Below are 57,259 nucleotides of genomic sequence, written 5' to 3' on the forward strand. Positions count from 1 at the left end.
GCCTGAACAGCCGATCACCGTTCAGGATCTTCTTGCTGATGTCAGCCTATTGGCGATTTCGACGACGGCATTGTCAGCGGAACGGGTAGATATCGCATCAGAAAATGCGGCCGAAGAGGCTGCCATTGATCCCGACTATCGACTGATGACGAATGCCCGCGACGACGAGAGCGGCTTCCGCATAATCCTCGAGACGCGAATCTCGGCGCAGCCTGGGAACATCGGTTGTACGGTGCAAGCGGAATACGGCCTTGAAGCCTTGCGCGCGAACGAGGTTCCCGCTGATGCGATGGAGGAATTCATCAACAATGTCGCGCTGATGAGTCTGCTCCCGTTTGTAAGGCAGGCTATAGCCGATATCACGCTCCGCGTCTTTGAGGCGCCGCTGATGATGCCGATCATTAAGCGCGGCGACCTGAGCTTTGGGCTGCCCGACGGAGTCCAAGATTGAATTGCAGCAGCATCGGGTTCCCAACTGCCTCTGGTGTCGCCCCTGCTGACCTAACGCATCGGCGTTCATTCCACCGCTCGACGCTATCGTGGCCCGGAGATTGGTGAGTGCTCGTGGGGCCTTCCCGGCCCTCATAGGCACAGACGCCTGTTCGTCACATTCGAAAACGCAACGCGAAGTGATATCCGGTAGGTAGGTTGGGTTCATGGAGAGTGCTCTTCAATCGGGTTGGCTGGTTGCGATCGCGGTCGCCGTGATCCCGGCACTCTTTGGGGTCGTTGGGAACATGATTTCCCGAGAAGCGCGCACGCCGCGTGACATCCGAAACCTCGGCCACCTTGCAGATAGCCTGAGCAAAGCGCCAGTCGGATCTGAGGCGCATGACGCGCTGAGCGCTCTCGTGGCAGAGTACGCTCGTCGGGTCCATCCTGGACTGATTCAGCCCAGAAAGCTGAACAAGACCAATGTAGCGCTTACCGTGTTCATAATCTTGGTATCCGGTGCAGCCATTCTCGGGCTCTTCAACTGGATCGTCGCCACTAACGGAACAGGTTGGTCAGTGCTGGCGATCGTCGTCACTGTACTTATCGGGCTCTTCTTGTTCCTTCTCAACATCGCGGCCGTAACGACCTGGTACAACGAACCGAGCGCGCGGAAGTCAGCAGACAAGTAGTAGGAGGAGCGAGCCGGTAAGGTCTGCCGCGCCTTTGACAGCAAGATCGCGAAGCTTACCTGACTCTCCCCGTCAGTTGCCCAATCGCGTGTGGCCGAGCGCGCGCGAGCCTTCCCGAGGGGCGATTGCACCTTGACAGGGAGCGTGGCTCATACACCCAGGGCATGGCGGAATTGCAGCGACTCCAGTTCGAAGAACGAGATGGACAATGGTTCATCACAGAGTTCTACAGTGACGGACGTTCCCAGCCGGGTGAGCCCTTTATGGCTTCGGGTCACGAGCGGTACTCGAAGCTTCAGCAGGTGCTGAGCCGCATCAAGGACAAGTATCCCGGCTACCGACCGACTCCCATCCCGTACGACAAGGTGATGCCACGCGCTTCATGCTGGACGTCGTGCCGGAGCAGGCCGAGTAGGCCCTCTGCCCTCCATGTGGCCGCACCGGTGTGGGGGAGCTGATGCGGATGGCTGGACCCGCGGACTACCGTGAAGGTGTGTCCGCTCCTGCGACCGACGCGACTGACGCACGGGCTGCTCACGCCGACGGCGTGGAGCGCCTGCTGGCGAGCTACCGAGCACTGCCCGCGACGGCGACGGTGCGACTCGCGAAGCCGACGTCGAACCTGTTCCGGTCGCGCGACCGGGTCGAGGCCCGGGGCCTGGACACGTCGGGGCTGACGCGGGTCATCGGGGTCGACGTGGAGGCGCGGACGGCCGACGTGGCCGGCATGTGCACCTACGAGGATCTCGTCGCGGCGACGCTGCCCCACGGGTTGGCGCCGATGGTCGTGCCTCAACTCAAGACCATCACCCTGGGCGGCGCGGTGACGGGGCTCGGGATCGAGTCGACGTCGTTCCGCAGCGGGTTGCCGCACGAGTCGGTGCTCGAGCTCGACATCCTCACCGGCGCCGGCGAGGTCGTGACCGCGTCGCCGACGGAGCACGCCGACCTGTTCCGCGCGTTCCCGAACTCGTACGGCACGCTCGGCTACGCGGTGCGGCTGCGCATCGAGCTGGAGCCGGTCGAGCCGTTCGTCGCGCTGACGCACCTGCGGTTCCACGCCATCCCCGACCTCATCGACACGATGGACCGCATCGTCGCGACCGGCGCCCTCTACGACGGCACCCGCGTCGACTACCTCGACGGGGCCGTCTTCAGCGCCGACGAGAGCTACCTCTGCGTGGGCGTGCAGACCGCGGCATCCGGCCCCACCAGCGACTACACCGGCCAGAAGATCTACTACCGCTCCATTCAGCACGACGACGGCGAGACGCACGACCGGCTCACCATCCACGACTACCTGTGGCGGTGGGACACCGACTGGTTCTGGTGCTCGCAGGCGTTCGGCACGCAGCATCCGCTCGTTCGCCGGCTCTGGCCGCGGCGCTACCGGCGCAGCAGCGCGTACTGGAAGCTCATGAAGCTCGAACGGCGGTTCGACATCGGAAACCGCATCGAGCGGTTCCGCGGCCGGCCTCCGCGCGAGCGCGTGATCCAGGACGTCGAGATCCCGATCGAGCGGACCTCGGAGTTCCTCGACTGGTTCCTCGCCGAGGTGCCGATCGAGCCGATCTGGCTGTGCCCGCTGCGACCGCGCGACGACGCCGACTGGCCGCTGTACCCGCTCGAGCCGCACCGCACCTACGTGAACGTCGGCTTCTGGTCGACCGTGCCGGTCGGCGCGACCGAGGGCGCGACGAACCGGCTCATCGAGCACAAGGTGAGCGAGCTCGACGGGCACAAGTCGCTGTACTCCGACGCCTTCTACCCGCGCGACGAGTTCGACGCGCTCTACGGCGGCGACGCCTACCGCGCCGCGAAGCGGCGGTACGACCCCGACTCGCGGTTCCTCGACCTCTATGCGAAGGCGGTGCAACGACGATGACGACGTCCAAGGAGCGCAGGCCGCGGCCGGCGACGAGAGCGGATGCCACGACAGCGGATGCCACGACAGCGGATGCCTCGGGCAAGCTCACCCTCGCCGAGATCCTCGAGCTCGTCGCCGGCGGCCGGCTCCCGCTGCGGTTCACCGCGTACGACGGCAGCTCGGCGGGCCCGCCCGACGCCCCGCTCGGCATCGAGCTGAAGACGCCGCGGGGCACGACCTACCTCGCCACCGGTCGCGGCGACCTCGGCCTCGCCCGTGCCTACATCGCCGGCGACCTCGAGATCCACGGCGTGCACCCGGGCGACCCCTACGAACTGCTGAAGGCGCTCGCCGACGAACTGGTGTTCCGGATGCCGCCGCCACGGGTGATGGCGCAGATCCTCCGCTCGATCGGGGTCGAGCACCTGCGGCCGATCGCGCCGCCGCCGGGGGAGGCGCCGCCCCGGTGGCGTCGGGTCGCCACGGGGCGCCGGCATGGCAAGGCGCGGGACGCCGAAGCCATCCACCACCACTACGACGTCTCGAACGCCTTCTACGAATGGGTGCTCGGGCCGTCGATGACCTACACCTGCGCGTGCTACCCGCGCCCCGAGGCATCCCTCGACGAAGCCCAGGAGAACAAGTACCGGCTCGTCTTCGACAAGCTCCGGCTGAGCCCGGGCGACCGGCTGCTCGACGTGGGCTGCGGGTGGGGCGGCATGGTGCGCTACGCGGCGCGCCGCGGCATCCGGGTCATCGGCGTCACGCTGTCGGAGGAGCAGGCGACGTGGGCGCAGCGCGCCATCGCCGAGGAGGGCCTGGGCGAGCTCGCCGAGGTGCGCCACGGCGACTACCGCGACATCCGTGACAGCGGGTTCGATGCGGTGTCGTCGATCGGGCTGCTCGAGCACATCGGGGTCCGCAACTACGCGAAGTACTTCCGATTCCTGCAGTCGCGGCTGCGCCCCGGCGGGCTGCTGCTCAACCACTGCATCACCCGCCCGGACAACCGGTCCGAACCCTCGACGCACGGCTTCATCGACCGCTACGTCTTCCCCGACGGCGAACTCACCGGGTCCGGGCGCATCATCACCGAAGCGCAGGATGCCGGCCTCGAGGTGCTGCACGAGGAGAACCTGCGCCCGCACTACGCGCTGACCCTGCGCGACTGGTGCGCCAACCTCGTCGAGCACTGGGACGAGGCGGTCGACGAGGTCGGCCTGCCGACCGCGAAGGTGTGGGGGCTCTACATGGCCGGCTCGCGGCTCCAGTTCGAGCGCGGCGGCATCCAGCTGCACCAGGTGCTCGCGGTGAAGCCCGGCGACCGCGGCGGCATCGGCGACCTGCCGCTGCGGCCGTGGTGGGCGGCGTAGGGCGGCTGGCACTCGCAGCCGTCAGGCAGGAGAAGTGGCGACTTCCGCCCCGCTCGCCGCATCGACGAGCCGGGCACGCTCGAGGAGGCCACGCGTGATCCCCCGGACGACCATCCACGCGAGCGGCGCGGCCGCCAGCAGGAGGACCTCGCCGGCGAGGCTCACCCACATCGCGCTTCGGAAATGTTCGAGCGTCTCTGCGGCAGCGTAGATGCGGCCTGCGATCCAGATGGCGAGGTTGCTGCTCAGCCACAGCACCCACCAGGTGATCTGCCACGGCGGCCGCGAGCGACCGGTCGCGCGCCAGAGATCCGAGACGTTCTGGTACGGGAACCAGAAACTGACGATGGGTATGAACCAGGAGCTCGCGTGCCGGCCGGGCGAGCGTCGGGTGCGACCGGCGACCTGCTTGGCAGCGCGGTACTGCCAGATGGCCCAGTACACGCCGGTCGCGATGAGGGCGATCGCCCCCAGGGCGTTGACGATCGTCGACGTCTGGTCGTAGGCGTTGATCGAGCCCACGGCCGCCTCATCACCGCCGAGGTAGCTCGAGGCTGCCCCGATGCCGAACAGCTCGGTTCCGATGGTGATCGCGGACAGGACGCCGCAGACCACGAGGAGCACCTGGGTAGCAGATGCCATGTCGGAGAGCGCCTTCATCGCGCCGGCGGATTCGGCGGCCTGCGGGAGCGGTGTCGACGATGCGCTCTCAGTCGGGACTGAGTCGGCCGGCGTCGTCGACGGCGGAGGAGTAGTGGACATGAGGGGGCTTTCTGGGGTAGGGGTCATGGTGGGATCCGCGGTACGGAGAGCCCTCCAAGGTCGGGTTGCGAGTGACTCTAGTGACCAGCCGAGGACGCGATGATCACGATTCGGCCACACCGATCGGCCGACGCGACAGGGCGGATGCCGCGGCATCCGCCCCCTTCGCGCTCTGCGCGAGCTCAGCCCGCCGACGCAGCCCCCTGCGGCGGGTTGAACCTGAGTTTCGAGACGGACGCCGTTGTCGTCCCGATGAATGCCGCGTAGTAGCGCTCCGAGGTGGTCGAAGAGCGGCATCACGACTACGGACGCCGCCGCTCACCGCCACCCGAGCGCCGGGGCAACGTGCGTGAGGATCGACTCGAGCACGTGCGCGTTGTAGTCGACGCCCAGCTGGTTCGGCACGGTGAGGAGCAGCGTGTCGGCGGCGGCGATCGCCTCGTCTTCGCGCAGCTGCTCGATGAGCACGTCGGGTTCGGCGGCGTAGCTGCGGCCGAAGACGGCGCGGAAGTCGTCGATCACGCCGAACTGGTCTGACCGGTCGCCGCCGCCGACGAAGTACGCGCGGTCCGTGTCGTTCACGATGGCGAAGATCGACCGGCTCACCGAGACCCTCGGCTCCCGCTCGTGGCCGGCCTCGGCCCAGGCGGTTCGGAACGCCTCGATCTGCTTGCGCTGCTGCACGTGGAAGGGCTCGCCCGACTCATCGGCTTTGAGCGTCGAGCTCATGAGGTTCATGCCCTGCTCGGCCGCCCACACGGCGGTCGAGTCGGAGCCCGCGCCCCACCAGATGCGGTCGCGCAGGCCGGGCGACTGCGGCTGGATGCCGAGCGGCCCCGGATGCGGGTTCGGGAACATCGGGCGCGGATTCGGCTCGGCGAACCGGGCGCCGTCGATGACCTTCAGGAACACCCCCGCGTTGTTCCGGGCGACATCGGCCATGGTCTCACCCTCGGGCGCCTCGTACCCGAAGTAGCGGTAGCCGTCGATGACCTGCTCGGGTGACCCGCGGGAGATGCCGAGCTGCAGGCGGCCGCCCGCGATGAGGTCGGCGGCGCCGGCATCCTCCGCCATGTAGAGCGGGTTCTCGTAGCGCATGTCGATCACGCCCGTGCCGAGCTCGATCCGGCTCGTCTTCGCGCCCGCCGCCGCAAGCAGGGGGAAGGGGCTCGCGAGCTGGTTCGCGTAGTGGTGCACGCGGAAGTAGGCGCCGTCGGCGCCGACCTCCTCGGCCGCGACCGCGAGGTCGATCGACTGGAGCAGCACGTCGGACGCCGATCTCGTCTGCGAGCCGGGGGAGTTCGACCAGTGCCCGAACGAGAGGAAACCGATGCGCTTCATACAGGTCTCCAACGCCCGGCGCGGTGGGGCATTCCATGGGACCGACCCCGTGAGTGCTCACCGCCGCGGTGACGGCCCGCTGCCGGGTCAGTCGGGGAGTGCGTAGACGGTCACCGGGTCGTGCTTGCCCTTGATCGCGACATCCGTCATCGCCGTTGCGCGCAGATCACGCTCGTCGCCGAGCGCCCGGTACGTCTCCGCGCTCATGAGGATCGGCGCGCCGACATCCTTGGTCTTGTCCTCCAGCCGCGCGGCGAGGTTCACGGTGTCGCCCATGACCGTGTACTCGATCCGCTCGCGGCCGCCGATGTTGCCGGCGATGGCCGGGCCCGTCGCGATGCCGACGCCCGACTCCAGGTTCGGCAGGCCCTCCGCGGTCTCCGCCTCGTTGAACGAGGCCAGGGCCCGGCGCATGCCCATCGCCGCCTGCACCGCGCGGTCGGCGTGGTCCGGCATGGGATTGAGCGGCGTGCCGAAGACCGCCAGGATCGAGTCGCCCGCGAAGCGGGTCACCACTCCGCCGTGCTCGACGACGACCGACACCATCGCCGTCATGTACCGGTTGATCACGTCGACGAGGCGGTCCGGCGACATCCGCTCACTGAGGGTCGTGAAGTCGCGGATGTCGGAGAAGACCACCGAGCACTCGACGAGCGTGCCGCCCAGCCCCGCCCCGGTGTCCACAGCAGCCTGGGCAACCTCGGCGCTCACGTACAGCCCGAACAGTTCACGGACCCGCTCGCCCTGGCGCAGGCCGGCCGTCATGGCGTTGAACCGCTCGCCGAGGTAGCCGAGCTCGTCGTTGGTGGTCACCACCACGCGCGTGTCGAGCTCGTTGCCTTCCACGCGACGCATCGCGGCCTGCAGCGCATCGAGCGGTTCGACGATGGCTCGTGCGACCAGGACCGCTGTGATCACCCCGGTGACGAGGCCCACCCCGAGGATGAACAGCTGCATGAGGACGAGGTTGTCGACGATCGCCTGCGGGTTCTCGGCATCGAGCACGGAACGCGTTCGTGCCAGTGACAGGACCACGAGCAGGGTCGGCGTGAGCCCGCCGATGAGGAGGAACGCCACCAGCAGGCGCCTCCGGACGAGGAGCCGGAACGTGCGGACGGCGCTCAGGTCGCCGTCGGGGAAGAAGGTCGGGACCTGTCGCCGCCAGATCAGGTCGGTACCGAAGTAGACGATCGTCGTCCCGACGGCGCCGCCGATCGCGATGCCGACGAAGTTGCCCGGATCGTCGTACAGGATCGCGAAGAACACCGCCACGACGAGGCTGCCCGCTGCGACGAGCGATGCGCCGATGATCGGCCAGAGCAGCACCAGTCGAGCGACGTTCGGGGGCAGCCCCGCAGCGGGGGCGCCATCCTCGATGCGGCGCAGCCAGACACGGATGGGTCGCCCGAGCCAGACGACCATGATGATCGCCCCGACGAGGATCCCGGCACCCACGACCGCGAAGGTCACGACGCTTCCGGTCTCGAGCGATCGGAGCGCCGCGTCGTCGACCGGAACCGGATCGATGAGCGCGAAGTAGAGGAAGACGATCAGGGCGCCGAACGCCGTCGCGCTCGAGATGAGGACCGCCACTGCGCGCGAGACCTCGCGCGAGGACGCGTGCGGCGCGGCCGTTGGGGCGCCGGATCGATGCTCCTCCGTCATGACGGTCCCCACCCCCGGCTCATCCTGCGGCGTCGGCCTCCCGCGGCGGGTTGTGCATGAACTCGAGGCGGATGCCGTTGTCGTCTTCGACGAACGACGCGTAGTAGCGGTCGTTGAAACGAGGATAGAGCTTGGGCTCGCGGACCGCCGTCCACCCGGCATCCATCGCGACCTCATGCAGGCGGTCGACCTCCTCTCGTGAGTCGACCGCGAAGGCGAGGTGCTGCCACCCGACGCGGCCGTGGCGGTGCGGACCGCTTCCGGGCTCGCGGGTGGGGAAGAGGATCAGCTGCTCTTCCCCACGGTGCCACGCCACCGAGCCGTCCTCATCCTCACGGGTGCAGCCGAGCGCCTGCATCACCGGGTCGAACCGGGCGACGGCACGGGGCAGGTCGTCGACGGAGATTCCGAGGTGGTCGAAGAGATGCATCGGGACATCCTACGGACGGCTGACGGCACGCAGGTGACGAGTTCGTGCAGCCCGTCCGCGATGCCGCCCCAGAACGGGGGTGACGCCCGTGTCCGCGCCGCCCCGCGATGGCGGAGCACCCTAGCCTGACTCGAGATGAGCAGCCGGTGGCCGGCTGAGCGCGGGCCCGCCCCGTCCGCGCCCCGCGAACCGGCACCGCTGAAGACCCGAGGAAGCACACCCATGCCGGATACCCCTGCGACCGAACCGACCCTGCCCGCCAAGATCATCGCCGGCCTCCGCGGCTGGCTCACCGGCCTGACCGTGTTCGGCTGGGTGAGCGTGGCGCTGCTCGCGCTGTTCGTGCTCGTCAGCCTGACGGCGACCGGGATCGGCGGCGGACTCCTCGCCGTCGGCCTGATCGCGCTCGGCTCCGGGGCGTACACGCTGATCACCGGACGCGGGAGCTGGGCGCGCATCCCCGGCCGGAAGGTCGCCGCGATCGTGCTCGCGAGCGGCCTGGTGACCACGGTCGTCGGCACGAGCGCCTACGGGGCGCAGAGCCCGCGCGACGAACCCGCCGCAGTCGCCGAGCCGGCGCCGAGCAGGACCTCCGAACCGGTCGCCACGGACACGCCGACCCCGGAACCGGAACCGACGCCGGAACCGACACCGGAACCTGTCGCCGAGACCAAGCCCGTCCAGGTGGGAACCGCGCTCGCACTGCTGGAGACGCTGCCGATCAAGGGACGTGCCCCGAAGACCGACTACGACCGGACGGGCATGTTCGGCAGCCCGTGGCTGGACGTGGACCGCAACGGCTGCGACACCCGCAACGACATCCTCGCCCGCGACCTCGAACCGGAGATCAAGGCCGGACCGTGCAAGGTCACCTCCGGCACCCTCGTGGACACCTACACCGGCAAGACGATCGAGTTCGTCCGCGGGAACGCCACCTCGGGGGCGGTCCAGATCGACCACGTCGTCTCGCTCATGAACGCGTGGGAGACCGGCGCACAGCAGCTCAGCCACGACCAGCGCATCGCCCTGGCCAACGACCCCCTGAACCTGATCGCCGTGGACGGGCCGACCAACAGCGCCAAGGGCGCGGGGGACGCCGCAACCTGGCTGCCGCCGCACAAGGCTTTCCGATGCCAGTACGTCGCCCGGCAGGCGTCGGTCAAGGCCGCCTACTCGCTCTGGGTGACCCAGGCCGAGCACGACGCGATCGCGCGCATCCTCGCGACCTGCCCGGACGAACCGGCGCTGACCACCGGAGCCGCACGGGCCCAGGCACCGGGACCGGCTGCCGAGCCCACCCCTGAGCCTGCCCCCGCTCCCGAGCCGGCTCCCGCCCCAGCTCCCGAGCCGGCCCCCGCACCGGCACCGGCACCTGCTCCGGCGCCCGTGTACTACGCCAACTGCGACGCCGTCCGTGCCGCTGGAGCCGCACCGATCCGCGCCGGAGACCCCGGCTACAGCCGCAAGCTCGACCGCGACGGCGACGGGGTCGGCTGCGAGTAGTGCCGCCGAAGCGCGGGCAGGGCTATCGAGCCGCTGGGCCAGGCCGGCTCGCAGTGCCCGGCGGGGCGGTCCAGTCGAGCAGGAGGTCGAGGAACGCCGCGGGCTTCTCGAGCGACGGCAGGTGCGCGGCATCCGGCCAGTCGATGCGCCGCGCACCGGCGATGCCGGCGACGAGTCGCGACGCGGCGTCGTGCGTGGTCTCGAGGTCGTGGGTGCCGACGAGCACGAGCGTCCGCACGGCGATCTCGGACAGGCGATCGAGGGCTGCGGGCTCGAGTTCCACCGGCGCGCTTCCAGCCCATGCTGCGTCGATCTCGAACGCTCGACGCTGCATCGTCCGGACCGCCGCGACGACGGCCGGGTCGACGTCGTCCGCGGTGCGGTGAGGCCCGACCACCCAGGCGTCCACGTTCGCCTCGACCGCTGCAGCGAGGTCTCCGCGCGCGAGGGCGTCGTTCTCCGCGTCGATGAACCGGCGGAGGTCGGGCGTCATCGTGGCGAGCAGGCTCCCGCCGGGCGGGCACACCAGCAGCGACTCGACGAGGTCGGGCGCCGTGAGCGCCGCCTCGACCGCGACCCCCGACCCGAATGAGGCCCCGACGAGGTGAGCGCGTTCGATGCCGAGGTGTCGCAGGGTCTCGAGGACATCGTCGACGTGCGACCACTCGCCGTCAGGCTCGGTCGTCGATTCCCCGAACCCGCGCAGGTCGAGCCGGACGGCCGCGCGAGCCGAGCCGAGTTCCGTCCAGTGCGGGTCCCACATCCGGCGGTCGGCGACGCCGGCATGGATCAGCACCACGGGGATGCCGGATCCGGCGACACGGTCGAAGGCGATGCCCGACGCAGTCACGCCCGAGCCGGGGATGTCGCCGCGCGCGGTCTCGGCGGTGGGCCGATGGTCCCGCGATGCGTCGGATCGTCGAGGGTCTGGTGAGTGCACCGTCCATCAATACCGCATATCCGAGGGAGTCGGTCGGGCGTTCCGCAGACGCTGAGCGCGTGCCTACTCGACGAGCTTGCCCACCGTCGAGACCTCGCGCATGAGCGCGGCGATCTCCTCCGGGATCGGCGGGATCGACTCGCGCGTCACGCCCGTGGACGGCGACCAGACCAGATTGACCTGCAGGGCGGCATCCGTCTCGGGGAAGTCGGAGCGGTTGTGGCATCCGCGGGTCTCGCGACGCTCCAGCGCTGCCGACAGCGTCGCGCGAGCGGCCAGCGCGGCGGACTTCAGGTCGAAGGCATGGGCGAGGTCCTGGTAGCCGGCGAGGTCGGGGTGCACGCCGATGTCGGTCATGCGCGCCTCGATGGCGTCGAGTTCGGCGAGGCCCGCGAGGAGGCCCTCCTCGTCGCGGACGACGCCGGCGTGCTCGGTCATGGTGTCGCGGATGGCGCGCTGCAGGGAGCGGACGTTCTCCGGGCCATCCGCCGCCAGCAGGTCGTCGATCTCGGCGCGGGCAGCCTGGACCGCGGACGCCGAACGCCGCTGCGCGGCGAGCCCGCGCGAGTACTCCGCCGCGGCCTGCCCGACGATGCGGCCGAACACGAGCAGCTCGATGAGCGAGTTGCCGCCGAGGCGGTTCGCGCCGTGCAGGCCCGAGGAGGCCTCGCCAATCGCGTAGAGGCCGGGCACGTCGGTGCCGTGGTCGTCGGGGCGCACCCAGACGCCGCCCATCGAGTAGTGCGCGGTGGGCGCGATCTCGATCGGCTCCTGCGTGATGTCGCGCATCTGGAGCTCGAGCATGGTCTGGTAGACGCGGGGGAGGCGCCGCATGATCGTCTCGCGGGGAAGGTGCGAGACATCCAGCCAGACACCGCCGTTCGGGGTGCCGCGGCCCTCCTTGATCTCGGTGTACGCGGCGAGCGCGACGCGGTCGCGCGTCGAGAGTTCCATCCGTTCCGGATCGTAGCGAGACATGAAGCGCTCGCCGAGGGCGTTGGTGAGGATGCCGCCCTCGCCGCGGGCGGCCTCGCTGATGAGGGTGCCTGCCGCGTTCTCGGGCTCGAGGATGCCCGACGGGTGGAACTGCACGAGCTCGGGGTCGCGCACCCGGCCGCCCGCCTCGACGGCGAGGCGCCAAGAGTCGCCCGTGTTCTCATCGCGCCGCGACGACGTGCGCCGCCAGATGCGGTTGTGGCCGCCGGCGGCGAGGATGACGGCGTCGGCGTGGATGAGGTAGCGGGTGCCGTCCTCGAGGTCGAAGCCGTAGGCGCCGAAGACCGCGCCGTCGTCGTTGACGAGGATGCGCGTGACGTAGACGGTGTCGAGGATCGGCACGCCGAGCTGCGCGGCCCGGTTCACGAGCGTGCGCTGGATCTCGAGGCCGGTGTAGTCGCCCGCGAATGCGGTGCGCCGGAAGGTGTGCGCGCCGAAGAAGCGCTGCGAGATGCGGCCGTCCTCTTCGCGGGCGAACGGCATGCCGTAGCGCTCGAGGTCCTGGATGCCGCGGGCTGCGCCCTTGGTCACGGTCTCGACGGTGCGCGGGTCGGCGAGGAGGTAGCTCTCCTTCAGGGTGTCGGCGGCGTGCTGCTGCCAGCTGTCGTCGGCGTCCATGGTGCCGAGGGCCGCGTTGATGCCGCCGGCCGCGAGCGAGGTGTGCGCGTCGGACTTCGCGCGCTTGCCGAGTGCGAGCACGTCGACGCCCGCCTCGGCGAGTTCGATGGCGGCGCGCAGGCCCGACCCGCCCGTGCCGATGACGAGGACGGTCGTGGAGAGCTGGCGCTCGGGAGCGGTGCGTGCTGCGGTGGTCATGCGTTCCACGGTAGGTTCGCGCATTCGATGCGTCCAATGCATCTTCGCTGTCATGACGATGCGTCATGGCTATCGAGAGGCGTAGGCTGGCGGCATGAACCTCGAGCAGTTGCGGTCGTTCGTCGAGGTCGCGCGGTCCGGCAACTTCACGCGCGCCGCCGAAGAGCTCTACCTCGCCCAGCCCTCGCTGAGCCGCCAGATCGCGGCCCTCGAACAGGACCTCGGTGCCGAGCTGTTCCACCGTGCCCGCGGTGGGTCGACCCTCACGGTTGCGGGGGAGTCGCTGCTGCCGCTGGCCCGCCGTATGCTCGCCGACGCCGAGTCGGTACGGCGCGAACTCGCCGAGCTCGCGGGCCTCGAACGCGGCCGCGTGCGGCTCGGCGCGACGCCGACCCTGTGCATCAGCCTCGTCGCCGAGGTGCTCAGCACCTTCCACGCCGAGCACCCGGCGATCGAGCTGCACCTCTCCGAACAGGGCTCGCGGCGCCTGCTCGACGAACTCGCCGGCGGCGAGCTCGACCTCGCGCTCGTGACGACGACGGATGCCACGGCCCCGGGCCGCTTCACCGTGACCCCGTTGCTCGTCGAGGAGCTCGTCGTCGTGTCATCCGCTGCCGCACCGCCCGTCACCGAGCGCGACACGATCTCGCTCGCCGAGGTCGCGCGGCTGCCGCAGGTCGTCTTCAGCTCGACCTACGACCTCCGGGCTGCGACGGATGCCGCGTTCCGGGCCGCGTCGCTCGAACCCGAGGTCGTGCTCGAGGGCGCCGAGATGGATGCCGTGCTGCGGTTCGTCGAGCGCGGGCTCGGCGTCGCGATCGTTCCCGCGCTCGTGCTGATCGACCGCCCCGGGCTGCGCGCGGTGCGGCTCGCCGAACGGGCGCTCGACCGCACGATCAGCCTCGCGCGGCCGACCGACGTCGCGCCGACCGCGGCGGTCGAGGTCATGCGGCAGACGATCGAGACGGAGGCGACGGCGTTCGCGGCGCGGGCGGGCGAGACCATGCGGGCGGCGGTCTGACCGCTGCGACGGACATGACGGATGCCGCGGGGCCGGCCCCGCGGCATCCGCTGCCGATCAACGACGGGTGATCACGGCGTGGAGCAGGCCACGCCCGAGCACTGCGGCTGCGTGAGGTTGCCCGCCGCCGTGTTGCCGCCGCCATCGGTCGAGCCGGTGGCTGCGATGCCCTGGCCCGCGTTGTCGACCGCGGTGTTCTTCACGACGAGGCTGTTCGCCACGAGGAGCCCCGCGCCGCCGTTCGCCGAGCTCGTGTTCTGCGAGAGCGTCGTCCCTGCGCTCTCGTTCCGCACGACGATGCCGTCGCTCCAGCTGGCGCTCACCTGGTTCTGCGTGAACGCCGTGCCGGTCGCCCACCCGAAGGCCGCGAGTCCGTGCTGACGTGACCCGGTCACGACGTTGCGCGAGACCGCGTTGCCGTGCGACCCGTCCGCGACGGAGATGCCCCACGTGTTGCCGTCGACGGTGTTCTGCGTGACGGTGTTGCCGGTGCTCAGGCCGAGGCGCACGCCGTCGCGACCGTTCGCCGAGACGGTGTTCTTCGCCACGAGGTGCTGCCCGCCCCCGGCGAGGTTGACGCCCTGGTCGTTGGCCGACACGGTGAGCTTGCTCACGGTGGCGCCCCACGACTGGTCGAGCACGACACCCGCCTGGAAGCCGGTCACCGTGCCGCGGGTGATCGTGACGCCGGTGCGGCCCGCCGCGCGGACGGCGGCCCACCCGGTCGCGTACGCGCCCGGACCCGAGATCGTGTGGCCGCGGAGGTCGAGCGTGACGTCATCGGCCCCGATGACGAGCCCGTCCGAGGAGCCGTCGCAGACGAGGTCCGCGGTCAGCACGGTGTCGACCGTGATGACGTCGCCGCAGGCCGGCCCGTCGAGGGCTGATGCGGGTGCGCTCCCGACGAGCGCCGCGGTCGCGGCGAGAGCCAGGGCGGATGCCGCGGCTGCGGCCCTGCGCGTGATGGTGGACATTGCGAACCTCTTCCCCTCGCCGTCAGCACCGACGGCGATCCGGTACGGCCCGGCCGGGTCGCGGGACCCACGCTAGAAGCCCTGATCAGGGCGGTCAAGAGGATCGATCGCGCCACGGGCGGAATGCGCCGCGTACTGGGGGTGCGCGGCGGCGGCCTGTCGAAGGTCGACCAGGAGGTCGCGCAGCCGTTCGAGCGCAGGCAGTGCGGCGTCGAGCGCGGCGAGGTCCTCCGGGGGCAGGGCGGATGCCGCGTCGGCCACGATCGCGGCCGAGGCGCGGTCGAAGCGCACGAACAGGTCGAGGGCGTGGGCGGATGCCACGACGTCGACGCCCCGGCCGTCGCCGGCTCGGGGCGTGCGCGTGATGAGCCCGTCGCGTTCCATCCGATTCAGCAGGTTGCTGACGGTCGGGCGGCCGAGGCCGAGCGCGTCGGCGAGCTCGCTCGGCGACGCGACCGATCCGCGCGGGAGTGCACGGATCACCTCGACCTGCGCGTCGGGGAGTTCGGGCAGCCCTTCGCGGCGGCGTGCGGCACCGAGGATCGCACGGCGGAGTGGCGAGACGACGGCGGCGAGCCGGGCGGCGTCGAAGCTCATGACGTCGCCTTCGGGCCCTGCTCGTCACGGGCTCCGACACGCTCGACGCTCATCGACGGTCGCGCGTTGAGCACGTCGGGGTGGAACCCCGCCGCGCGCTTGTAGGCGGCGGCGATCTCCGCGAGCTCCTCCGCGGGGATCACATCGTGGATGTCGGCGAACCCCTCGGGCGCGCGCTCGTAGGCGAGCTGCATGACGCGCTCGGGACCGGTCTGCCGGGTCATCCCGAGCAGTGCCGCGGTCGCGGGCCTCCGGTCGGTCTCGTAGGCGTCGAGTGCCGCGGTGATGGAGGGGGCCGTCGCGAGGTGGAAGGCGAGGGTGCGTGCGTCGAGGATCGCCTGGGAGCCGCCGTTCGACCCGTTCGGGTACATCGCGTGGGCGGCGTCGCCGACGAGGGTGGTGCGGCCGAAGGTCCAGCGCGGCAGCGCGTCGCGGTCGACCATCGGGTACTCGAGGATCTCGTCGGCGGCGGCGATCGCGGCTGGAACGTCGAGCCAGTCGAACCGCCAGTCGCGGAACAGCTCGACGATCGGCGCCGGGTCGACCGCGCGGTTCCAGTCGGCGTCGGGGGAGCCCTCGCCTCGGCGTTCCGCGATGAAGTTCACGCGCTGCAGCCCGGCCTCGTCGGGGGCGCCCAGGGGGTAGGCGACGAACTTCTGGTCGCCGTCGCCGGCCATGATCATCGTGCGCCCGTCGAGGTATCCGGGGATCACGGCGGTGCCGCGCCACAGCGTGAGGCCGCTCCACGGCGGCGCCCCCTCCGTGGGGTAGCGGATCGCGCGGAGCGCCGAATGGATGCCGTCGGCGCCGATGACGAGGTCGCCGGTCGCCTCGACCGGGCCCGCGTCGGTGTCGAAGACGGCAGTGACCGTCTCGGCGCCCTCGGACACGTCGGTGAGGCGATGCCCCGTCTCGATGACCTCGCCCAGGCGTTCCCGCACGAGCTCGACCAGCGCGAGCTGCAGGCGACCTCGATGCACCGAGAGCTGCGGCCACCGGTATCCGGCATCGAGCCCGCGCGGCTCGGACCAGATCGGCTGGCCGAGGCGGTTGAAGTAGGCCAGGCGCGACGGTGCGACGCCCAGGGCCTCGATGCGGTCGGCGACCCCGAGCTCGGTGAGCTCGCGGACGGCGTGCGGCAGCAGGTTGATGCCGACGCCGAGCCCGCGGATCTCGGGCGCCCGCTCGAAGATGCGGATGTCGCGGATGCCGACGGCCTCGAGGCTGAGGGCCGTGGCGAGGCCGGCGATGCCGGCTCCGACGATGACGACGTTCATGGTTGCCGTGCTCCTGTCTGCGCGACCACGTCAGCGCGCCAGAGTAGTTTTGCACGTGAACTAGTTTTCGTCCATCGCTGCACCGAGTGACGGCGCGGGCCGGGGCGGAGGGTAGAATCGACGGCCGCCCGCATCACGAGGAGTCCGCACATCAGCACCACGACGGTCACGCCCATCGCCGAGGAGCAGGCAGCGCTCGACCGCATCCGCCAGGTCGTCGCCGGGCTCGTCGAGCAGGAATCCGAGGCGCTGCGCACGATGCTCGCGCGACCGAGCGATGAACTCAACCTCACCGAGCGCGATGCGCTCGTCGCGCACCACGCGCGGCGCCTGCACGGGCTCCGGACCGCGCAGTACGGACTGCTGCTCGGGGGCGTCGAGACCGACGAGGGTGAACGGCGACGCATCGGCCGCATCGGGCTCAGCGATCCCGACGACGGCGAGCGGTTGCTCATCGACTGGCGCGCACCCGTGGCGCGCCCCTTCTACACGGCGACGCCGCTGCACCGCGACGGCGTGAAGACCCGACGCCGCGTCACCTCGACCGATCGTGCCGTGACCGCGGTGCACGACGAGTCGCTGCTGCTCGACGACCTGGGCGAGCTCGACGGCGGCACGGCCGCCGGCGACCGTGCGAATCCCTCGTCCGACGGCGCACTGCTCGCAGCACTCGAACGGCCGCGCACGGCCCACATGAGCGACATCGTCGGCACGATCCAGCGCGAACAGGATGCGATCATCCGCGACCCCATCCAGGGCACGCTCGTCGTGCAGGGCGGGCCGGGCACCGGGAAGACCGCGGTCGCACTGCAGCGCGCGGCCTACCTGCTCTACGAGCACCGCGAACGTCTCGCGAAGTCCGTGGTGCTCGTCGTCGGACCGAACCAGCGGTTCCTCGAGTACATCTCCCAGGTGCTCCCGTCGCTCGGCGAGGACTCGGCGGTGCTCGTCACCCCGGGGACGCTGGTGCCCGGTGTCGCCGCGACCGCGACCGAGACGCCGATCGCGGCCGCGTACAAGGGCCGGCTCGACATCGCCGACGCATTGAAACGGGTCGTGCGCGAGTTCGAGGTCCCGGACACGGCCGCCCGGGTGCTCCGCCCGGCGGGCCTGAAGCCGATGACTCTCGACGCGGCCCTGCTCCGCCGCGTCCGCGGTCGCGGACGCTCCGGCGGGGCCGCGCACAACGCCGCCCGGCCGAGGTTCGAGAAGGCGCTCCTGACCGAGATCCTCCGGATCGAGGACGCCGAGCACGGCTCCACGGCCATGGAGGACCACGAGCGTCGGGCCGACTGGGCTGAGGACCCGGCAGTCCAGGAGCTCTTCGACGACCTGTGGCCGCTGCTGGATCCGGTCGAGGTCGTGCGCGACCTGTTCAGCGACCCGACGCGGTTCGACCGGGCCTTCCCTCAGCTCGACGCGGGCCTGCGCGGCGAACTCCTGCGGCCCCGCGAGCACGGACTCACCCCGGCCGACATCCCGCTCGTCGACGAACTCGCCGAACTGCTCGGCGATGACCCGCGCCCGGCCGCGGCCGCCGCGGCGCGCGCCCGAGCAGACCGGGCCGTCGACCTCGCCTACGCGCAGAACGTGCTCGACATGGTCGCGGACGCCGATGCCGACGAGGATCACCTCGCCGCGCCGGTCTCGATCGTGACGGCCGCGACCCTGGCCGACCGGCAGCTCGCCGGCGACGGACGGACGCCGGCCGAGCGCGCGATGACGGATCGCGAGTGGGTCTACGGGCACGTCATCGTCGACGAGGCGCAGGAGGTCAGCCCGATGCTGCTGCGGGCGCTCATCCGGCGGTGCCCGACCCGATCGATGACCCTCGTGGGCGACGCGAACCAGTACACCGCGACCGACGCGCCGTTCACGTGGTCGGGCCTGCTCGACCCGCAGGTGCCGAGGTGGCGCCGCGCGGACCTCACCGTCAACTACCGCACGCCGGGCCGCATCATGCGGCTGGCCACGGGCGTGCTGCGACGCATCGACCCGGCCGCGGCCGACCCGTCCTCGGCCCGCGACGGCGACCACGAGCCACGCGTGCTGCGAGTGGACGCGGCGCGGCTCGGCGAGACCACCGCGCTCGCGGCGGAGGAGGCGCTCGCCGAGAGCGAGGGCACCGTCGGGGTCATCGCGCCGCGCGGGCTCCTCGGCGCGCTCGCGGGCGTGCACGCCGCAGAGGCGGCGCAGGCAGCCGCGGCCGGGACATCCGCTCGGCTCTGGCTCGGCACGCCCGACGACGCCAAGGGCCTCGAGTTCGACGCCGTCGTGGTCGCCGTCCCGGCGATGCCGGAACCGCACGCGATCACGGCCGCGACCTGGAAGCGGCTGTACGTCGCCCTCACCCGGCCCACGCAGCGGCTGACGGTCGTCCAGGTCGGCGACGCCATCCGCTGACCGCCCGTCGGTCGGCCGGCATCGGCATCCGCCCCCGCGGTCCGCCCGTGCCGGACGTCCGGCAGGATCTCGAGCGGGACCCGGCGCCCGAAGGTAGTCTGAGCGGGCGGGTCGCGGCGCGACGCCCCGAGGGCGTTGCGCGCGGCGGCTCGACGGGCACGAACCTCGAACCCCTGCCCGAACGGAGCAGCCGACCGATGTCCTGGGACGATGACGCATTCGGCGATGGCCGACGCGTTCCGGGTGCGCGCGCGGCGCCGCGCGAGATCGCGTTGCGCATCGCGGGCGGGCTCGGACTCGTCGCGGCAGTGGTGGCGTTGGTCGTCGGCGTGGTGTCGACGGTCACCTTCTGGGGCGTCGCGACCAATCCGGAGGGATTCGCGGCGCTCTCCGCCTCGGGGCAGGGCGCGCCGGTGCCGCCGCTGAGCGGGTCCGCCGATGCCGGGAACGTCGGCGCCGACTCGGCTGACCGGTCGACCGGCGACCCGAGCTCCGCGACCGGATCGGGCGTGTCGCCCCTGGTCGAACCCGAACTCCCGACTCCACCTGCTGTCGACGCGGACTGGATCGCCGAGTCCGCAGCCGCGACCGGCATCCCCGAGCGCGCGCTGTCCGCGTATGCGCTCGCTCACGTCGCGGTCGCCGAGGAGGAGCCGCGGTGCGGCCTCGACTGGACGACGATCGCGGCGATCGGAGCGGTCGAATCACGCCATGGCGGCCACGGCGGTGCGACGCTCGCCGACAGCGGGCTGGTGACGCCCGAGATCCTCGGCCCGGCCCTCGACGGCGACGGCGTCGCCGCGATCCACGACACCGACGACGGACTCCTCGACGGCGATCGCACGTGGGATCGCGCGGTCGGGCCGATGCAGTTCATCCCGTCGACGTGGGAGCAGTGGGGAACGGATGCCGACGGCGACGGCATCGCCGACCCGCATGACATCGACGACGCCGCGAACGCCGCCGCCCGCTACCTGTGCGCATCGGGTCCGATGACGACGCCCGACGGATGGCGCGAGGCCGTGTTCTCGTACAACCACGATGACGCGTACGTCGACAAGGTCGCGACGATCGCGAACGGGTACCTCGCGGCGCTCGGGTAGCCGGGGCGGGCCTCGGGCCTCGGGCCTCGACCGGGCGCGACCCTTCGGACGCGTGAGAGACTGCCCCGGTGACCGCCGATATCGAGCTCGCCCGGATCGAGGCCGGTGCGGTCGCCCTGCACGACGCGCGTCGACGGGCGAGCTGGAGCGTGGACCTCGAGCCGTTCGAGATCGGCGTGTACCCGGTGACCCAGGAGCAACTGGCCGAACTCCTGGGTGAGACGGCGACGCACCCGCGCCGGCCCGCGACGGACGTGAGCTGGCTGTGCGCCATCCGCTTCTGCAACGCCGCGTCGGAGTGGGAGGGGCTCGACCCGGCCTACGCCTTCGATGGCGAGCAGGTCACCTGGCACGTCGACGCCGACGGCTTCCGCCTGCCGACCGAGGCGGAGTGGGAGTTCGCCTGCCGCGCCGGCTCGACGACGCCCCAGTACGGCCCGCTCGACGAGGTCGCCTGGACGAGCGCCGACGGCGTCACCGCGCCGCAGGAGGTCGGCGGCAAGCTGCCGAACCTCAACGGGCTGTTCGACACGCTCGGCAACGTCTGGGAGTGGTGCTGGGACCTGCTCGACCCCGCCCGGTACGACGACTACCGGGTGTTCCGCGGCGGGGGCTACGCCGACGACGCCTGGAGCGTCAGGGCATCGGTGCGCCGCGGAGGAGCGCCGCGCATGCACCATGAGGACGTGGGGTTCCGAGTCGCGCGCGGCGGGTTCGAGACGACGGATGCCGCGCAGGGATGGTCCGCGCAGGCGGACCTCGAGCGCGCCGCGATCGACGGGCCGTTGCCTCCGGGGTGGACCCCGCGGCGCTGACTCAGGCCCCGGCCGCCGCGCGAGCCGCCTCCGCGGCGCGTTCGACCCACTTCGGCGTCGTGCCGTAGCGCTGGAACGGCACGAGCTCGCCGGCCGCGCTGCACTCGACGAGCTGCGACATCCGTCGTTCGCGCGTGGCCTCCTGCTTCGCGGACACCACCCAGTGGACGACCAGCTTGCGGTAGCTCGGCGTCGCGATCTCCCAGAAGGCGGATGCCGCGGCATCCGCCTCGAGCATCGCCGCGAACGACTGCGGCAGTGCCTGCTCGGGATTCTCGAACGAGTAGATCGCGGAGCGCTCGTCGCTGCGGCGCTCGTAGGCGGCGATGCCCGCCGGCCGCATGCGGCCCTCGGCCGTGAGCCGCTCGACATGCGCGATGTTCACGGCCGACCAGATGCTCCTCGGCTTGCGCGGAGTCCAGCGCTGCCGACGGGCGAGGTCGTCGATGCGCTGCGACACCGAGTCGATCCAGCCGAAGCAGAGCGCCTCGGGCACGGCCTCCTCCCACGTGAGGCCGCGCTCGGGCGCGCCCTTCTTGTTGAGGCCCATCCACAGTTCGGTCGCGGTCTCGTGGTTGGCCTCGAGCCAGGCGCGGAACTCCTCGGGACCTGAGAAGAACAGGGCGGGCCGCTCGGGCGTGCCGCCGGGTGTGCCGATCGAGGCCGTCATGGCGCGAGTCTTGCAGCATCCGCCGACATCCTGCCGTGATCCCGCCGACATCCTGCAGTGATCCCGCGGCAACCGGCCGGCCGATCGTCCCGCGCAGGACGGCTGGAACGGGCAGAACGTCCAGACCACTTCTGGCGCCGTTGACGCGAAAGTTGCCGAAACGATAGACAGAGCCCACGCTCGAACCCGCCCGCACCCGCGGGAGGGGTCGGCTGGCCGGGGTCGGGGGCGACGCATTCGCGGGTCCTCACCCTCCGGCACAGGCTCCATCTCCGCTCACCGCAACGAGAGGGAAGACAACGATGTCAACGATGAGACGCAGGGTGCTCGGGGGGTCCGCGGCGTTCGCCGCGCTCGCCGGGTTGATCCTGACCAGCATGACGCCCATCAGTCCGGCCAGCGGCACGGAACCGCTGCCGGAGCTCGTCCGAGACGCCGGCGAGGACGTCGCCGTCGTCGAGGTGATCGTCGCCGACTCCACCGAGCTCGACCGCCTGGTCGACACCGGCGTCGACCTCGACCACGCCGCGCACGCCAACCCCGACGGCACGATCACCGCGCACGCCGTCGTGAGCGGTGGCGAGGCCGACATCCTCCGCGCCCACGGGTTCGCGGTCGGCAAGTCCGTGCACGACGAGGACGACACCGAGGCCGTGCTCGCCGAGCGCGAGGCCACGATCGCCGAAGCGGTGGCGGCCAACGAGGCGTTCGCCGAAGCCGCGGAGGCCGCGGAGGTCTCCGACGTCAAGATCATCCGCGCCGACTACTACACCTCGTTCGGCGTCGGCTACCTCTCGGTCGAGGCGAAGTGGGCCGACGGCCAGACGAACTCGTCCCAGCTCACCGTGGCCCGCGACAGCGGCCCGGGCACCGAGATCGGCACGGGCGGAACCCAGAACATCAACCGGTTCGTCGACGCCGGCGTCTACCTCTACCACCGCGGTGCCGCGGTCGTCGAGACCCGGCCCGACACGATCCGCATCACGAGCCCCAGTGGCGACGTCGCGACCGCGAAGGTGACGGACTGGCTCCCGATCGATGACGACGACGCATTCGGCCCGAACTACCAGTCGGACTTCATCACCTCGTACCTCACGCCGACCGAGCTCTACGACCGCATCCACGCGCTCGCGGCCGAGTTCCCGGGCATCTCGGAGATCGTCGAGCTCCCGCACGAGACCAACGGATACCGGCGCCTGGCCCAGGCCGTGCTCGGATCGAGCAGCTCCAACCGCGTCGCCGTCGACTCGGTCGCCTGGGGCCACGAAGGGGGCAACGACCTGAGCGTCGCCCTCGTCGACCCGGGTGCCGCCGACTCCCCGCTCTCCGTCTCCGTCGCCGGCGACGAGATCACGGTGTCGCTGGCGACCGGAGCCTCCGGAGCGATCACGAGTTCCGCTGCCGACGTGGTCGCGGCGATCAACGCCTCGCCCGCGGCATCCGCTCTCGTCGTCGCGTACACCTACCGCGGCAACGCCGGAGGCGGCGTGGTCGCGGCAGGGACTGCGAATCTCACCGACGGGCTCTCGGCGCCGGCGAGCGTGTCGCGCGACCCGCACCCCGTGTACGCGATCCGCATCGGCAAGGTCCGTGACGGGTCGAAGCCGGGCGTCCTCGCCTACGCGCAGGAGCACGCGCGCGAATGGGTGCCGCCGCTGGTGACCATCGAGACGGCGGAGCGGCTGCTGCGCAACTACGCGCAGGACGCCGAGACGAAGAAGCTCGTGAACGCGCTCGACATCTGGATCGTCCCGTCGGTCAACCCCGACGGCGGTCACTACTCGTTCTACGACTTCGCCTCGCAGCGGAAGAACATGACCAACCACTGCGAGCTCAGCGGCAGCGCCGACGCGCTCGCGCGGAACAGCTGGGGCGTCGACAACAACCGCAACTACGACGCGTTCAGCCTGTTCGACGGGTATAGCGGAGCGTCGACCTCGTGCACGAGCGGCAACTACGCGGGCCCCGCCGAACTGAGCGAGCCCGAGAGCGCCAACGTGGACTGGATCGCCGGGAACAACCCGAACATCAAGTTCGCGATGAACCTGCACAGCTCGGGCAACTACTTCATGTGGTCGCCCGGCTCGTACGCGCTTCCCGGCCGGGTCTCGGCACCGCGGCCCACGCTCGAGGAGGAGTCGTACTTCTGGGGTGCGTCGGCCCGGATCCTGAGCGAGATCAAGCGATACCGCGGCCTCTCGGTCACGCCGGCCCGCACTGGCCCGATCTCCGACGTGCTGTACTCGGCGGCCGGCAACTCCGGTGACATGCTCTGGTACAAGCACGGCATCTACGCCTGGAACTTCGAGGTCGGAACCCAGTTCCAGCCTCCGTTCGAGAGCGAGAACCCGGCGGGAGCCTCGGCCCACGCCGAGTCGCAGGAGTACGCCAACGGGCTCGTCGAGCTCATGCGGGTCGCCCGCGACTTCGAGACCGACTCGAAGCGCCCGTCGAGCTCGTTCGTCGTCTCCGCGAGCGCGGAACCGGGCATGGTCGAGGTGATGTTCGACACGTCCGAACCCGCGGCCGTGTTCTACACGCTCGACGGCTCGAAGCCGACCTACGCATCGACGCTGTACGCCTCCGCGGGCGTGCGTGAAGGCGCCGAGACGATCACCGTGCCCGCAGGCACGAAGGTCAACTGGTTCTCGGTCGACTCGGCGGGCAACATCGAGAAGAACTACAAGCCCGACGGCACCGGCTCGAACTTCAGTTCGGCGATCGCCGGCTGATCGTCGAGCCCACCCCGGCCGCGGCCGCGGCATCCGAGACGGATGCCGCGGCCGCGGTCCTCTGCGTGCACAGCGCCTGCCCAGCGCGTGCCCGGCCATGCGCCGCGCTCAGCCGGCCGGGCTGCGCTCAGCCGGCCGCGCGCTGCGCTCAGCCGGCCGCGCGCTGCGCTCAGCCGGCCGCGGCCCGGTCCTTCCGCGCCAGCGCCATCGTGAACACCAGCGCGGCCAGCGCGGTCACGCACAGCAGCGCGAGGCCGAGCGTGTAGCTCCCGGTCGCGGCGTACGTCGTGCCCATGACCAGCGGCGGGAAGTATCCGCCGAGTCCGCCGGCGGCGCCGACGATGCCGGTCACCGTCCCGACTCGCTCCGCGGGCGCACGCTGCGCGACCCACGTGAACACCGCACCCGTCCCGAGGCCGAGGAACCCGGCCATGAGCACGAACTCGGTCCCGGCGATGAGCTCGGGCGGCGGCACGAACGCGATGGCGACGGCCATGACCGCGGCGCCCGCGAGCGAGATCATGAGCACGCGCGCCGGGCCGATCCTGTCGCTCAGCCACCCGCCGATCGGTCGGGCGATGACGGCTGCGATCGCGAAGCCCGCCGTGCGCGTCCCCGCGCCCGTGAGGTCGAACTCGTAGACCTCCTTGAGGTAGGTCGGCAGGTACGTCGAGAACGCCACGAAGCCGCCGAAGGTGACGGCGTACAGGAAGGCCATCTGCCAGGTCACGGCGAGCTTGCTCGCCGCGGCGAGCTTCGGCATGACCCGGTCGGTGTTCGGCTTCCAGGTCGGGGCGTCGCGCATGAACAGCCAGACGATCACCGCGACGACGACGAGTGCGATCGCGATGATCCAGTGCGTGGCCTGGTAGCCGAACCAGGCGACCATGCGCGGGGTGAAGAACGCCGAGAGCGCCGTGCCGCCCATGCCCGCGCCGAACAGGCCCGTCGCGAACCCGCGCTTCTTCGGGTCGTACCAGGCGTTCACGAACGGGATGCCGACCGCGAACGTGGTTCCGGCGACGCCCAGGATGAACCCGAACACGATCAGGAGGGCATACGAGCCGGCCTCACCGGCCCACATCACCAGCAGCACCGGGATCGCCGAGAACGCGGTGAGGATCGTGAACATGATGCGCCCGCCGAAGCGGTCGGTGAGGGCGCCCGTGAGGATGCGCCCGACGGACCCCACGATCACCGGCGTCGCGATGATCATCGACTGCTGCGTGGCATCCAGCCCGAGTTCGTCGGCGTAGCGCACCGCCAGCGGGGCGATCATGTTCCACGCCCAGAAGGTGATCGTGAAGGCCAGCAGCGCCAGCCCGAGGTTGAGTCCCCGGCCCGGCAGGATGGTCGACCCGGTTGCGGGTGCAGCGGATGCCTCGGTCATCAGTTCCCCTTTCCGATGCGGTCCGGCGTGCGGACGGAGCCTCCGTCGCGGGTCCGGTCCGGTGTGCCGACGGGTGCCCAGCCGCGCCGCCCGGCGCCCGCGCCCGGAGCCGGACGGGAATCACGTGAGCGATACACGATGTACGGGCGGAAGAGGTAGTGCACCGGTGCGGTGAACGCGTGCACGAGGCGCGTGAACGGCCAGATGATGAACAGCAGCATGCCGATGAGCGTGTGGATCTTGAAGTCGATCCCGGCCGCGGCCATCGCGGCGATGTCGGGCTGGAAGACGAACAGCGACCGGAACCACGGTGCGACGGTGTCGCGGTAGGTGACCTCCTGGTGCGGGCCGAACACGCTGATGAGCGTCGTCGCGAGCCCCGCGATGATCGCCGCGACGAGCACCACGTACATGGTCTTGTCGTTCTTCGTGGTCGCCATGAACACCGGGCCGGTCGTGCGTCGACGCCAGATGAGGATCGCGACGCCCGCGAGCGTGGCGATGCCCGCGACCGAGCCGAGGCCGAGGGCGACGACGTGGTACATGTCCTCGGTGACCCCGACGGCCTCGGTCCAGGCCTTCGGGATGACGAGGCCGATCGCATGGCCGATGACGACGACGAGGATGCCGAAGTGGAACAGCGGCGACCCGATGCGCAGCAGGCGCGACTCGTAGAGCTGGGACGACCTGGTCGTCCAGCCGAACTGGTCGTAGCGGTAGCGCCAGACCAGTCCGCCGATGAGCACGGCGATCATGACGTACGGCAGGATGCCCCACAGCACGACGTCCCAGTCCATCAGCGTCCTCCTCCGGTCGTCGCCATCGGCAGCAGCCGAGGGTCGTACGGGTCGAGCCCGACCGACTCCGTCGGCGGTCCCGAAGCGGCCATCGCCATCGCCTGCTGCCGGTCGGCCGGCGAGCGGCCGGGCAGGGTCGCGCACACCGCGGCGACGACCCCGGCGTACGGCGACCCGCGCTCCTCGAGCGCGAGGCGGATGAGTTCGAGGCTCGCGCGGTACTCCTGCATGAGCGCTGCGCCGTCCTCCGGCCGGTGCCGGGCGTACTCCAGCGCGAGCGGCAGGTGGTCGGGCAGCTCGCCCGTGCCGCCGAGCTCGAACCCCGCCTCGCGGTAGCGCTGCTTGAACTCGGCCAGCACCGTCCCGCGGCGGCGGGTGTCGCCGTCGGTCCAGTACGACAGGTACAGCGCATGCCGCTTCGACATGTCGAACACGTCGACGTAGGCGGCCTGCACCGTCGCGGGCGACTCGATCGCCCACCAGTCCAGCAGGGGCGCGAACGAGGCGGCGGCCTCGGGCGCCGACTCGGTGAGCGCGTCGCGGACGATCCCGGCGAGCTCGAGCACCCCGTCATCGGGGTAGCTCAGGCAGACGGATGCCGCCTGGTACACGATCGCCCGGTTCACCGTCCGCTCCCGTCGGCGTCGGCCGCGGCATCCGCTTCGGCGCCCTTCGCCGGGAACAACCCGCTCGGGCTGCCGTTGCCGTCCCAGTTCAGCAGGTTGACCCGGCCGCGCAGCGACTCGCTGTCGGCGGCGCGCTCGGCGGTCTGGCGGTCGCGCAGGGCCTGGAACGTCTCGACCGCGACGGGCGCCGGGCGACCGCTCGCCTCGCCGAACGGACCCGAACCGATCTCGTACGGGCCGCCGTCGAAGTCGAGCGAGCACCCGAGCTCCTCGAGCTCGTGCGCCCGCTCGTAGTGGGCGGTCGGGATCACGTACCGCTCGTCGTACTTCGCGATCGCGAGCAGCCGGTACATCTCGTACATCGTCGCGCCGTCCATGCCGACCGCCTGCGGGATCGACTCGTCCTTCGGCTGCTCGAGTGCGATGTCGCGCAGGTACGCGCGCATCGCCGCGAGCTTGCGGAGCACCCCCGTGACCAGGTCGGTGTCGCCCGCGGTGAACAGCTCCGCGAGGTACTCGACCGGGATCCGCAGCGACTCGATCGCGCCGAACAGCGTGCCCGCCGACTCGGCGTCGTGGCCCTGGTCGCGCAGCACGTCGACGATCGGCGAGAGCGGCGGGATGTACCAGACCATCGGCATGGTCCGGTACTCGGGGTGCAGCGGGAGCGCGACTCGGTACTTCTTCGCGAGCGCGTAGACCGGCGAGCGGCGGGCCGCCTCCATCCAGTCGTCGGCGATGCCCTGATCGCGCGCCGCCGCGATCACCTCGGGGTCGTCCGGGTCGAGGATCAGGTCGAGCTGCGCCTCGTACAGGTCCTGCTCGTCGGGCGTCGACGCGGCCTCCGTGACCCGGTCGGCGTCGTAGAGGAAGAGCCCCAGGTAGCGCAACCGGCCCACGCACGTCTCCGAGCAGACGGTCGGGATGCCGACCTCGAGGCGCGGGTAGCACATCGTGCACTTCTCGGCCTTGCCGGTCTTGTGGTTGAAGTAGATCTTCTTGTACGGGCATCCGGTTATGCACTGCCGCCAGCCCCGGCAGCGGTCCTGGTCGACGAGGACGATGCCGTCCTCCTCGCGCTTGTAGATCGCACCCGACGGGCACGAGGCCATGCACGACGGGTTCAGGCAGTGCTCGCAGATGCGCGGCAGGTAGAACATGAACGACTGCTCGAGCTGGAACTTGATCGCGTCCTCCGACTCGCGCCGCACCTTCTCGACCACCGGGTCGAGGTGCCCGAGTTCGCTCGTGCCGCCGAGGTTGTCGTCCCAGTTCGCCGACCACGTGATCTTCGTGTCCTCGCCGGTGATGAGCGACTTCGGCCGGGCCACGGGGAAGTCGTCGCCGAGCGGCGCGTCGATGAGGGTCTGGTAGTCGTAGGTCCACGGCTCGTAGTAGTCCTCGAGCTCGGGCTGCACCGGCGAGGAGAAGATCGTCAGCAGGCGCTTGAGCCGGCTGCCCGTGCGCAGCTTCAGCCGGCCGCGGCCGTTGAGCTCCCATCCGCCCTTCCACTGCTCCTGGTCCTCGTACCGGCGCGGGTACCCCTGCCCCGGTCTCGTCTCCACGTTGTTGAACCACACGTACTCGGTGCCCGCCCGGTTCGTCCACGCCTGCTTGCACGTGACCGAACAGGTGTGGCATCCGATGCACTTGTCGAGGTTCATGACCATGCCCATCTGGGCCATGACGCGCATCAGCGGTTCACCTCCCGAACTGCGTCCATCAGTACGTCACCTCCTGCGAACGGCGACGGATCGTCGCCACCATGTCCCGCTGGTTGCCGGTCGGCCCCAGGTAGTTGAACGTGTACGACAACTGCGCGTAGCCGCCGATGAGGTGCGACGGTTTCACGAGCAGGCGCGTGACCGAGTTGTGGATGCCGCCGCGCCGGCCTGTGGCCTCCGACTTGGGCACGTCGATCGTCCGCTCCTGGGCGTGGTGGACGTAGACGACGCCCTCGGGCATCCGGTGCGAGACGATCGCGCGGGCCACGAGCACGCCGTTGGAGTTCACGCATTCGACCCAGTCGTTGTCGGCCGCGCCGATCGCCCCCGCGTCCTGCGGACTCATCCAGACCGTGGGCCCGCCGCGCGAGAGCGAGAGCATGAACAGGTTGTCCTGGTACTCGGAGTGGATCGACCACTTCGAGTGCGGGGTGAGGTACCGCACGACGACCTGCTGCCGCCCGTCGGGACCGAGCCGGGGTTCGCCGAACAGGCGGTGCATGTCGAGCGGCGGGCGGTAGATCGGCATCGTCTCGCCGAGGTCGCGCATCCAGTCGTGGTCGACGTAGAAGTGCATGCGCCCGGTGAGCGTGTGGAACGGCTTCAGGCGCTCGATGTTCACGGTGAACGGCGCGTAGCGCCGGCCCCCGGTCTCCGAGCCCGACCACTCCGGGCTGGTGATCACGGGCTGCGGGGCGGATTGCGTCATCGCGAACGTGATGCGCTTCTCCTCCGAGCCCTCCGCGAGGTCGGCGAGCGGCTTGCCGACCCGCTTCTCGAGCGTCTTGAAGCCCTGCACGGCGAGTTCGCCGTTCGTGGTGCCCGAGAACGACAGGATCGCCTCGGCCATCTTCACGTCGGTGTCGATCGCGGGCCGGCCCGCGGCGGGCCCGGACGGCATGACGCCGTGCTGCTTCGCGAGCCGGTCGACCTCGTGCGACACGTCGTAGGTCACGTTCTTGATCGTGAACCCGAGCTTGTCGGCGAGGGGCCCGACGGTGGCGAGCTTGTCCGCGATCGCGGTGTAGTCGCGTTCGACGACCTGGAAGACGGGCATGGTCTTCCCCGGCGTCGCCGCGACGTCGCCGCGGGCCCAGTCCCGGACCGCGCCGCCGGGCTGCGACGTCTCGCCCGGGGTGTCGTGCTGCATCGGCACCGAGACGAGGTCCTTCCGGGTGCCGAGGTGGGTGGCCGCCATGCGCGAGAACTCGCGGGCGATCGCGTGGAACATGTCGAAGTCGCTCTTGGCCTCCCACGGCGGGTCGATCGCCGGGGTGAACGCGTGCACGAACGGGTGCATGTCGGTCGAGGAGAGGTCGTGCTTCTCGTACCAGGTCGCCGCGGGGAACACCACGTCCGAGAGCAGCGTCGTCGACGTCATCCGGAAGTCGGCCGAGACGAGCAGGTCGAGCTTGCCCTCGGGGATCTCGTCGCGCCAGGCGATCTCCTTCGGCCGAACGGATGCCTCGTCCGAGGCCATCACGTTCGAGTGCGTGCCGAGCAGGTACTTCAGGAAGTACTCGTTGCCCTTCGCCGAGGACCCCATGAGGTTGGATCGCCACAGGGTGAGCAGGCGCGGCCAGTTCTCGGGTGCGTCGACGTCGCTGATCGCGGTCTTCAGCGAACCGTCGCCGAGCGACGCCGCGACGAAGGATGCCGCGTTCGCGGCGGTGCCGTCGGCGACCGCGCGCTCGGCGGCCTCGGCCACCTCGAGCGGGTTGCGGTCGAACTGCGGGTAGAAGGGCATCCAGCCCAGGCGCGCGGACTGCGCGATCGTGTCGGCCGTGTGCATGCCCGCGAGGTTGCCCTCGGCCAGCGGCGACGCGAGGGCGTCGGCCGAGTACCCGTCGAAGCGCCACTGGTCGGTGTGCATGTACCAGTACGACGTGCCCGTCATGGTGCGCGGCGGGCGGGACCAGTCGAGCGCGTTCGCGAGCGAGAGCCAGCCGGTGATCGGTCGGCACTTCTCCTGCCCGACGTAGTGGGCCCAGCCGCCGCCGTTGCGGCCCATCGAGCCGGTGAGCATGAGCAGCGCGAGGATCGAGCGGTAGGTCGCGTCGCCGTGGAACCACTGGCAGATGCCGGCGCCCATGATGACCATCGTCCGCCCGCCCGAGTCGACCGCGTTCTGCGAGAACTCGCGCGCGATGCGGATGCACTGCTCGGCCGGGACACCCGTGATGTCCTCCTGCCAGGCGGGGGTGTACGGGGTCTCGCGGTCGTCGTAGTCGGTCGGCCACTCGCCGGGGAGCCCGTCGCGGCCGACGCCGTACTGCGCGAGCAGCAGGTCGAACACGGTCGTGACCAGGCGCCCGCCGACCCGTGCCGCGGGCACGCCGCGGCGCAGCACCCCGCCCGACCCGTCGGGCGCGTCGAACCTGGGGAGCTGGACCTCGACGTCTTCGGCAGCGATCTTCGCGTCCCGCACCGAGAGCGCCGGGACCGTGCCGTCGAGGTCGAGGTTCCAGCGCCCGACGCCCGACTCCGCGTAGCGGAAGCCCATCGACCCGTTCGGCACGACCGGTTCGCCCGTCGCGGCCGCGAGCAGGACCGTCTTCCACTGGTCCTCGTCGGTGGTGCCGCCCAGGTCGGCCGACGTGAGGAACTTGCCGGGCACGAGCCCGCCGTCGGCGTGTTCGACGAGCGTGATCAGGTGCGGCAGGTCGGTGTACTTGGTCGCGAAGTCGACGAAGAACGGCACCCGCCGGTCGACGTAGCGCTCCTTGAGCAGCACGTGCCCCATCGCCATCGCCAGGGCCGCATCGGTGCCGGCCTGGCAGCGCATCCACTCGTCGGCGAACTTCGTGTTGTCGGCGTAGTCGGGGCTGACCGTGACGACCTTCGTGCCCCGGTAGCGCACCTCGGCCATCCAATGGGCGTCGGGCGTGCGCGTCACCGGCACGTTCGAGCCCCACATCATGAGGTAGGTGGCATCCCACCAGTCACCGGACTCGGGAACGTCGGTCTGGTCGCCGAACACCTGCGGACTCGCGACCGGCAGGTCGGCGTACCAGTCGTAGAAGCTCGTCATCACGCCGCCCACGAGCTGGGTGAACCGCGTGCCGATGCAGTGCGAGACCATCGACATCGCGGGGATCGGCGAGAATCCCGCGACCCGGTCGGGGCCGTACTCCTTGATCGTGTGCACGTAGCCCGCCGCGACGAGTTCGGTGGCCTCCGCCCAGGTCGTGCGCACCAGCCCGCCCTTGCCGCGGGCCTGCTGGTACCGCCTGCGGGTCTCGGGGTTCCGGGTCACGTCGCCGAAGGCGAGGACGGGGTCGCCCGTGCGCGCCTTCGCCTCGCGGTACGCGTCGAGCAGCGCGCCGCGCACGTACGGGTAGCGCACGCGCGTCGGCGAGTACGTGTACCAGGAGAACGCAGCCCCGCGGGGGCACCCGCGGGGCTCGTACTCGGGGCGGTCGGGGCCCACGCTCGGGTAGTCGGTCTGCTGCGCCTCCCACGTGATGATGCCGTCCTTGACGTACACCTTCCACGAGCAGGACCCCGTGCAGTTCACGCCGTGCGTGGAGCGGACGACCTTGTCGTGGCTCCAGCGATCGCGGTAGAACGCGTCGCCGGATCTGCCGCCCTGGAGGAACGTCGCCCGGTGGTCGGGCGTCTCGTCTCGCCTCGTGAAGAAGCGTCCGACTTCGAGCAGCGCGTCGGACGCGGGACCGTCGACTCCATGAGACCTGGCCATGGCACGGACCTTATCCGCCGCGATTCGATTCCGGTAGGGGCCTCCGGGGCGCGTCGCGGCGGACCCGGATCCGGGGTCCCCGACGTACGATGACAGGACCACGCCAACGCCCGACGGGAGGCGCCATGGTCCAGGTCCGCGTCCTCGGGGTCGCGCTCGACGCGGCCCGCCAGCACATCGTCCTGCTCAAGCCCCTCGCCGACGAGACGGGCGAGGGGCGCGTCCTGCCGATCTGGATCGGCGAGCAGGAGGCGACCTCGATCCTCATCGCCCTGGGCGGCGATCACGCGCCCCGGCCGCTCACGCTCGACCTGATGGTCGCGGTCTTCGGCTCGCTCGATGCGACCGTGGAGCGCATCGAGGTCGTCAGGATCGAGGAGGGGACCTTCTACGCGCTGCTCACGCTCGCCACGCCCGCAGGGCCGATCGTGCTCGATGCCCGGCCGTCGGATGCCATCGGGCTCGCCGTGCGCGTCGACGCCCCGCTGCACGTCGCGGACGCGGTCATGGACGAAGCCGGCATCCCCGCCGAGATGGTCGAGCACCACGACAGCGCCGACGACGAGAAGCTCGAGGAGTTCAAGAAGTTCCTCGACGAAGTCGATCCCGAGGATTTCCAGGGCTGACGTCGACAAGCGGGTCCGATGCACTCCAGACTGTGACGCACGGTCTTTCACGAAGGAGTGATCAATGGGGCCACTGACGACGATCGGACTTCCGGTCGCCCTGGGCATCATCATGTTCGGCCTCGGGCTCAGCCTGACCCCGCGCGACTTCGCGCGGGTCGCGACGCAGCCGAAGGCGGTGCTCGTGGCCCTCGCGTGCCAGCTCGTGCTGCTTCCCGCGATCTGCTTCGGGCTCGTGCTGCTCTTCGACCTGCCGCCGGTGCTCGCCGTGGGAATGATGCTGCTCGCCGCCTCGCCGGGCGGAACGACCGCGAACCTCTACTCCCACCTGTTCCGCGGCGACGTCGCGCTGAACATCTCGTTGACCGCGCTGAACTCGGTCATCGCGGTGTTCACGCTGCCGCTCATCGCGAACCTGTCGATCGCGTTCTTCCTCCCGGGCGATGACGGGCTCGGGCTCCAGCTGGCCAAGACGGTCGAGGTCTTCGCGATCGTGCTGCTGCCCGTTGTGGCGGGCATGCTCGTGCGCCGGTGGCGGGCCGGGTTCGCCGACCGGATGGACCGTCCGGTGCGCATCGCGTCGATCGTGATCCTCGTGGTCGTCATCGGCGGGGCGATCGCGTCGAACTTCGACCTGCTCGTCGAGAACTTCGGGCGCCTGGCGGGCATCACGGTGCTCTTCTGCGTGCTGAGCCTCGGCATCGGTTACCTCGTTCCCCGACTGCTGCGCGTCGAACGACGCCAGGCCGTGGCGAGTTCGTTCGAGATCGGCATCCACAACGCCACCCTCGCGATCGTGATCGCGCAGACCGTCATCGGCAGCGTCGAGATGAGCCTGCCTGCCGCGGTCTACGGCGTGCTCATGTTCTTCGTCGCGCTCGCGTTCGGGTTCCTCATCAGGGGCAGAGGGGCGGATGCCGCGGCCGAGCCTGCGACGGAAGCCTCGGGCGCGCACGGCACGTCGTAGATCGTTCGCCTCCGGGGTTGAACCGGCCGAACCCGGCCAGTCGACGCATTCTTGCGTTGCAAGGTAGTATGCGGTGCATGACAGTGGATCCCACCGCGCAGCTGCGCCGGGGCGTCGCCGAGCAGTGCGTGCTCGGCCTACTCCGCGAGCGGCCGCACTACGGGTGGGAGCTCGCCGAGGCCCTCGGCGGGCACGGCATCGTCGCGAGCGCCGGAACGCTCTACCCGCTGCTCGCGAGGCTGCGGACCAGGGGGGTGGTCGAGACGTACACCCAGGACTCCGACGTGGGCCCGACGCGCAAGTACTACCGCTTGACCGAGCGCGGAACGGGCGAACTCACGCAGTTCCGCAGCCAATGGGCCGCGTTCAGCGCCACGGTCGACGACCTGATCGGAAGGGAACCCCGATGATGAACGACACCCGACCACAGGTCGTGCGCGGGTACCTCCGCGAACTCGATGCCGCACTCGAGGGCGTGCCGGACCCGATGCGCCGGGACATCCTCGACGGCATCGCCGCCGACCTCGCCGGGCTCGACGCCCCGGCGGCGGCCACGCGAATCGAGCAGCTCGGCGACCCGAGCGCGATCGCCGCCGAGGCGCGCACCGACGCATCGGACGGGAGCACGCCCCGACCCGCTGCGGTGGCCGCGGCTTCGCCCGCGGCATCCGCTGCGGTGGCCGCGGCTTCGCCCGCGGCATCCGTCTCGGCGGTCTCACCGCGCTGGTACGTCGTCGTGACCTCGCTCACGGTCGCATTCGGCGGATTCGTCGTCCCCATCGCAGGCTGGGTCGTCGGAATCGTGCTCATGTGGCTCTCGAACGCGTGGCAGCGGTGGGAGAAGTGGACGGCGACGCTCGTGGTCGTCGGGGTACCGGCGGCGGTGCTGCTGATCGCATGGCTCTCGGCCGTCACGACCCGTGTGGGGGCGGGAGACACCGGGGAGGTGGCCTCGCCCATCATGCCGTTCGGGTTCAGCGGGTGGCACTCCGGCATCCTGCTCGGCATGCTGCTGCCGGTCGTGGTCGGCATCTGGCTGCTCTGGCGGGGGCTGCGGCGGGGATGACGTCTCGAGACGGCACTGCCCGGCCTGGTCGACCCGCACGCGAGAATGGGCGCATGGCGCGCTCGCATCCCGACCTCACCGATCTGCCGAAGCCGAAGTTCATCATGTCGCCCGAAGGGCGACGCATCGCGACGTACTCGTGGGGCGATCACGACCTGCCGACCGTGCTGTGCGTGCACGGCTTCGCGTCGAGCTGCCGCGACAACTGGGTGAGCACCGGGTGGGTGCGCGACCTCACGCGCGCCGGATTCCGGGTGCTCGGCGTCGATCAGCGCGGGCACGGGGCGAGCGACCGGCCGCACGAGGCGATCGCGTACGGGATGGCGAACTTCGTCGCGGACCTCGAAGCCGTCCTCGACACCTACCTCATCGACACCGTGGCGTACACGGGCTACTCGCTCGGCGCGCGGGTCGGCTGGCAGGTCGCCGTGCAGGCGCCCGGCCGCATCGAGCGGGCCGTGCTCGGCGGGATCCCCGACGGCCGCCCGCTCGCCCGCATGCACCTCGATCAGGCGCGCGCCTACGCCGAGCACGGCACGCCGATCGCCGACCCCGTGACGAAGTCGTACGTCGAGCTCGCCGAACGCGTCGACGGCAACGACGTCCGCGCGCTCGTCGCCCTCGCCGAGGGCATGCGCGACGGCGACGCCGATCCGGACCCGGCCGACCCGCCCACGCAGCCGATCCTGTTCGCCACGGGCACCGACGACGCGATCATCGAGCAGTCGCGCGCGCTCGCAGAGGCGACTCCGGCGGGCACGTTCGTCGAGGTGCCCGGGCGGCACCACTTCAACGCACCGGGATCGCGTCACTTCCGGCGAGCGGCGGTCGAGTTCCTCGGCGGTCAGGCCGTCTCGAAGTAGAGCTGCGTGTGCAGCCGGCACCGCGGGTTGAACGCGGCGGCGCACACGCACCGCGTCTGCCCGTCGACGACCGCCCCGAGCACGCGGGATCGGGCGGCGGGAGTGCCGGCCATCACTCGATGCCGCGCGAACCGCGGTCGTGGTGCGAGACGTCGCCGCCGGGTTCGACCATGGCGCCGGCCTCGCCGGCGGCGAGGGTCGCGATCGAGCCCGTGTCAGCGGTCTCATCCACGTCTGCGCCGCCGACCGCGGACTCGCGTGCGGCCCGTTCGTCGGCGGCCTCCTGCATGGCCGACTTGGCGCGCAGCGGCGGGGTCCGGAAGAACAGCGAGAGCACGAACGCCACGAACACGACCCCGAGAGCGACCCGGTAGACCGCCACGGCCGACTCGTTGAATGCGACGAGAAACGGCTCGGTCAGCCGCGGGTCGGCACCCGTGAGGAACGACGTGTCGTCGAGGGCCCCGCCGCCGACCGCGCCGTCCTCGCCCTCGCCTGCGGACGGGTCGGCGAGCGCCGCCGTGATCGCGGGCAGCGCCTCATCGACGACCTGAGCCCGCGTCGCGTCGTCGCCGAGATCGACCTGCGGCGGCAGGTTCGCCACGATCGGCTCGACGATCGGCCCGTAGACCGTCGCCATGATCGCGGCGTTCTCCGGGGCTTCGGCCACGGCCGGGTCGAGGGCGGCGTCGAGCGCGGCCGTGAGCGTCTCGTCGTCGGAGAGCGACACGGTCACGTTCTGGGGCACGAGCGTGAACAGCAGTGAGAGGAGTACCGCCGTTCCCGCGGTTCCGCCGATCTGCCGGAAGAACGTGGACGCGCTCGTCGCGACGCCCATGTCGCGCAGGCCCACGGAGTTCTGGCTCGCGATCGTGAGCGTCTGCATGAGCTGCCCGAGGCCCAGCCCGATGAGGAGCATCGCCCCGGCCATGACCCAGTACGACGAATCGTGCTGGAGGGTCGTGAGATCGAGGAAGCCTGCCGCGAGCAGCGCGGTCCCGAGGATCGGGAAGATCCGATAGTGGCCGGTGCGGGCGATGATCTGCCCGCTCGCGATCGACGCGACCATCAGCCCGAGGATCATCGGCAGCATCTGGAGGCCGCTCTCGGTCGGCGTCGAACCGAGGACGAGCTGCAGGTACAGCGGGAGCGTGAGCATCGCGCCGAACATCCCGAATCCGACGAAGACGCCGATGACCGTGGCCATCGAGAACGTCGCGGAACGGAACAGCTTGAGCGGGATGATCGCGTCGTCGCCCATCGCCCGCTCGATGAAGACGAAGGCCGTGAGGCCGGTCGCGCCGAGCGCGTAGCACGCGATCGCGAGGGGGCTCGTCCAACCCCAGTCGCGCCCCTCCTCCGCCACGAGCAGCAGCGGAACCAGGCCGACGATGATCGCGCTCGCGCCCCACCAGTCGATGCGCACGCCGGGGTGCTCGTGCCGCGGCAGGTGCAGGAAGCGCATGACGACGGCGAGCGCGACCAACCCGATGGGCACGTTGATGAGGAACACCCAGCGCCAGCCCGAGATCCCGAGGATCTCCTCGGCGCCGGCGAACAGTCCGCCCACGAGCGGCCCGATGAGGCTCGAGATGCCGAACACCGCGAGGAAGTAGCCCTGGTAGCGCGCACGCTCGCGCGGCGCGAGCATGTCGCCCATGATCGCGAGCGGCATCGACATGAGCCCGCCCGCGCCGAGCCCCTGGATCGCGCGGAACGCCGCGAGCTCGAGCATCGAGGTCGAGAAGGTCGCCAGGAGCGAGCCGGCCATGAAGATCACGATCGCCGCGATGAACAACGGCCTGCGACCGAAGATGTCCGAGAGCTTGCCGTAGATCGGCGTCGAGATGGTCGACAGGATCAGGTACGCCGTCGTCACCCACGCCTGCTGGCTGAGCCCGTCGAGGTCGTCGCCGATCGTGCGGATGGCGGTGCCCACGACCGTCTGGTCGAGCGCCGAGAGGAACATGCCCGCCATGAGGCCGAAGATCACGAAGAGGATCTGCCTGTGCGACATCAGCGGCGTCGAGGCCGGGGGTGGATTCGTCATGACAGGGGCATCGTAGACCTCTCAGGGTGTTCCCTGTCGCGTCGGACCCGGGCGAGGCCTAGCCTCGGCCACGTGGCATCCGTTCGCGATGCCCCGCGAGGAGGCCCGCGATGCTCTCCACCCACAACCTGCCGTCGGTGCCGGCGCCCGACCGGCGCCGGCTCCGCGCGTTCGCGTTCGACCCGATGAGCTCGCGCCTGAGCGGGCGGTTCCTCACGCTCGACATCCCGTTCGAGACCGGCCTGAAGGCCGGGCCGGACGGCGAACTCGTGCAGGTCGTCGACTACGACGCGACCAGGCGCTGCTGGTACCAGCCGGTCGACCTCGACGACCCGCCCGTGCTCGCCCAGGACGGCCTGCGACCTTCGGAGAGCGACCCGCGTTCGCACCAGCAGATCGCCTACGCGGTCACGATGAGCGTGATCGAACGGTTCCAGCGGTTCACGGGCCGCCGGTTCCGATGGCGCGGCGACGACCGGCTGCGGCTCGTGCCGCACGCCTTCTTCGGGCGCAACGCCTACTTCGATCCCGAGCGTCGCGCCGTGCTGTTCGGCTACTACCGCGCCGGCGAGACCGACACCGAGGCGAACCTGCCGGGGCAGATGCTCTTCACGTGCCTGTCGGTCGACATCATCGCCCACGAGGTCACCCACGCGATCGTGCACCGCATGCGACCGCTGTTCACGATCGCGACCAACCCCGACGTGTTCGCATTCCACGAGGCGTTCGCCGACCTCGTCGCACTGTTCCACCACTTCCTGTTCCGAGACATCGTCGAGGAGTTCGTCGCGGCATCCCGAAGCGAACTGGCGGATGCCGCGGCGCTCCTCTCGCTCGCCGACGAGTTCGGCCGCTCGACCGGCCGGGGCGGGCCGCTGCGTTCGGCCGTCGGTTCCGAGCCGGTTCCGGCCGAGTTCCGCGAGACCCGCGAACCGCACACGCGCGGCGCGATCTTCGTCGCCGCCGTGTTCGACGCCTACCTCGCGACGTACAAGGCCCAGATCGCCGATCTGCGCCGCCTGGCCACGGGTGGGTCGGGCGTGCTCGGCGACGGCGAGCTCTCGCCCGACCTCGTGCGCAGGATCGCCGGCGAAGCGGTGCGCAACGCCGACCGCGTGCTCGGCATGGTCGTGCGCGGGTTCGACTACCTGCCGCCGGTCGACGTCACGTTCGGCGACGTCGTGCGCGCCGTCGTCACCGCGGACCGCGACCTCTTCCCCGACGACGCGATCAACCTCCGAGGGCACCTCGTCGAAGCGTTGCGCCGCCGCGGCATCTTCCCGCCCGGGGTGGTCTCCCTCGCCGACCAGGCGCTGCTGTGGCGGCGACCGCCGAGGCCGCTCAGCCTGACCGTCGGCGACGCGGCCGTCGACCTCGGCCCGCTCATCCTCGACTCGACGATCAAGCTCGACCCGGCGGCATCCAGCCAGGAGGCGGCAGGGGGAGCCGCCCGGCAACGATCCCGCGGCGTGCACGCCCAGGCGCTCGCGTGGGCGAAGGCGCACGCGGTCGAACTCGGGCTCGACCCCGGCACGGGCGGGATGCGCGTGCTCGGCATGCACGTGGGATTCCAATCGGGTGCGGACGGGCAGCCGCACCCGCGCATCTTCCTCCAGGTCGTGCAGCGACGCGAAGACCTGGAGTCGGGAGCGGACCGGGACACCCGGACCAGGCTCTACGCCGGGTGCACCGTGATCGCCGACGTCGACGGGGGAGTGCGATGGCTCGTGGCCAAGCCGCTCCCGTCGAGGTCGTCCGCGGCGCTCGCCGGCACCGCCGAGCCGCTCAGGCCGCACGCCCGCGAGCAGCACGAGGCGGGCGAAACCCGCCTCCGTGGCATCCGCGACTGGTTCGGCGACGTCGAAGACCGCGACCCGCTCGCGATCTGGGTCGACGAGCCGGCCGTCGCCAGGCTCACCTTCGCGAGCCTGCACGAGCCGGAGGGGGACTGACGTGTCCGAGGCGAGCGTGACGATCCGCATGTACAACCCCGGCTTCGGCGACTGCTTCCTCGTCACGGTCGCCGAGGGCGATCGGGTGTGGCGGATGCTGCTCGACTGCGGCGTGCACAGCCACGGGCGGGCACCCGTCGCCGGCGGAACCCGCAGCATCGGCGAGGTGGTCGCGGCGGTCATCGCACACCTCGTCGAGGAGAGCCCCGACGGTCGGCCGAGGCTGGATGTCGTCGCGGCCAGCCACCGCCACGCCGACCATGTCTCGGGCTTCGCCGACGACGCGTGGGCCGAGGTCGAGGTCGGCGAAGTGTGGGTCCCGTTCGTCGAAGACGACCGGGACGATGACGCGAACGCGATCCGGCACGGGCTCGTCGAATCGGCGGTCGCACTCGAGCGCCTCATCGGACTCGCCGCTGACGGCCGCTCGCTCGACTCGCGACCGCGCCTCGCGCTCGCGATGGACTTCGCCGTGAACTCCGGCCCGAACCTCGAGGCCGCGGCGCGACTGGTCGACGGCGGGTTCCGCGGTGGAGCGGAGCGCCACGTCGTCCGGTTCCTGCCCGACCGGCGGGCCGAACGCAACCGCATCGAACTCGGTACGGGTGACGCGGTCGTGCACGTGCTCGGGCCCTCGCGCGACCCGGCGTTCCTGAAGCGCATGGACCCGCCGCCCGCCGTGCGCTGGCTCCGCGACGCGGCAGACGAGCAGGATCCCGGTGACGAGCGCCGCGACCTCTTCGACCCCATGTACGCGGTCGCCCGCGACGAGACCCGAGAGCGGGTTCCGGTCCAGCTCATCCGGTCGCGCGACGCGATGCGACTGGGACGGCTCGCGCTCGACGAGGAGGCGCTGCTGCGGGCGGCATCCGTTCTCGAGCGCTCGGTGAACAACACGAGCCTGTTCTTCGTGCTCGAGGTGCGCGGGGCCCGGTTCGTCTTCGTCGGCGACTCCCAGCACGGGGCGTGGGAACACGTGCTCGGCGACGAGCACGCGAGCGCGCTCGTGCTCGGCGCCGACTTCATCAAGGTCGGCCACCACGGCTCGCACAACTCGACGCCGAAGCCCGTCGCCGAGCGTCTGGTCCGCGAGGGCGGCGTCGCGATGGTTCCGGTCGGCACGGTCGAGCGGTGGAAGCACGCGATCCCCGAGGGCAGGATCCTCGAGGCGCTGCACGACAGCGGGGCGCACGTGATCCGCGCCGACGACCCGGGTTCGGGTGCCGACGGCGACCTCGAGATCGAGGTCGGCCCCGACGAGCTCTGGAGCGAGGTGCGCTTCCGCGTCGGCTGACGCCCTCGGCGCGTGCGGTCGCACGGTCGAAGTGGCGCTCGCGCGACGAGCGGGTAGGGTGGCACGTCGGTCGCGGCATCCGCGGCCCCTACCGGCCCACCCGGCCGCGCGCGACGGGGCGCGCACTCGAGACCCCCGCCTCACCTCGCCCACCGATCGGAACCCCAATGACCGCGCCCGCACGCCCCACCGCCTCCGGCGACCCCGGCCGTGACTCGGCCGCCGCACGCCGCCGCGACCCGAACACCGTGCTCGCCGCACTGCGCAGCCCGCGACTGCTGACCCGCGAAGCGCTCGCAGGCCTCGTCGTCGCGCTCGCGCTCATCCCCGAGGCGATCTCGTTCTCGATCATCGCGGGCGTCGACCCACGGCTCGGACTGTTCTCGTCGTTCGTCATGGCCGTCTCGATCGCCTTCCTCGGCGGCCGTCCGGCGATGATCACCGCCGCGACCGGCGCGGTCGCGCTCGTGATCGCCCCCGTCGCCCGCGAGTACGGCATCGAGTACTTCATCGCGACCGTGATCCTCGCCGGCCTCTTCCAGCTGGCACTCGGGCTCGCGGGCGTCGCGAAGCTCATGCGGTTCATCCCCCGCAGCGTCATGGTCGGCTTCGTCAACGCCCTCGCGATCCTCATCTTCGCGGCGCAGGTCCCGCAGTTGGTCGGCGTGCCGTGGCTGGTCTATCCGCTCGTCGCGGCGGGGATCCTGATCATGGTCGGGCTGCCGCGCCTGACGAAGGCGGTTCCGGCACCGCTCATCGCGATCGTCGCGATCACCGTCCTCGTCGTCTCGGCCGGGTGGCAGGTGCCGACCGTCGGCGACCAGGGCGACCTGCCGCAGAGCCTGCCCGAACTGTTCATCCCCGACGTGCCGCTCACCTGGGACACGTTCGCGATCATCGCGCCCTACGCGCTCGCGATGGCGCTCGTCGGCCTCATGGAGTCGCTCATGACGGCCAAGCTCGTCGACGACATCACCGACACGCGCTCGAACAAGACCCGGGAGTCGCTCGGACAGGGCGTGGCGAACGTGCTCTCCGGCCTCTTCGGCGGCATGGGCGGGTGCGCGATGATCGGCCAGACCATGATCAACGTCAAGGTCTCGGGCGCCCGCACGCGCATCTCGACGTTCCTCGCGGGAGTGTTCCTGCTCGTGCTCGTCCTCGTGCTCGGCGACCTCGTCGCGATCATCCCCATGGCCGCGCTCGTCGCGGTCATGATCATGGTCTCGGTCGCGACGTTCGACTGGCACTCGATCCGGTGGTCGACCCTGCGACGCATGCCGAAGTCGGAGACGGCCGTGATGGTCGCCACGGTCGCGGTCGTCGTCGCCACGCACAACCTCGCGATCGGCGTCATCGTCGGCGTCGTGGTGGCGATGGTCGCGTTCGCCCGTCGCGTCGCGCACTTCGCGACGGTGACGCGTCGCGTCGCCCTCGACGAGCCCGTGCCGACCGCGTACTACACCGTCGAGGGCGAGCTGTTCTTCGCCTCGTCGAACGACCTCACGACGCAGTTCGCCTACGCCGACGACCCCGAGCGGGTCGTGATCGACATGTCGCGCTCGCACATCTGGGACGCATCGACCGTGGCGGCGCTCGACGCGATCACGACCAAGTACGACCACCACGGCGTACGCGTCGTCATCGAGGGGCTCAACGAGGCGAGCTCCGAGATGCACCAGCGCCTGGCCGGCCGCCTCGGCGCCGGGCACTGACGCGCCCCGCCGCAGACGCGACGAGGGGCGGATGCCACGTGGCATCCGCCCCTCGGTTCGTCCTGAGCGCTCAGGCGCTGAGGTCGACGCCCTTGGTCTCCTTCACGAGCGAGACTCCGATGAGCGAGATGACCGCGGCGATCGCGATGTACAGGCCGATCGTCCACGACTGGCCCGTCGCGCCGAGCAGCGCCTCGGCGATCATCGGGGCGAATGCGCCGCCGAGGATCGCGCCGAGGGCGTACCCGATCGAGACGCCCGAGTAGCGCACGTTCGCGGGGAACATCTCCGCGTACAGGGCCGCCTGCGGGCCGTAGGAGAGGCCGAGTCCGAAGGTCATCAGGAACAGCGCGACGAAGTACCAGAGGATGTCGCCGGTGTCGATGAGGAACCACATCGGGATCGCCCACAGCGCGAGGAAGACGTAGCCGATCTGGAAGGTGCGGATCCGGCCGAGACGGTCGGAGAGCGCGCCGCCCCAGAGGGTGAAGACCAGCCAGCCGAACGACGCGAACGTCGTCGCGAGCAGCACCGTCGGGCGGTCCATGCCGAGCGACTTGACCGCGTAGGTCGCGAAGAATGCGATGAGCAGGTAGCCCGCGGCGTTGTTGGCGATGAAGATGATCGCGGTGAGGATGACGTTCTTCGTGTTCGAACGGAACAGGTCCTTCAGCGGAGCCGACGATTCCTTCTTGCGCTCCTGCAGCTGGTGGAAGACCGGGCTCTCCTCGACCGAGCGGCGGATCATGTAGCCGACTGCGATGAGCACGATCGAGAGCAGGAACGGGATGCGCCATCCCCACTCGAGGAACGCCTCGGGCGACATCGAGGTCGTGATGACCCACAGCGTGAACGTCGCGAGGATCATGCCGACGGGGACGCCGATCTGCGGGAACGCGCCGAAGAAGCCGCGGCGGCCCTTCGGTGCGTGCTCGACCGACATGAGCGCGGCGCCGCCCCACTCGCCACCGGCAGAGAAGCCCTGGAGGATGCGCAGCGTGATCAGCAGGATGGGTGCGGCGATGCCGATGGCGGCGTAGGTCGGGAGGAACCCGATGAGCGAGGTCGACAGGCCCATGAGGATGAGCGTGAAGACCAGCATCTTCTTGCGGCCGAGCTTGTCGCCGAGCCAGCCGGCGACGATCGCGCCGAGCGGGCGGAACAGGAACGAGATGCCGATCGTCGCGAAGGCGAGCACCTGCGCGAGCGTCGGGTTCGCCTCGGCGACCGGGGCGAGGAACAACGGCGCGAGGACGAGGCCCGCGGCCTGGGCGTAGATGAAGAAGTCGTACCACTCGATGGACGTGCCGACGAGCGTTCCGGCGAGGACCTTGCGCTCCTCGGTGGACATGCGCGCGGTGCGCGTGGGTTCCTGGACTGCGGTCATGCGAACTCCGTTGTTCTGGGCAGGGCTGATATTCAGGGGTCGGCGCGGGTCGTCGCGCCGTATGCATGGGTTTCCCGACCGATCGTTCGGTTGGAAACATGACCATAGCGCACGACGGCGACACGTGCCAGCCGGGGTTCGGCGCGGGGCGCGGCGCCGGGGTTCAGCGCAGGCAGGGCTCAGCGCAGGTCGAGGCGCATGAGCACGCGCGGGAAGCCGTTGAGCACGCTCGTCGTGTCGGCGGCCTTCACGAAGCCGGCGCGCTCGAACGTCGCGCGCGTGCCGACGTAGGCCATCGTCAGGTCGACCCGCTCGCCGCCGTTGTCGACCGGATACGCCTCGACCATCGGGGCGCCGTGCTCGCGGGCGAACCGGACCGCGCCCGCGACGAGGTGGTGCGAGACGCCCTGCTTGCGGTGCCCGGGCCGGACGCGCACGCACCACAGCGACCACACGTCGAGGTCGTCCACGTGCGGGATGCGGCGATTCGTCGCGAAGCTCGTGTCGGCGCGCGGGTGGATCGCGGCCCAGCCGACCGGTTCGTCGCCGTCGTACGCGACGACGCCCGGCGCCGGATCCTCGCCGCACAGCTCGCGTACGCGATCCCCGCGCTCCGGCCCGCGCAGGGCGAGGTTCTCCTTCGAGGATCGCAGTCGGTAGCTCAGGCAGAAGCACACGTTCGAATCGGGACGCTTCGGCCCGATGACGGCGGCGACATCGTCGAATGCCACTGCGGGCCGGACCTCGATGCTCATGCGCCGAGCACCCTGAGGCCGCCGGTCCATCCGCTCCCGGTCGGGACCGCGGTGTCCGCGATCCGCCCGTCGCGTGCGAAGCCGCCCCACGCGGCGCGCAGCGCCGAGCCCGCCTCGACGAGCGCCTCATCGCCGTGCGGCGCGAGCAGCGGCGTGCCCGCCCACGCCTCGGCCGCGGGGAAGAGCAGCGCCAGCTCGATCGCGTGGGTCGACCCGAGGGAGCCGCCCGCGGGGTGCCCGTCGAACTCGCCGAACCGCACGTTCGCCCCCGCCGAGGCGAGCAACCGGGCGAAGCGCCGGCCGTCCCTCCGGTAGACGCCGTCGGTCGTGCGGGAGGTCACGAGGCGCCTCAGCATCCTGCCGACGACCGGCCGCGCGGCGAGCGCGGCGAGCTTCGGGTCGACCTCGAAGAAGAACGACGTCTCGTCGCGGTTGCAGGTCACGAGCACGTCGAGGCTCGCCGCGCGCTCGCGCCATCGTCGCTCGACCGCAGCCTCTTCCGGGAGGGGCGCGCGGCCGTACCGCGGCCCGAACGGCATCGCGGAGCGCAGGCCCGATCCGGCGGCGGCCGCCTTCGCATCGGCCTGCGCGGCGAACACGTCGTCGATGGGCGCCGCGGGATCGAGTGGGCCTGCCGCGACCCGCATGCGCTCCTGCATCTCGGCCCGCCCCCGGCGGATCCCGAACGGCGCGCTCTGCAGGATGACGCGTCGGAAGAGCCCGTCCGCGCCGTCGGCGGCCAGGACGTGCGCGATCGCATCGGCCCCGGACGACTGGCCCCACGCCGTGACCCGCTCGGGGTCGCCGCCGAACTCGGCGATGTGCGCGCGCACCCAGCGGAACGCGGCGATGAGGTCGTGGAGCGCGAGGTTCGCGGGGTGCGCGTCGTCGGTCGGGTAGCCGAGCTGGCCGAGCCTGCTGGTCACGGCGACCACGAGTACGCCCTGTTCGCGCACGAGTGCCGCCGGGTCGTACCCGGCGAGGTCGCCCGCGCCCGACACGTGCGAGCCGCCGTGGACCCAGACCAGGACGGGCATGCGCTCGCCCCGGTCCTCTGCGGGGCGGGTGATCGACAGCCGAAGGCAGTCCTCGTCGAACTCGACCCCGCGGAGCGGTTCGCCGAGCAGGCGTGCGCTGGGGCTCGCCGGCTGGGGGCACGCCCGACGGATCTCCAGCAGCGGGGCGGCCTCGTCGGGGTCGAGTGCGACCGGGCGCGGAAGCCCGTACCGCCCCGCGGTCGCGTAGCGCAGATTGCGGATGCGCACGACGCCCTCGCCCGCGAGCGCGGCGAACGCCGCGCCGGAGCGGGCGCGGAACGACGTCCGCTCCCCGCTGGGCCCCGAGGTCGCGCTCGCGCCCGCGCTGGCGCTGGCGTTGGCGCTCGCGCTCGCGCCCGAGATCGAAGTCGCGGTCGAGCCGACGTCGGGCATCGGGTCCGGGTGCGTCATGGCGGGCTCCATCGGTCGCGGCGGGTGCGGACATGCACAGGCTATCCGCGCCCGCCGACGTGCTCACCGATGGGGGTTGGTCGCAGCCCCGTCGAGCCACAGCGTGTCGCTCGGGTCGCTGTGCGTCCCGCCGCTGTCGACGTGCTTCGCGCTGATCTGCGGACCCTTCGTGATGACGTGGACGAGGGCCATGGCGTGGCCGCGGCCGAGGCCGTAGTCGGCGGCGAGCCAGTCGACGATGGGTGCGGCCTTCGTACCGGGTCCGAAGCCCCGCTCGTCGGCCAGCGCGACGAACTCGCGCGGGGTGAGCCCGGTCCTGGCCTCGATGTTGTCGAGGTACGACTGGAACGACATGACGTGCTCCTTCCGGTTTCAGGCCTCGTCGGCCCAGGTCTGGACGATGACGTCGGAGGCGTGGATGCACAGCACCTTCAGTCGGTCGTCGCCGACGTTCTCGAAGCGGTGCCAGACGCCCGCGGGCACGGTCGCCGTGTCGCCCGTGCGGGCGATGATCCGGCGCTCGCCGAGGGTGAGTTCGGCGGTGCCCTCGATGACGTACCAGGTCTCGGTGTACGGATGCCAGTGCAGCCCGGGGCCCTCGCCGTTGTCGTAGTCGACGAAGAAGTAGGAGATGCCGGCGCCGTGCTCGCGGCCGACGAATCGGCGCGTGCGGCTGGTCCCGAGCAGCAACGAGGCCGGCGGGACGACGACCTCGCCCGCCGGAGCGGTCATGGTCGGTGCGAGGGTGATCTCTGCGGCGTTCATGGGGAAAGGCTCGCGCTGCGGCATCCGCTCCGGGTAGCGTTTCGATCCGGATCGAAACATGCGTCGCGGAGGGGACGGCCATGGAGCCTCGATACGTGGACTTCCGACTCGCGCCGGGTGACGTCTCGGCGATCCGGTTCGGCGTCTCACCCGGTCACGAGCTGTGCCACGCCGTGCGCGTGCTGCAGCGGCCCGCCGACCATCCGCTCCAGTGGGGGTGGCTGCGCGGGGTCCGGGAACGCGTTCCCCGTGAGGCCTTCGCCCTGTTCGCCGTCCTCGTCCGGGAATCGGGGTACTTCCCGGACTTCCTCACGACGACCCCGACCTGGGATCTCGTGCCGGCCGATGAGGCGGCTCGGCTGCGCGAGATCCCCGACGACGGGATGCGCGTCGATCTCGGCAAGGTGGCCGCCCGGTCGACCGGCGCGCGGCGGGAGGCCGTCCTGCACCTGCTCGACGACCTGCCGCGCGCCCGCGCGATGATCGCCGACGCCTGGCTCGAACTCTGGTACGCGCTGGTCGCACCCGTCTGGCCGCAGCTCGAACGCATCCTGCGCGCCGACATCGCGGTTCGCGCCCGTCGCATCACGACCGACGGCATCAGCGTCATGGTCGAGGGCCTGCACCATCGGATCGGCTGGCACGACGGCGCCCTTCGCGTCCGGCTCACCCAGCACTCCGAGGTGCTCGACTGCCGGGGGACCGGCATCGTGCTCGTGCCATCCGTTCTCGGGGGCACCGGGCCCATGGTCCTGACCGAGCCGCCCGCGCAGCCCACCGTGTTCTACCCGGCGCAGGGCGTCACGGAGAACTGGGCGACGGATGCCACGGCGCTCGCCGATGCGCTCGGCGCCCTGCTCGGGTCCGCTCGCGCGGCGATCCTGCTGGGCGCGCACGACGCGCGGACGACCTCGCAGGTCGCCGCCGACGTCGGGCTCGCGATCTCGACCGCGTCGCACCACCTCGGCGTCCTTCGCGACGCCGGGCTCGTCGCGAGTCGCCGCGACGGTGCGCGGGTGCTGCACCTGCGGACGCCGCTCGGCGAGGCGCTGGTCGGCGCCGGGGTGTGACCTCGGCGCCGCCCGCGCCGTTGCGCAGGCGCCGCCCCGCCGGGCCGGGCGGAGCAGGGCCGGGCGCCGGCGGTCAGCCCGCGAGGACCGCTGCGAGGCTCTCGCGCACGATCGCGAGGCCGCGGCGCAGCTCGTCCTCGGTGATCGTGAGGGCGGGCAGGAACTTCAGCACCTCGTCGTGCGCGCCGGAGGTCTCGATGACGAGGCCGCGCTCGAACGCCGCCTTCGACACGCGCCCCGCGAGCGTGCGGTCGGCGTCGCACGCGATGCCCTGGAAGAGTCCGCGGCCGCGGACGACGAAGCCGAGGTCGGCGTGCTCGGCGGCGATCGCCTCGAGCTCGGCCCGCAGCAGTGCGGACTTCGCGGCGACGTCCTCCATGAACGCGGAGTCGGCCCAGTACGTCTCGAGCGCGACGCTCGCCGACACGAACGCGAGGTTGTTGCCCCGGAACGTGCCGGTGTGGGCGCCCGGCTTCCAGACGTCCACCTCGGGGCGGAGCAGTACGAGCGACATCGGCAGGCCCGAGCCCGAGATCGACTTCGACACCGTCACGATGTCGGGCACGATGCCCGACTCCTCGAACGCGAAGAACGCGCCCGTGCGGCCGACGCCGGCCTGGATCTCGTCGAGGATGAGCAGGATGCCGCGTGCCTCGGTGATCGCGCGCAGGCGCCGCAGCCAGCCCGGGCTCGCGACGTTGATGCCGCCCTCGCCCTGGACCGCCTCGACGATGACCGCGGCCGGGAGGTCGAGCCCCGAGCCCGGGTCGTCGAGCATCCGCTCGAAGAGGTCGAGCGTGTCCACGTCCGGGCCGAGGTAGCCGTCGAACGGCAGGCGCGCGACGTCGTCGAGGCCGACGCCCGCCGCTGCGCGGTAGTGGCTGTTGCCCGTCGTGGCGAGGCCGCCGAGGCTCAGGCCGTGGAAGGCGTTCGTGAACGCGACGACGTTCGAGCGGCCGGTCGCCTGGCGGGCGACCTTGAGCGCCGCCTCGACGGCGTTGGCTCCGGTGGGGCCGGTGAACTGGAGCTTGTGGTCGAGTCCGCGCGGCGCGAGCACGAGTCGTTCGAACGCCTCGATGAACGCCTTCTTGGCCGAGGTGGCCATGTCGAGGCCGTGGATGATGCCGCCGTGCTCGAGGTACTCGATGAGCGCAGCCGTGAACGCCGGGTTGTTGTGGCCGTAGTTGAGCACGCCCGCGCCCGCGAAGAAGTCGAGGTACTCGCGACCGTCGGCGTCGACGAGCGTCGAGCCCGCGGCCCGGTCGAACACGGTCGGGAATGCGCGGACGTACCCGCGCACCTCTGATTCGCGACGGTCGAAGACATCCAGGGCGATGGCGCTGCTCATGGCAGGGCGGCTCCTCTCGAGGAAGGGACGGTGAGATGAGACTAGACGCTCCGCCCGGGAGTCCCGTGCACGCGGCATCCGTCGCCGATCAGCGCTCGCCGGCGGCCGGCCACGACCCGCCCGGGCCGAGCAGCACCCGCCACACCCAGTCGGCGGCGACCGCCACCGACGGGCGCGGTTCGCGCGCGAGCCACGCCTCGATCACGCCGAGCGCCGAGCCGGCGATGCCGGCGCTCACGACGTCGAGCGGGAGGCCCTCGAACGCGGGCGTGCCGGACCGGGTGATGCCCTCCTGCACGATCGCCTCGAGGCGGCCGCGCAGGCGTGCCATGACGACCGCGGAGCCGTGCGGGCCGAGCACGCGCCGGTAGACCTCGGCGTTCTCGTCGAGGTGCGAGAGGTAGTCGAACAGCGCCTGCGGCGGGCCGGCGAGCGGCTCGGCCACCTCGGGGAGGTCGGCACCGGCGAGCCCGGCTGCCGCGTCGAGCGCGTCGGCGAGCAGGGTCTCCTTGTCGGAGTAGTGCTGGTAGAAACTGCTGCGGTTCACGCCGGCGCGGGTCACGATCTCGGCGACCGTGACCTCCTCGAGCGGATGCTCGCGCGCGAGCGCGAACAGCGCTTCCTGGAGTGCGCGCCGCGTGCGCTCGACCCTGACGTCCACAGGGGGATTCTGCCAGTCACCGGACATCGTGATCGCCGGTTCGCCGACGCATGTCGGATTTCCGACACTCGTCGGGTATCCTCGATGCGGCTCGATGGTGCGCCGTCCACCTCGTGATCCGAAAGGCAGCTCGGCATGGCAGAACACCTCTACCGGCTCGGCCGGTTCTCCGCGCGGCGCTCGTGGACGGTCGTGGTCGGGTGGATCGTCGCCCTCGCCATGGCCGTCGGCGCCTTCCTCGCGTTCGGCGGCACGCTCACCTCGAGCATGAGCATCCCCGGCACCGAGACCGAGCGCGTGAACGAGCAGCTCACCGACGAGCTCGACGGCCTCGGGGGAGCGACCGGCACGGTCGTGTTCCAGACCGACGACGGCTCGGCGTTCACCGACGCGCAGCAGGCGGCGATCGGCGACCTCCTCGGCGGCATCGCCGAGGTCGACGGCGTCGAAGACGTCATCGACCCGTTCGTCGCGGCATCCGACCGCGCCGACCAGGAGCAGCAGCTCGCCGACGGCGCAGCCCAGCTCGACGACGCCGAGGCGCAGGTCGAGGCGGGCATGGCGCAGCTGGATGCCGCCGAGCAGCAGCTCGATGCCGGACAGGCCCAGCTCGACGCGGCCGTCGCCCAGGCGCAGGCCGACGGCACGTACGCGTTCGCCGAGGAGCAGTTCGCTGCGCAGCAGGCCGAACTCGACGCGAGCCGCGCGCAGCTCGACGCGCAGCGCGCCGAGCTCGACTCGGGCGTCGCCGAGCTGCCCGCGCAGCGCGCGCAGCTCGAAGACGCCCAGCGACTCGTCGACGCGGCATCCGAGATCAGGACCGTGTCGGAGGACGGCAGCGTCGCGACCGGTGCGGTCATGTTCGAGGACGACCTGTTCACGCTCTCCGACGGGCTCAAGGCCGAGGTCGCCGACGAGCTCGACGGCGCCGGCATCGAGGGCGTGCAGGTCGACTACTCGACCGAGATCGCGGCGAGCATCGACGGGCTGATCGGCATCGGCGAGGTCGTCGGCGTCGTGCTCGCCCTCCTCGTGCTCATCATCATGTTCCGCACCCTGCTGCCCGCGGTGCTGCCCATCATCTCGTCGCTCGTGGGCGTCGGCGTCGGCGTCGCCGGGTCGATGGCGCTCTCGGGCGTCGTCGACATGACGTCGGTCACGCCCGTGCTCGGCGTCATGCTCGGGCTCGCGGTCGGCATCGACTACGCGCTGTTCATCATCAACCGCCACCGCAGGCAGGTGTTCGCGGGCATGGAGATCCGCGAGTCCATCGCGCTCGCGAACGGAACCTCGGGCAACGCGGTCGTGTTCGCCGGCTCGACCGTGCTCGTCGCCCTGCTCGCGCTGAACGTGACCGGCATCCCGTTCCTCGGCGTCATGGGCACGGTCGGCGCGGTCTGCGTGCTCATCGCCGTGCTCATCGCGGTCACGCTGACGCCCGCACTGCTCGGGCTCATCGGCATCCGCGTGCTGAACCGCCGCGCTCGCGCGCAGGTCGGCCACGAGGCGCACGCGCGCCCCGAGCTGAAGCCCATGAAGACCGGGCGCGCCCTGCTCCGGGCCGCGCTCGCCATCGTCGCCCTCCTCATCGTCGCGATCCCGGCGCTGTCCATGCGCCTCGGCCTGCCCGACGGCTCGTCGGAGGCCGCGGACTCCACGCAGTACCGGGCGTACACGGCGGTCGCCGACGCGTTCGGCGCGGGCCAGAACGGCCCGCTGCTCGTGACCGTCTCGCTGCCGGAGTCGGTCGACGACGACGCGATCATCGGGATCCAGGCGAGCCTCGCCGAGCGGCTCCTCGTGGAGGACGGCGTGGTCGCGGTCGCCCCGGTCGGGGTCTCCGCCGACGACGACTTCCTCGCGTTCCAGGTCGTCCCCGTCGACGGGCCGTCGAGCGAGTCGACCGAGCAGCTCGTGCACGACCTGCGTGCGCTGTCGCCGCTCGACGCCGCCGACGCGGGTGGCGACGGTGCGGGTGTCGACGGTGCGGGGCTCGAGGGCGACCTCGAGCTCGGCGTCGCGGGCCAGGCGAGCGGCAACATCGACATCTCCGCCAAGCTCGCCGGAGTTCTGCCGGTCTACCTGGCGCTCGTCGTCGGCCTGTCGCTCATCATCCTGGTGCTCGTGTTCCGCTCGATCCTCGTGCCGCTCGTCGCGACCGCGGGCTTCGTGCTGTCGCTGTTCGCCGCGTTCGGCGCGGTCGTCGCGATCTACCAGTGGGGCTGGTTCGGCGACGTGTTCGGCGTGCACGACCCCGGCCCCGTGCTGAACTTCGCGCCGATCATCATCATGGGCGTCCTGTTCGGCCTCGCGATGGACTACCAGCTGTTCCTCGTCTCGGGCATGCGCGAGGCGTGGGTGCACGGCGTGCCCGCGCGCACCGCGGTCGTCGCCGGCATGCGCAACGGGCGAGCGGTCGTCACCGCCGCGGCCATCATCATGGTCTCGGTGTTCGGCGGGTTCGTCTTCTCGCACCTCACGATGGTCCGTCCGCTCGGCTTCGGCCTCGCGATCGGCGTGCTGTTCGACGCCTTCATCGTGCGGATGCTGCTCATCCCCGCGGTCATGCACCTGCTCGGCGAATCCGCGTGGTGGCTGCCGAAGTGGCTCGACCGGATCCTCCCGAACGTGGATGTCGAGGGTTCGGCGCTCGAGCGGACGCATCCGGTGCACGGTGCCGGGCCGGCGGCCGCCGGCGATGCCGGTGGCGCCGCGGCCGATGTCGGCGGCGACACGGCCGCGACCGAGGAGGGCCGGCAGCCGGTCGGGTAGCACGGCCTGGTCGATGTCGACGGATGCCGTGGGCGCGCGCCCGCGGCATCCGACGGTTGCCGTCGGCCTCGGCCATGCGCCCGGAAAGCGCTTCCGGTCGGGGATCGCCGGTCGTTCGGATGTCGGTGGGTACTGCTTGACTCAGCGCATGACGCCGCCCCAGACCACCGAGCTCGAGCGCCTCGCGCCGAGTGGTGCGCCCGGCGTTCCGGCCGATGCGGCGTTCCCCGATGCCGTCGGCGAGGCACTCGCCCTCGGCGAGACGGATGCCCTCGGCGAGGTACTCGCCGACATCGCCGCGACCGAGCGGATGATCCGTTGGGCGCAGGCGCAGCAGGTCGTCCTGATCGAGGCGGCACGGCGGCTCCATGCCGAGCTCGAGGGCGTGAGCGGGTCGAGCGGGGCGGCCGAGCGAGACCTGGCGACGCGATCGTTCGTCGCCGAACTCGCGACCGTGCTCGTCGCGCCCGAGGCGACCGCGGGCCGGCTCGCGGCCGACGCCGGTCGGCTCGTGGGGCCGCGCGCAGACACGCTCGCAGCGCTCGCCGCGGGCGCGGTCGGTGTCGCGCACGTCCGCTCGATGCTCGAACTGACGCGCGACCTCCCGGCCGACGTCGCGGCCGACCTCGAGCAGCGCGCGCTCGCCGACGCCGGGAGCCGCACGAGCATCGCCTTCCGACAGCGGGTCCGGCGTCTCCGCGAACGGCTGCACCCCGAATCACTCGCATCGCGGCGCCGTCGCGCCGCCGACGAGCGTCGCATCCACCTCGATCCGGCGCCCGACGGCATGGCGTGGCTGAGCCGCTTCATCGGGGCCGAACGCGCGGTCGCCATCGTCGATCGCCTCGACTCGCTCGCCGCGGCATCCGCCGATCGCGCGAGGCAGTCGCCGCCCGCAGGGCTGCGCGATGCGCGCACGCACGCGCAGCGGTGCGTCGACCTCGCCGCCGACCTGCTCGTGTCAGGCGTCCTCGATGGGGGCGCCGCGGCCGACACCCGCCGCATCGTGCCGCGCGTGACGGTGACCGTTCCCGTGCTCAGCCTGCTCGGCGCGACGGACGAGCCGGCCGAGCTCGACGGGTACGGCCCGATCGACGCCGAGACCGCGCGCGTCATCGCCGCGCACGCGCCGAGCGTGCGGCGGCTGCTCGTCCACCCCGAGACCGGCGCCGCGCTGTCGTACGGCCGCACCGCCTACCGGGTCGGCGCCGATCTCGCCGGCTACCTGCGGGTGCGCGACGGCCGATGCCGGTTCCCGGGGTGCTCACGGCGAGCTGTCCGCTCCGACCTCGACCACACGACCGCCTGGGTCCACGGGGGCGGCACCGATGCCGGCAACCTCGCCCATCTCTGTCGCAGGCATCATCGACTCAAGCACGAGAGCGGATGGCGCGTGGCCGCCGAGCCGGGCGGCGTGCTGCGCTGGACCTCGCCGGCCGGGCACGTCTTGCGGACCCACCCCGAGGTGCCGTTCGATCCCGTCCCGCCGAGTCCGCGGACGGCGGAATCCTCCGGGTTCGACCGGACGGAGCCTCCGCCACCGGGCGGAGCGCCCTCCGAAGAGGATGAGCCTCCGCCACCGGGTCGTGTCGACGAAGTCGAACCGCCGTGGCTCCATGCCGTCCAGGCGGCGTGACCGCCGCGGGCGGGTGCGTGCCGACGCATTCTCGGGCGCCGCCGCGCGCACGACATCCGCGCACAGCGGATGCCGCGGGGATCCCCCTCCCCGCGGCATCCGCTGCCCGACTGCGCTCGGGGTCAGTTGGCGATCCCGCCGCAGAGCACCGGAACCGTCGCCTCGAGCGGGATGCCCGCGTTCAGCGACGACGGGCGGCTCGAGAACGGGTCGTCCGCGTTGAACGCGTACGCGCCGTTGCCGTCGAAGTCGATGCCGTGCACGACCACCTGCACGGTCCCGGCGTCGGTGTACCCGGGCACGTCGGTGAAGGTGCGCTGGTAGTACAGGTACCCGTCCGCATCCGACATCGCGAAGCGGTCGAGGGCGAGCGCGCTCGCGGGCGAGACATCACCCGTCGAGGTCAGGGAGGTGATGATGCCGCCGTAGAACGGCGCTCCGTCGAGCACGGTCACGACGCCGTCGGCGCCTGCCGCTGCGGGGCCGGGGCAGGCCATGTCGGTCGCCGGTCCGGGCACGCCGTGCAGGTGCATGGCGTGCGGCAGGTTCGGCGAGAGCCCCCACGCCTCGACGGTGACCTGCAGCTTGCCGTTCGGCAGCGCCTTCACCCTCGTGCTGCCTTCGGCCTGCGAGCCGGGTACGTCGGTCGGCTGGATCGCGTCGAGCGAGTACGAATAGCTCGCGACCTTCGCGGACGGGTTGCCGTCGTGGCCCGCGAACGCGGCGCCTGCGCCGCTGAGCGCGAGGGCCGATCCGGCGACCAGGGCCGTGATGATCCGGGTTGTGTTCCTCATGTCGTCCTCCTCGGGACATCGACCGATGGTCGTCGCCCCGAGCGGGCGTCGTCGGCCGTTGCATGGGGATTCGGAGCCGGTGCCGATCCGGATCGGATCTGATTTGATCTGATCTGATTTGATCTGATCTGATCTGATCTGATCTGAGCTTGCCCGTGCCGGTCAGCGCGCCCGCAACTGGATCCAGGCCGCGAGCCGCTGATCGGGCCCTTCCAAGCGGATGCCGTGCACCTCGGCCGCACGACGCAACCGGTGCCGCACGGTGTTCTGGTGCACGCCGAGGCGCTCGGCGGTCTGCGCGACGTTGCCGAACGATTCGAGCCAGACGAGCAGGGTCTCGCCGATGTCGCGAGTCGACTCGCGCTCGAACAGCGCGTCGATCGCCGGGTCCCGGAGCTCGTCGGCGCCCGCGAGCAGTTCGGCGACGCGCGCCACGACGAGTCGGGGGCGGACCGCGTCGACGGTCACGATGCGCGGCGCGCGGCCGAGGTCGCCCGACGCGGCGACCTCGAGCAGCCGGTCGGCGAGATCGCGCGCCCCCGCCACCTCGCCCGAGCGGTGCGACGGCCCAACGACCGCGATCCTGACGCCGTCGCCGACGAGGCGATCCACCAGCGGGAGCATCGGTTCGGCGACCCCGACCGCCTCGTCGACGGTCGCGGCGGCGAACAGCGCGTAGACGCGTGCGCGATGCGCGACCGCGACCGTGTCGGGCCGGTGCAGCACCAGGTGGCGGACCACGGTCGAGCGCAGCTGCGCGATCGCGGTGGGACCGGCGGCGGGCACGTCGAATGCGAGCAGCGCCGCGCCGCGCTCCTCGGGGATGCCGAGCTCGGCGAACTCGGTGCCGGTGAGGTCGATGCCGGTCAGCAGGGTCCGCAGGCGATCCTCGCGCGGACGCTGGTTGGTCGCGTGGGTGCGCAGGTCGTCGAGCAGGTGCGCGCTCGCGAGGGCGCTCGCGCGTCGCATCCGCTCGTCCTGCTCCGCGGTGATCGGCCCGTCGCCCGAGGCGTCGATCGCCCAGATCGTGCCGAGCGGGAGGGCGCCGGCGCGGATCGCGAACGCCACGCGCGGCTCCTCGTCGCCGAGTCGGGGGTACTTGATCGGCAGGTCGGCGCGCAGCACGGTGCGGTACTGGTCGTCGTTGTAGGGCGAGGCCGGCACCTGGCGCGCGAGGATTCCGTGCGTGCGGAGTTCGTCGATGACCTGCCCGGGCACCGACGAGTAGGCGAGGATGTTGCGGCTGAGGTCCTCGATCGCGACCGAGCCGCCGAAGTGCTCCGCGAGTTCGTTGGCGATCGCGAAGAGCGGTTCCGCGCCGCGATCCTGCGGGCCGCCGAAACCCGCGTCGGCCTCGCCGAGCAGGTGCGTGAGCTGCGCGTCCAGGAGGCGCCAGCTGATCCGGTCCGCGACGCGCAGCACCGCGATGCCGCTCGACTCGGCG

Annotated in this window: 48 protein-coding genes (3 of these 48 running past the window's edge); 22 read left to right on the top strand and 26 right to left on the bottom strand. The window is 71.2% G+C overall.

The annotated features are described in order from the left end of the window. Window positions 1–6: the 3' portion of a helix-turn-helix domain-containing protein gene (locus DSM26151_RS02710; RefSeq protein ID WP_234660889.1), read on the top strand. The gene continues 378 nt to the left of window position 1, outside the view; 6 of the gene's 384 nt are visible here — the last part of the coding sequence; its start codon lies beyond the left edge, outside the window; it ends in the stop codon at window positions 4–6. Next, window positions 1–451, top strand: the 3' portion of a protein-coding gene (locus DSM26151_RS02715; RefSeq protein WP_234660890.1) for a hypothetical protein. Its footprint begins 2 nt before the window's first position; the window shows 451 of its 453 coding nt (coding positions 3–453); only part of the start codon is in view: it crosses the left edge, with 1 base visible at window position 1; it ends in the stop codon at window positions 449–451. The genes DSM26151_RS02710 and DSM26151_RS02715 overlap by 8 nt, the downstream gene beginning before the upstream one ends. Window positions 452–656: 205 nt before the next feature. After that, window positions 657–1,124 (top strand): hypothetical protein, encoded by a 468-nt coding sequence (locus DSM26151_RS02720; RefSeq protein ID WP_234660891.1) that lies wholly within the window; start codon window positions 657–659, stop codon window positions 1,122–1,124. A 493-nt stretch (window positions 1,125–1,617) separates the two neighbouring features. Next, window positions 1,618–3,009 carry an FAD-binding oxidoreductase gene (locus DSM26151_RS02725; RefSeq protein WP_234660892.1) on the top strand — a complete coding sequence of 464 codons (1,392 nt, stop codon included), beginning with the start codon at window positions 1,618–1,620 and terminating at the stop codon, window positions 3,007–3,009. Further along, window positions 3,006–4,364 (top strand): class I SAM-dependent methyltransferase, encoded by a 1,359-nt coding sequence (locus tag DSM26151_RS02730; RefSeq protein WP_234660893.1) that lies wholly within the window; start codon window positions 3,006–3,008, stop codon window positions 4,362–4,364. Before DSM26151_RS02725 ends, DSM26151_RS02730 begins: the two co-directional genes overlap by 4 nt. Before the next feature lie 21 nt (window positions 4,365–4,385). On the opposite strand, the gene DSM26151_RS02735 is transcribed toward DSM26151_RS02730, so the two are convergent. From DSM26151_RS02735 to DSM26151_RS02750, 4 genes are all read right to left on the bottom strand, one after another. Further along, window positions 4,386–5,006, bottom strand: coding sequence for a DUF4328 domain-containing protein (locus DSM26151_RS02735; protein ID WP_234660894.1), 621 nt, complete (start codon window positions 5,004–5,006; stop codon window positions 4,386–4,388). Between the two features lie 438 nt (window positions 5,007–5,444). Then, window positions 5,445–6,467, bottom strand: a complete 1,023-nt coding sequence (locus DSM26151_RS02740) for an LLM class flavin-dependent oxidoreductase (protein ID WP_234660895.1) — start codon at window positions 6,465–6,467, stop codon at window positions 5,445–5,447. A gap of 87 nt (window positions 6,468–6,554) precedes the next feature. Then, window positions 6,555–8,132 carry an adenylate/guanylate cyclase domain-containing protein gene (locus tag DSM26151_RS02745; RefSeq protein WP_234660896.1) on the bottom strand — a complete coding sequence of 526 codons (1,578 nt, stop codon included), beginning with the start codon at window positions 8,130–8,132 and terminating at the stop codon, window positions 6,555–6,557. Between the two features lie 19 nt (window positions 8,133–8,151). Next, window positions 8,152–8,562, bottom strand: coding sequence for a VOC family protein (locus DSM26151_RS02750; protein ID WP_234660897.1), 411 nt, complete (start codon window positions 8,560–8,562; stop codon window positions 8,152–8,154). A gap of 222 nt (window positions 8,563–8,784) precedes the next feature. On the opposite strand from DSM26151_RS02750, the gene DSM26151_RS02755 reads away from it, so the two are divergent. After that, entirely contained in the window at window positions 8,785–10,065 is a 1,281-nt protein-coding gene (locus DSM26151_RS02755) for an excalibur calcium-binding domain-containing protein (protein ID WP_234660898.1), read from the top strand. A gap of 22 nt (window positions 10,066–10,087) precedes the next feature. Here DSM26151_RS02755 and DSM26151_RS02760 read toward each other — a convergent pair whose 3' ends face one another. Beyond that, window positions 10,088–10,915 carry an alpha/beta fold hydrolase gene (locus DSM26151_RS02760; RefSeq protein WP_234660899.1) on the bottom strand — a complete coding sequence of 276 codons (828 nt, stop codon included), beginning with the start codon at window positions 10,913–10,915 and terminating at the stop codon, window positions 10,088–10,090. Window positions 10,916–11,068: 153 nt separating this feature from the next. After that, a complete protein-coding gene (locus DSM26151_RS02765; RefSeq protein ID WP_234660900.1) occupies window positions 11,069–12,817 on the bottom strand; it encodes an L-aspartate oxidase in 1,749 nt (582 codons plus the stop codon). 94 nt (window positions 12,818–12,911) lie between these two features. Here DSM26151_RS02765 and DSM26151_RS02770 point away from each other — a divergent pair, with 94 nt between their 5' ends. Then, window positions 12,912–13,838 carry a LysR family transcriptional regulator gene (locus DSM26151_RS02770; RefSeq protein WP_234660901.1) on the top strand — a complete coding sequence of 309 codons (927 nt, stop codon included), beginning with the start codon at window positions 12,912–12,914 and terminating at the stop codon, window positions 13,836–13,838. Window positions 13,839–13,909: 71 nt separating this feature from the next. On the opposite strand, the gene DSM26151_RS02775 is transcribed toward DSM26151_RS02770, so the two are convergent. From DSM26151_RS02775 to DSM26151_RS02785, 3 genes are all read right to left on the bottom strand, one after another. Then, window positions 13,910–14,812, bottom strand: a complete 903-nt coding sequence (locus tag DSM26151_RS02775; RefSeq protein ID WP_234660902.1) for a right-handed parallel beta-helix repeat-containing protein — start codon at window positions 14,810–14,812, stop codon at window positions 13,910–13,912. A 72-nt stretch (window positions 14,813–14,884) separates the two neighbouring features. Next, on the bottom strand, window positions 14,885–15,409 hold the full coding sequence (locus tag DSM26151_RS02780) for a MarR family winged helix-turn-helix transcriptional regulator (RefSeq protein ID WP_234660903.1): 525 nt from the start codon (window positions 15,407–15,409) through the stop codon (window positions 14,885–14,887). After that, on the bottom strand, window positions 15,406–16,686 hold the full coding sequence (locus DSM26151_RS02785) for a flavin-dependent oxidoreductase (protein WP_234660904.1): 1,281 nt from the start codon (window positions 16,684–16,686) through the stop codon (window positions 15,406–15,408). The genes DSM26151_RS02780 and DSM26151_RS02785 overlap by 4 nt, the downstream gene beginning before the upstream one ends. A 258-nt stretch (window positions 16,687–16,944) precedes the next feature. Between DSM26151_RS02785 and DSM26151_RS02790 the strand changes: the two genes are divergently transcribed. The 3 genes from DSM26151_RS02790 to DSM26151_RS02800 all read left to right on the top strand — a co-directional run bounded on the left by DSM26151_RS02790 (window position 16,945) and on the right by DSM26151_RS02800 (window position 21,007). After that, window positions 16,945–19,089: a HelD family protein gene (locus tag DSM26151_RS02790; protein ID WP_234660905.1), complete on the top strand. Its 2,145-nt coding sequence runs from the start codon at window positions 16,945–16,947 to the stop codon at window positions 19,087–19,089. A 197-nt stretch (window positions 19,090–19,286) separates the two neighbouring features. Further along, complete coding sequence (locus tag DSM26151_RS02795) at window positions 19,287–20,192, top strand: lytic transglycosylase domain-containing protein (RefSeq protein ID WP_234660906.1); 906 nt, start codon at window positions 19,287–19,289, stop codon at window positions 20,190–20,192. Window positions 20,193–20,260: 68 nt separating this feature from the next. Beyond that, window positions 20,261–21,007, top strand: a complete 747-nt coding sequence (locus DSM26151_RS02800; protein WP_234660907.1) for a formylglycine-generating enzyme family protein — start codon at window positions 20,261–20,263, stop codon at window positions 21,005–21,007. Between the two features lies 1 nt (window position 21,008). Here the strand turns inward: DSM26151_RS02800 and DSM26151_RS02805 are convergent, their stop codons facing one another. Next, on the bottom strand, window positions 21,009–21,677 hold the full coding sequence (locus DSM26151_RS02805) for a YdeI/OmpD-associated family protein (protein ID WP_234660908.1): 669 nt from the start codon (window positions 21,675–21,677) through the stop codon (window positions 21,009–21,011). Window positions 21,678–21,988: 311 nt separating this feature from the next. On the opposite strand from DSM26151_RS02805, the gene DSM26151_RS02810 reads away from it, so the two are divergent. Beyond that, entirely contained in the window at window positions 21,989–24,409 is a 2,421-nt protein-coding gene (locus DSM26151_RS02810; protein WP_234660909.1) for a M14 family metallopeptidase, read from the top strand. A gap of 169 nt (window positions 24,410–24,578) precedes the next feature. Here DSM26151_RS02810 and DSM26151_RS02815 read toward each other — a convergent pair whose 3' ends face one another. Genes DSM26151_RS02815 through DSM26151_RS02835 form a run of 5 tightly spaced genes read right to left on the bottom strand, consistent with a single transcriptional unit; the run spans window position 24,579 to window position 32,646 of the window. Further along, complete coding sequence (locus tag DSM26151_RS02815) at window positions 24,579–25,799, bottom strand: nitrate/nitrite transporter (protein WP_234660910.1); 1,221 nt, start codon at window positions 25,797–25,799, stop codon at window positions 24,579–24,581. Next, on the bottom strand, window positions 25,799–26,596 hold the full coding sequence (gene narI / locus DSM26151_RS02820; RefSeq protein ID WP_234660911.1) for a respiratory nitrate reductase subunit gamma: 798 nt from the start codon (window positions 26,594–26,596) through the stop codon (window positions 25,799–25,801). Before narI ends, DSM26151_RS02815 begins: the two co-directional genes overlap by 1 nt. Next, entirely contained in the window at window positions 26,596–27,222 is a 627-nt protein-coding gene (gene narJ, locus DSM26151_RS02825) for a nitrate reductase molybdenum cofactor assembly chaperone (protein WP_234660912.1), read from the bottom strand. The genes narI and narJ overlap by 1 nt, the downstream gene beginning before the upstream one ends. Next, window positions 27,219–28,916 (bottom strand): nitrate reductase subunit beta, encoded by a 1,698-nt coding sequence (gene narH / locus DSM26151_RS02830; protein WP_234660913.1) that lies wholly within the window; start codon window positions 28,914–28,916, stop codon window positions 27,219–27,221. The genes narJ and narH overlap by 4 nt, the downstream gene beginning before the upstream one ends. Before the next feature lie 28 nt (window positions 28,917–28,944). Beyond that, window positions 28,945–32,646 (bottom strand): nitrate reductase subunit alpha, encoded by a 3,702-nt coding sequence (locus DSM26151_RS02835; RefSeq protein WP_234660914.1) that lies wholly within the window; start codon window positions 32,644–32,646, stop codon window positions 28,945–28,947. 125 nt (window positions 32,647–32,771) lie between these two features. Here DSM26151_RS02835 and DSM26151_RS02840 point away from each other — a divergent pair, with 125 nt between their 5' ends. From DSM26151_RS02840 to DSM26151_RS02860, 5 genes are all read left to right on the top strand, one after another. Further along, a complete protein-coding gene (locus DSM26151_RS02840) occupies window positions 32,772–33,272 on the top strand; it encodes a bifunctional nuclease family protein (RefSeq protein ID WP_234660915.1) in 501 nt (166 codons plus the stop codon). Between the two features lie 64 nt (window positions 33,273–33,336). Next, window positions 33,337–34,239, top strand: a complete 903-nt coding sequence (locus DSM26151_RS02845; protein WP_234660916.1) for a bile acid:sodium symporter family protein — start codon at window positions 33,337–33,339, stop codon at window positions 34,237–34,239. 77 nt (window positions 34,240–34,316) lie between these two features. Beyond that, on the top strand, window positions 34,317–34,649 hold the full coding sequence (locus DSM26151_RS02850; protein ID WP_234660917.1) for a PadR family transcriptional regulator: 333 nt from the start codon (window positions 34,317–34,319) through the stop codon (window positions 34,647–34,649). Then, window positions 34,646–35,305 (top strand): HAAS signaling domain-containing protein, encoded by a 660-nt coding sequence (locus DSM26151_RS02855; RefSeq protein WP_234660918.1) that lies wholly within the window; start codon window positions 34,646–34,648, stop codon window positions 35,303–35,305. The genes DSM26151_RS02850 and DSM26151_RS02855 overlap by 4 nt, the downstream gene beginning before the upstream one ends. Before the next feature lie 53 nt (window positions 35,306–35,358). Further along, on the top strand, window positions 35,359–36,168 hold the full coding sequence (locus tag DSM26151_RS02860) for an alpha/beta fold hydrolase (RefSeq protein WP_234660919.1): 810 nt from the start codon (window positions 35,359–35,361) through the stop codon (window positions 36,166–36,168). Here the strand turns inward: DSM26151_RS02860 and DSM26151_RS15130 are convergent. Next, window positions 36,150–36,281, bottom strand: a complete 132-nt coding sequence (locus DSM26151_RS15130; RefSeq protein ID WP_267963242.1) for a hypothetical protein — start codon at window positions 36,279–36,281, stop codon at window positions 36,150–36,152. The two genes, DSM26151_RS02860 and DSM26151_RS15130, sit on opposite strands and share 19 nt — an antisense overlap. Next, a complete protein-coding gene (locus DSM26151_RS02865) occupies window positions 36,281–38,218 on the bottom strand; it encodes an MDR family MFS transporter (protein ID WP_234660920.1) in 1,938 nt (645 codons plus the stop codon). The genes DSM26151_RS15130 and DSM26151_RS02865 overlap by 1 nt, the downstream gene beginning before the upstream one ends. A gap of 110 nt (window positions 38,219–38,328) precedes the next feature. Here DSM26151_RS02865 and DSM26151_RS02870 point away from each other — a divergent pair, with 110 nt between their 5' ends. The 3 genes from DSM26151_RS02870 (at window position 38,329) to DSM26151_RS02880 (ending at window position 43,179) form a co-directional block, all read left to right on the top strand. Then, the gene (locus DSM26151_RS02870) at window positions 38,329–40,170 is read left to right on the top strand and encodes a gluzincin family metallopeptidase (RefSeq protein WP_234660921.1); all 1,842 of its coding nucleotides are present in this window, start codon (window positions 38,329–38,331) and stop codon (window positions 40,168–40,170) included. Window position 40,171: 1 nt separating this feature from the next. After that, window positions 40,172–41,464 (top strand): ComEC/Rec2 family competence protein, encoded by a 1,293-nt coding sequence (locus DSM26151_RS02875; protein WP_234660922.1) that lies wholly within the window; start codon window positions 40,172–40,174, stop codon window positions 41,462–41,464. 167 nt (window positions 41,465–41,631) lie between these two features. Then, complete coding sequence (locus tag DSM26151_RS02880) at window positions 41,632–43,179, top strand: SulP family inorganic anion transporter (protein WP_234660923.1); 1,548 nt, start codon at window positions 41,632–41,634, stop codon at window positions 43,177–43,179. Between the two features lie 70 nt (window positions 43,180–43,249). Here the strand turns inward: DSM26151_RS02880 and DSM26151_RS02885 are convergent, their stop codons facing one another. From DSM26151_RS02885 to DSM26151_RS02905, 5 genes are all read right to left on the bottom strand, one after another. Next, entirely contained in the window at window positions 43,250–44,566 is a 1,317-nt protein-coding gene (locus tag DSM26151_RS02885; protein WP_234660924.1) for an MFS transporter, read from the bottom strand. Between the two features lie 179 nt (window positions 44,567–44,745). Then, entirely contained in the window at window positions 44,746–45,321 is a 576-nt protein-coding gene (locus DSM26151_RS02890) for a GNAT family N-acetyltransferase (protein ID WP_234660925.1), read from the bottom strand. Further along, entirely contained in the window at window positions 45,318–46,769 is a 1,452-nt protein-coding gene (locus DSM26151_RS02895) for a carboxylesterase family protein (protein WP_234660926.1), read from the bottom strand. The genes DSM26151_RS02890 and DSM26151_RS02895 overlap by 4 nt, the downstream gene beginning before the upstream one ends. A 63-nt stretch (window positions 46,770–46,832) precedes the next feature. Next, on the bottom strand, window positions 46,833–47,123 hold the full coding sequence (locus tag DSM26151_RS02900; protein ID WP_234660927.1) for a DUF4287 domain-containing protein: 291 nt from the start codon (window positions 47,121–47,123) through the stop codon (window positions 46,833–46,835). Between the two features lie 18 nt (window positions 47,124–47,141). After that, entirely contained in the window at window positions 47,142–47,534 is a 393-nt protein-coding gene (locus tag DSM26151_RS02905) for a cupin domain-containing protein (protein ID WP_234660928.1), read from the bottom strand. Between the two features lie 95 nt (window positions 47,535–47,629). Here DSM26151_RS02905 and DSM26151_RS15150 point away from each other — a divergent pair, with 95 nt between their 5' ends. Beyond that, on the top strand, window positions 47,630–48,604 hold the full coding sequence (locus DSM26151_RS15150; protein WP_234660929.1) for an ArsR/SmtB family transcription factor: 975 nt from the start codon (window positions 47,630–47,632) through the stop codon (window positions 48,602–48,604). Between the two features lie 73 nt (window positions 48,605–48,677). Here DSM26151_RS15150 and ectB read toward each other — a convergent pair whose 3' ends face one another. Both ectB and DSM26151_RS02920 read right to left on the bottom strand, forming a co-directional pair. Then, window positions 48,678–49,952, bottom strand: a complete 1,275-nt coding sequence (gene ectB, locus DSM26151_RS02915; protein WP_234660930.1) for a diaminobutyrate--2-oxoglutarate transaminase — start codon at window positions 49,950–49,952, stop codon at window positions 48,678–48,680. Between the two features lie 88 nt (window positions 49,953–50,040). Beyond that, entirely contained in the window at window positions 50,041–50,613 is a 573-nt protein-coding gene (locus tag DSM26151_RS02920; protein ID WP_234660931.1) for a TetR/AcrR family transcriptional regulator, read from the bottom strand. Window positions 50,614–50,748: 135 nt separating this feature from the next. On the opposite strand from DSM26151_RS02920, the gene DSM26151_RS02925 reads away from it, so the two are divergent. Together DSM26151_RS02925 and DSM26151_RS02930 are read left to right on the top strand one after the other, a co-directional pair. Further along, a complete protein-coding gene (locus DSM26151_RS02925) occupies window positions 50,749–53,385 on the top strand; it encodes an MMPL family transporter (protein ID WP_234660932.1) in 2,637 nt (878 codons plus the stop codon). Between the two features lie 148 nt (window positions 53,386–53,533). Continuing rightward, window positions 53,534–55,021: an HNH endonuclease signature motif containing protein gene (locus tag DSM26151_RS02930; RefSeq protein WP_234660933.1), complete on the top strand. Its 1,488-nt coding sequence runs from the start codon at window positions 53,534–53,536 to the stop codon at window positions 55,019–55,021. A 122-nt stretch (window positions 55,022–55,143) separates the two neighbouring features. Here the strand turns inward: DSM26151_RS02930 and DSM26151_RS02935 are convergent, their stop codons facing one another. Then, a complete protein-coding gene (locus DSM26151_RS02935) occupies window positions 55,144–55,815 on the bottom strand; it encodes a superoxide dismutase family protein (protein ID WP_234660934.1) in 672 nt (223 codons plus the stop codon). 162 nt (window positions 55,816–55,977) lie between these two features. Further along, on the bottom strand, window positions 55,978–57,259 hold the 3' portion of the coding sequence (locus DSM26151_RS02940) for a PucR family transcriptional regulator (protein ID WP_234660935.1). It continues 308 nt past the right edge of the window; the window shows 1,282 of its 1,590 coding nt (coding positions 309–1,590); its start codon lies beyond the right edge, outside the window; the stop codon is at window positions 55,978–55,980.

The sequence above is a fragment of the Agromyces marinus genome (genome assembly GCF_021442325.1).
Lineage (GTDB): Bacteria > Actinomycetota > Actinomycetes > Actinomycetales > Microbacteriaceae > Agromyces > Agromyces marinus.

Coding starts and splice junctions, on each gene's coding strand:
- DSM26151_RS02735 (WP_234660894.1), bottom strand. CDS start 5,006: ATGGCATCTGCTACCCAGGTGCTCCTCGTGGTCTGCGGCGTCCTGTCC.
- DSM26151_RS02900 (WP_234660927.1), bottom strand. CDS start 47,123: ATGTCGTTCCAGTCGTACCTCGACAACATCGAGGCCAGGACCGGGCTC.
- DSM26151_RS02930 (WP_234660933.1), top strand. CDS start 53,534: ATGACGCCGCCCCAGACCACCGAGCTCGAGCGCCTCGCGCCGAGTGGT.
- DSM26151_RS02810 (WP_234660909.1), top strand. CDS start 21,989: ATGAGACGCAGGGTGCTCGGGGGGTCCGCGGCGTTCGCCGCGCTCGCC.
- DSM26151_RS02890 (WP_234660925.1), bottom strand. CDS start 45,321: ATGAGCATCGAGGTCCGGCCCGCAGTGGCATTCGACGATGTCGCCGCC.
- DSM26151_RS02850 (WP_234660917.1), top strand. CDS start 34,317: ATGACAGTGGATCCCACCGCGCAGCTGCGCCGGGGCGTCGCCGAGCAG.
- DSM26151_RS02880 (WP_234660923.1), top strand. CDS start 41,632: ATGACCGCGCCCGCACGCCCCACCGCCTCCGGCGACCCCGGCCGTGAC.
- DSM26151_RS02935 (WP_234660934.1), bottom strand. CDS start 55,815: ATGAGGAACACAACCCGGATCATCACGGCCCTGGTCGCCGGATCGGCC.
- ectB (WP_234660930.1), bottom strand. CDS start 49,952: ATGAGCAGCGCCATCGCCCTGGATGTCTTCGACCGTCGCGAATCAGAG.
- DSM26151_RS02740 (WP_234660895.1), bottom strand. CDS start 6,467: ATGAAGCGCATCGGTTTCCTCTCGTTCGGGCACTGGTCGAACTCCCCC.
- narI (WP_234660911.1), bottom strand. CDS start 26,596: ATGGACTGGGACGTCGTGCTGTGGGGCATCCTGCCGTACGTCATGATC.
- DSM26151_RS02775 (WP_234660902.1), bottom strand. CDS start 14,812: ATGTCCACCATCACGCGCAGGGCCGCAGCCGCGGCATCCGCCCTGGCT.
- DSM26151_RS02765 (WP_234660900.1), bottom strand. CDS start 12,817: ATGACCACCGCAGCACGCACCGCTCCCGAGCGCCAGCTCTCCACGACC.
- DSM26151_RS02785 (WP_234660904.1), bottom strand. CDS start 16,686: ATGAACGTCGTCATCGTCGGAGCCGGCATCGCCGGCCTCGCCACGGCC.
- DSM26151_RS02755 (WP_234660898.1), top strand. CDS start 8,785: ATGCCGGATACCCCTGCGACCGAACCGACCCTGCCCGCCAAGATCATC.
- DSM26151_RS02855 (WP_234660918.1), top strand. CDS start 34,646: ATGATGAACGACACCCGACCACAGGTCGTGCGCGGGTACCTCCGCGAA.
- DSM26151_RS02750 (WP_234660897.1), bottom strand. CDS start 8,562: ATGCATCTCTTCGACCACCTCGGAATCTCCGTCGACGACCTGCCCCGT.
- DSM26151_RS02860 (WP_234660919.1), top strand. CDS start 35,359: ATGGCGCGCTCGCATCCCGACCTCACCGATCTGCCGAAGCCGAAGTTC.
- DSM26151_RS02845 (WP_234660916.1), top strand. CDS start 33,337: ATGGGGCCACTGACGACGATCGGACTTCCGGTCGCCCTGGGCATCATC.
- DSM26151_RS02795 (WP_234660906.1), top strand. CDS start 19,287: ATGTCCTGGGACGATGACGCATTCGGCGATGGCCGACGCGTTCCGGGT.
- narH (WP_234660913.1), bottom strand. CDS start 28,916: ATGCGCGTCATGGCCCAGATGGGCATGGTCATGAACCTCGACAAGTGC.
- DSM26151_RS02835 (WP_234660914.1), bottom strand. CDS start 32,646: ATGGCCAGGTCTCATGGAGTCGACGGTCCCGCGTCCGACGCGCTGCTC.
- DSM26151_RS02745 (WP_234660896.1), bottom strand. CDS start 8,132: ATGACGGAGGAGCATCGATCCGGCGCCCCAACGGCCGCGCCGCACGCG.
- DSM26151_RS02730 (WP_234660893.1), top strand. CDS start 3,006: ATGACGACGTCCAAGGAGCGCAGGCCGCGGCCGGCGACGAGAGCGGAT.
- DSM26151_RS15130 (WP_267963242.1), bottom strand. CDS start 36,281: ATGGCCGGCACTCCCGCCGCCCGATCCCGCGTGCTCGGGGCGGTCGTC.
- DSM26151_RS02780 (WP_234660903.1), bottom strand. CDS start 15,409: ATGAGCTTCGACGCCGCCCGGCTCGCCGCCGTCGTCTCGCCACTCCGC.
- DSM26151_RS02720 (WP_234660891.1), top strand. CDS start 657: ATGGAGAGTGCTCTTCAATCGGGTTGGCTGGTTGCGATCGCGGTCGCC.
- DSM26151_RS02925 (WP_234660932.1), top strand. CDS start 50,749: ATGGCAGAACACCTCTACCGGCTCGGCCGGTTCTCCGCGCGGCGCTCG.
- DSM26151_RS02865 (WP_234660920.1), bottom strand. CDS start 38,218: ATGACGAATCCACCCCCGGCCTCGACGCCGCTGATGTCGCACAGGCAG.
- DSM26151_RS02895 (WP_234660926.1), bottom strand. CDS start 46,769: ATGACGCACCCGGACCCGATGCCCGACGTCGGCTCGACCGCGACTTCG.
- DSM26151_RS02885 (WP_234660924.1), bottom strand. CDS start 44,566: ATGACCGCAGTCCAGGAACCCACGCGCACCGCGCGCATGTCCACCGAG.
- DSM26151_RS02870 (WP_234660921.1), top strand. CDS start 38,329: ATGCTCTCCACCCACAACCTGCCGTCGGTGCCGGCGCCCGACCGGCGC.
- DSM26151_RS02840 (WP_234660915.1), top strand. CDS start 32,772: ATGGTCCAGGTCCGCGTCCTCGGGGTCGCGCTCGACGCGGCCCGCCAG.
- DSM26151_RS02805 (WP_234660908.1), bottom strand. CDS start 21,677: ATGACGGCCTCGATCGGCACACCCGGCGGCACGCCCGAGCGGCCCGCC.
- DSM26151_RS02815 (WP_234660910.1), bottom strand. CDS start 25,799: ATGACCGAGGCATCCGCTGCACCCGCAACCGGGTCGACCATCCTGCCG.
- DSM26151_RS02790 (WP_234660905.1), top strand. CDS start 16,945: ATGCTCGCGCGACCGAGCGATGAACTCAACCTCACCGAGCGCGATGCG.
- DSM26151_RS02770 (WP_234660901.1), top strand. CDS start 12,912: ATGAACCTCGAGCAGTTGCGGTCGTTCGTCGAGGTCGCGCGGTCCGGC.
- DSM26151_RS02905 (WP_234660928.1), bottom strand. CDS start 47,534: ATGAACGCCGCAGAGATCACCCTCGCACCGACCATGACCGCTCCGGCG.